The sequence below is a fragment of the Pseudocitrobacter vendiensis genome (assembly GCF_943590815.1).
GTDB lineage: Bacteria > Pseudomonadota > Gammaproteobacteria > Enterobacterales > Enterobacteriaceae > Pseudocitrobacter > Pseudocitrobacter vendiensis.
Genome location: NZ_CALSBS010000001.1, coordinates 229479 through 285697 on the forward strand (window position 1 = coordinate 229479; position 56219 = coordinate 285697).

General features: G+C 54.3%; 56 protein-coding genes and 1 riboswitch (2 of these 57 cut by a window edge). Of the genes, 23 read left to right on the forward strand and 33 right to left on the reverse strand.

Annotated elements, in window-relative coordinates; genetic code table 11:
• Both modF and modE read right to left on the reverse strand, forming a co-directional pair.
• Positions 1 to 437 carry the beginning of a molybdate ABC transporter ATP-binding protein ModF gene (gene modF, locus NMC31_RS01100; RefSeq protein WP_253896666.1) on the reverse strand. The gene continues 1033 nt to the left of window position 1, outside the view, so only the first 437 of its 1470 coding nucleotides appear in the window; it begins with the start codon at positions 435 to 437; its stop codon lies beyond the left edge, outside the window.
• Positions 438 to 504: 67 nt separating this feature from the next.
• The gene (gene modE / locus NMC31_RS01105) at positions 505 to 1293 is read right to left on the reverse strand and encodes a molybdenum-dependent transcriptional regulator (protein ID WP_253896667.1); all 789 of its coding nucleotides are present in this window, start codon (positions 1291 to 1293) and stop codon (positions 505 to 507) included.
• Between the two features lie 128 nt (positions 1294 to 1421).
• Here modE and NMC31_RS01110 point away from each other — a divergent pair, with 128 nt between their 5' ends.
• The 4 genes from NMC31_RS01110 (at position 1422) to modC (ending at position 4249) form a co-directional block, all read left to right on the forward strand.
• On the forward strand, positions 1422 to 1571 hold the full coding sequence (locus NMC31_RS01110) for an AcrZ family multidrug efflux pump-associated protein (protein ID WP_149464456.1): 150 nt from the start codon (positions 1422 to 1424) through the stop codon (positions 1569 to 1571).
• A gap of 153 nt (positions 1572 to 1724) precedes the next feature.
• On the forward strand, positions 1725 to 2501 hold the full coding sequence (modA, locus tag NMC31_RS01115; RefSeq protein WP_253896668.1) for a molybdate ABC transporter substrate-binding protein: 777 nt from the start codon (positions 1725 to 1727) through the stop codon (positions 2499 to 2501).
• On the forward strand, positions 2498 to 3187 hold the full coding sequence (gene modB, locus NMC31_RS01120) for a molybdate ABC transporter permease subunit (protein WP_149464458.1): 690 nt from the start codon (positions 2498 to 2500) through the stop codon (positions 3185 to 3187). The genes modA and modB overlap by 4 nt, the downstream gene beginning before the upstream one ends.
• Before the next feature lie 3 nt (positions 3188 to 3190).
• Entirely contained in the window at positions 3191 to 4249 is a 1059-nt protein-coding gene (gene modC, locus NMC31_RS01125) for a molybdenum ABC transporter ATP-binding protein ModC (RefSeq protein WP_253896669.1), read from the forward strand.
• On the opposite strand, the gene NMC31_RS01130 is transcribed toward modC, so the two are convergent.
• Together NMC31_RS01130 and NMC31_RS01135 are read right to left on the reverse strand one after the other, a co-directional pair.
• Entirely contained in the window at positions 4250 to 5068 is an 819-nt protein-coding gene (locus NMC31_RS01130) for a pyridoxal phosphatase (protein ID WP_253896670.1), read from the reverse strand.
• Between the two features lie 118 nt (positions 5069 to 5186).
• A complete protein-coding gene (locus NMC31_RS01135) occupies positions 5187 to 6665 on the reverse strand; it encodes a UbiD family decarboxylase (protein ID WP_253896671.1) in 1479 nt (492 codons plus the stop codon).
• Between the two features lie 114 nt (positions 6666 to 6779).
• On the opposite strand from NMC31_RS01135, the gene NMC31_RS01140 reads away from it, so the two are divergent.
• Both NMC31_RS01140 and pgl read left to right on the forward strand, forming a co-directional pair.
• Entirely contained in the window at positions 6780 to 7664 is an 885-nt protein-coding gene (locus NMC31_RS01140) for a LysR substrate-binding domain-containing protein (protein ID WP_253896672.1), read from the forward strand.
• Positions 7665 to 7861: 197 nt separating this feature from the next.
• The gene (gene pgl / locus NMC31_RS01145; protein WP_253896673.1) at positions 7862 to 8857 is read left to right on the forward strand and encodes a 6-phosphogluconolactonase; all 996 of its coding nucleotides are present in this window, start codon (positions 7862 to 7864) and stop codon (positions 8855 to 8857) included.
• A gap of 92 nt (positions 8858 to 8949) precedes the next feature.
• Here the strand turns inward: pgl and NMC31_RS01150 are convergent, their stop codons facing one another.
• From NMC31_RS01150 to bioA, 3 genes are all read right to left on the reverse strand, one after another.
• Positions 8950 to 10233: a putative acyl-CoA thioester hydrolase gene (locus tag NMC31_RS01150; protein ID WP_253896674.1), complete on the reverse strand. Its 1284-nt coding sequence runs from the start codon at positions 10231 to 10233 to the stop codon at positions 8950 to 8952.
• A gap of 166 nt (positions 10234 to 10399) precedes the next feature.
• The gene (locus NMC31_RS01155; RefSeq protein WP_149464465.1) at positions 10400 to 10876 is read right to left on the reverse strand and encodes a kinase inhibitor; all 477 of its coding nucleotides are present in this window, start codon (positions 10874 to 10876) and stop codon (positions 10400 to 10402) included.
• Between the two features lie 69 nt (positions 10877 to 10945).
• Positions 10946 to 12235 carry an adenosylmethionine--8-amino-7-oxononanoate transaminase gene (gene bioA / locus NMC31_RS01160; RefSeq protein ID WP_253896675.1) on the reverse strand — a complete coding sequence of 430 codons (1290 nt, stop codon included), beginning with the start codon at positions 12233 to 12235 and terminating at the stop codon, positions 10946 to 10948.
• Positions 12236 to 12319: 84 nt separating this feature from the next.
• Between bioA and bioB the strand changes: the two genes are divergently transcribed.
• Genes bioB through bioD form a run of 4 tightly spaced genes read left to right on the forward strand, consistent with a single transcriptional unit; the run spans position 12320 to position 15944 of the window.
• Entirely contained in the window at positions 12320 to 13360 is a 1041-nt protein-coding gene (gene bioB / locus NMC31_RS01165; RefSeq protein WP_015965267.1) for a biotin synthase BioB, read from the forward strand.
• Complete coding sequence (gene bioF / locus NMC31_RS01170) at positions 13357 to 14514, forward strand: 8-amino-7-oxononanoate synthase (RefSeq protein ID WP_253896676.1); 1158 nt, start codon at positions 13357 to 13359, stop codon at positions 14512 to 14514. The genes bioB and bioF overlap by 4 nt, the downstream gene beginning before the upstream one ends.
• Positions 14498 to 15253, forward strand: coding sequence for a malonyl-ACP O-methyltransferase BioC (gene bioC / locus NMC31_RS01175; RefSeq protein ID WP_253896677.1), 756 nt, complete (start codon positions 14498 to 14500; stop codon positions 15251 to 15253). The genes bioF and bioC overlap by 17 nt, the downstream gene beginning before the upstream one ends.
• A complete protein-coding gene (gene bioD, locus NMC31_RS01180) occupies positions 15246 to 15944 on the forward strand; it encodes a dethiobiotin synthase (RefSeq protein WP_253896678.1) in 699 nt (232 codons plus the stop codon). Before bioC ends, bioD begins: the two co-directional genes overlap by 8 nt.
• Here the strand turns inward: bioD and NMC31_RS01185 are convergent.
• Positions 15910 to 16632, reverse strand: coding sequence for an ABC transporter ATP-binding protein (locus tag NMC31_RS01185; protein ID WP_253896679.1), 723 nt, complete (start codon positions 16630 to 16632; stop codon positions 15910 to 15912). The genes bioD and NMC31_RS01185 overlap by 35 nt on opposite strands.
• 748 nt (positions 16633 to 17380) lie before the next feature.
• Here NMC31_RS01185 and uvrB point away from each other — a divergent pair.
• Positions 17381 to 19402: an excinuclease ABC subunit UvrB gene (uvrB, locus tag NMC31_RS01190; RefSeq protein WP_149464471.1), complete on the forward strand. Its 2022-nt coding sequence runs from the start codon at positions 17381 to 17383 to the stop codon at positions 19400 to 19402.
• A gap of 137 nt (positions 19403 to 19539) precedes the next feature.
• Here the strand turns inward: uvrB and pmrB are convergent, their stop codons facing one another.
• From pmrB to yvcK, 4 genes are all read right to left on the reverse strand, one after another.
• Positions 19540 to 20682 carry a two-component system sensor histidine kinase PmrB gene (pmrB, locus tag NMC31_RS01195; RefSeq protein ID WP_149464472.1) on the reverse strand — a complete coding sequence of 381 codons (1143 nt, stop codon included), beginning with the start codon at positions 20680 to 20682 and terminating at the stop codon, positions 19540 to 19542.
• Between the two features lie 3 nt (positions 20683 to 20685).
• Entirely contained in the window at positions 20686 to 21357 is a 672-nt protein-coding gene (pmrA, locus tag NMC31_RS01200) for a two-component system response regulator PmrA (protein ID WP_253896680.1), read from the reverse strand.
• Positions 21358 to 21361: 4 nt separating this feature from the next.
• On the reverse strand, positions 21362 to 22996 hold the full coding sequence (gene eptA, locus NMC31_RS01205) for a phosphoethanolamine transferase EptA (RefSeq protein WP_253896681.1): 1635 nt from the start codon (positions 22994 to 22996) through the stop codon (positions 21362 to 21364).
• Positions 22997 to 23072: 76 nt separating this feature from the next.
• Positions 23073 to 23981, reverse strand: coding sequence for a uridine diphosphate-N-acetylglucosamine-binding protein YvcK (gene yvcK, locus NMC31_RS01210; RefSeq protein ID WP_253896682.1), 909 nt, complete (start codon positions 23979 to 23981; stop codon positions 23073 to 23075).
• A gap of 225 nt (positions 23982 to 24206) precedes the next feature.
• Positions 24207 to 24354: riboswitch (molybdenum cofactor riboswitch) on the forward strand.
• On the opposite strand from yvcK, the gene moaA reads away from it, so the two are divergent.
• The 6 genes from moaA to NMC31_RS01240 all read left to right on the forward strand — a co-directional run bounded on the left by moaA (position 24342) and on the right by NMC31_RS01240 (position 27943).
• On the forward strand, positions 24342 to 25331 hold the full coding sequence (gene moaA / locus NMC31_RS01215; RefSeq protein ID WP_149464476.1) for a GTP 3',8-cyclase MoaA: 990 nt from the start codon (positions 24342 to 24344) through the stop codon (positions 25329 to 25331). Its footprint overlaps the riboswitch before it by 13 nt.
• A 21-nt stretch (positions 25332 to 25352) precedes the next feature.
• Positions 25353 to 25865: a molybdenum cofactor biosynthesis protein B gene (gene moaB / locus NMC31_RS01220; RefSeq protein WP_015965256.1), complete on the forward strand. Its 513-nt coding sequence runs from the start codon at positions 25353 to 25355 to the stop codon at positions 25863 to 25865.
• A 3-nt stretch (positions 25866 to 25868) separates the two neighbouring features.
• Entirely contained in the window at positions 25869 to 26354 is a 486-nt protein-coding gene (gene moaC / locus NMC31_RS01225; RefSeq protein WP_015965255.1) for a cyclic pyranopterin monophosphate synthase MoaC, read from the forward strand.
• Entirely contained in the window at positions 26347 to 26592 is a 246-nt protein-coding gene (gene moaD, locus NMC31_RS01230) for a molybdopterin synthase sulfur carrier subunit (protein ID WP_149464478.1), read from the forward strand. The genes moaC and moaD overlap by 8 nt, the downstream gene beginning before the upstream one ends.
• A gap of 2 nt (positions 26593 to 26594) precedes the next feature.
• On the forward strand, positions 26595 to 27056 hold the full coding sequence (gene moaE / locus NMC31_RS01235) for a molybdopterin synthase catalytic subunit MoaE (RefSeq protein ID WP_253896813.1): 462 nt from the start codon (positions 26595 to 26597) through the stop codon (positions 27054 to 27056).
• 182 nt (positions 27057 to 27238) lie between these two features.
• Entirely contained in the window at positions 27239 to 27943 is a 705-nt protein-coding gene (locus NMC31_RS01240) for a Bax inhibitor-1/YccA family protein (protein WP_108473825.1), read from the forward strand.
• Between the two features lie 45 nt (positions 27944 to 27988).
• Here NMC31_RS01240 and NMC31_RS01245 read toward each other — a convergent pair whose 3' ends face one another.
• From NMC31_RS01245 to NMC31_RS01255, 3 genes are read right to left on the reverse strand one after another with little or no spacing between them, the layout of a single operon-like run.
• The gene (locus NMC31_RS01245; protein ID WP_253896814.1) at positions 27989 to 28948 is read right to left on the reverse strand and encodes a lysylphosphatidylglycerol synthase transmembrane domain-containing protein; all 960 of its coding nucleotides are present in this window, start codon (positions 28946 to 28948) and stop codon (positions 27989 to 27991) included.
• Positions 28949 to 28953: 5 nt separating this feature from the next.
• Positions 28954 to 30195, reverse strand: coding sequence for a cardiolipin synthase ClsB (gene clsB / locus NMC31_RS01250; protein WP_253896683.1), 1242 nt, complete (start codon positions 30193 to 30195; stop codon positions 28954 to 28956).
• On the reverse strand, positions 30192 to 30953 hold the full coding sequence (locus tag NMC31_RS01255; protein WP_253896684.1) for an endonuclease/exonuclease/phosphatase family protein: 762 nt from the start codon (positions 30951 to 30953) through the stop codon (positions 30192 to 30194). The genes clsB and NMC31_RS01255 overlap by 4 nt, the downstream gene beginning before the upstream one ends.
• Before the next feature lie 131 nt (positions 30954 to 31084).
• Between NMC31_RS01255 and NMC31_RS01260 the strand changes: the two genes are divergently transcribed.
• The gene (locus NMC31_RS01260) at positions 31085 to 31501 is read left to right on the forward strand and encodes a YbhQ family protein (RefSeq protein ID WP_015965245.1); all 417 of its coding nucleotides are present in this window, start codon (positions 31085 to 31087) and stop codon (positions 31499 to 31501) included.
• Here the strand turns inward: NMC31_RS01260 and NMC31_RS01265 are convergent.
• The 5 genes from NMC31_RS01265 to cecR all read right to left on the reverse strand — a co-directional run bounded on the left by NMC31_RS01265 (position 31463) and on the right by cecR (position 37186).
• Positions 31463 to 32569: an ABC transporter permease gene (locus NMC31_RS01265; RefSeq protein ID WP_149464490.1), complete on the reverse strand. Its 1107-nt coding sequence runs from the start codon at positions 32567 to 32569 to the stop codon at positions 31463 to 31465. The two genes, NMC31_RS01260 and NMC31_RS01265, sit on opposite strands and share 39 nt — an antisense overlap.
• A gap of 95 nt (positions 32570 to 32664) precedes the next feature.
• Positions 32665 to 33798 carry an ABC transporter permease gene (locus NMC31_RS01270; protein WP_149464491.1) on the reverse strand — a complete coding sequence of 378 codons (1134 nt, stop codon included), beginning with the start codon at positions 33796 to 33798 and terminating at the stop codon, positions 32665 to 32667.
• Positions 33788 to 35527: an ATP-binding cassette domain-containing protein gene (locus tag NMC31_RS01275; protein ID WP_253896685.1), complete on the reverse strand. Its 1740-nt coding sequence runs from the start codon at positions 35525 to 35527 to the stop codon at positions 33788 to 33790. Before NMC31_RS01275 ends, NMC31_RS01270 begins: the two co-directional genes overlap by 11 nt.
• Entirely contained in the window at positions 35520 to 36512 is a 993-nt protein-coding gene (gene hlyD, locus NMC31_RS01280; protein WP_253896686.1) for a secretion protein HlyD, read from the reverse strand. The genes NMC31_RS01275 and hlyD overlap by 8 nt, the downstream gene beginning before the upstream one ends.
• On the reverse strand, positions 36509 to 37186 hold the full coding sequence (gene cecR / locus NMC31_RS01285; RefSeq protein ID WP_253896687.1) for a transcriptional regulator CecR: 678 nt from the start codon (positions 37184 to 37186) through the stop codon (positions 36509 to 36511). Before cecR ends, hlyD begins: the two co-directional genes overlap by 4 nt.
• Before the next feature lie 260 nt (positions 37187 to 37446).
• On the opposite strand from cecR, the gene rhlE reads away from it, so the two are divergent.
• From rhlE to ybiB, 3 genes are all read left to right on the forward strand, one after another.
• Positions 37447 to 38838, forward strand: a complete 1392-nt coding sequence (gene rhlE, locus NMC31_RS01290; RefSeq protein ID WP_253896688.1) for an ATP-dependent RNA helicase RhlE — start codon at positions 37447 to 37449, stop codon at positions 38836 to 38838.
• A gap of 149 nt (positions 38839 to 38987) precedes the next feature.
• Complete coding sequence (gene dinG / locus NMC31_RS01295; protein ID WP_253896689.1) at positions 38988 to 41132, forward strand: ATP-dependent DNA helicase DinG; 2145 nt, start codon at positions 38988 to 38990, stop codon at positions 41130 to 41132.
• A 31-nt stretch (positions 41133 to 41163) separates the two neighbouring features.
• Positions 41164 to 42126 (forward strand): DNA-binding protein YbiB, encoded by a 963-nt coding sequence (ybiB, locus tag NMC31_RS01300; RefSeq protein ID WP_253896690.1) that lies wholly within the window; start codon positions 41164 to 41166, stop codon positions 42124 to 42126.
• 139 nt (positions 42127 to 42265) lie between these two features.
• On the opposite strand, the gene ybiJ is transcribed toward ybiB, so the two are convergent.
• The 6 genes from ybiJ to NMC31_RS01330 form a co-directional block, all read right to left on the reverse strand.
• Positions 42266 to 42526 carry a DUF1471 family protein YbiJ gene (gene ybiJ, locus NMC31_RS01305; protein WP_253896691.1) on the reverse strand — a complete coding sequence of 87 codons (261 nt, stop codon included), beginning with the start codon at positions 42524 to 42526 and terminating at the stop codon, positions 42266 to 42268.
• 283 nt (positions 42527 to 42809) lie between these two features.
• Entirely contained in the window at positions 42810 to 43076 is a 267-nt protein-coding gene (locus tag NMC31_RS01310; protein ID WP_015965229.1) for a DksA/TraR family C4-type zinc finger protein, read from the reverse strand.
• Positions 43077 to 43145: 69 nt separating this feature from the next.
• The gene (gene ybiX / locus NMC31_RS01315; RefSeq protein WP_253896692.1) at positions 43146 to 43823 is read right to left on the reverse strand and encodes a PKHD-type hydroxylase YbiX; all 678 of its coding nucleotides are present in this window, start codon (positions 43821 to 43823) and stop codon (positions 43146 to 43148) included.
• A 64-nt stretch (positions 43824 to 43887) separates the two neighbouring features.
• Entirely contained in the window at positions 43888 to 46176 is a 2289-nt protein-coding gene (locus NMC31_RS01320; RefSeq protein WP_253896693.1) for a catecholate siderophore receptor Fiu, read from the reverse strand.
• A 313-nt stretch (positions 46177 to 46489) separates the two neighbouring features.
• Positions 46490 to 46753, reverse strand: coding sequence for a DUF1471 family periplasmic protein McbA (gene mcbA, locus NMC31_RS01325; RefSeq protein WP_253896694.1), 264 nt, complete (start codon positions 46751 to 46753; stop codon positions 46490 to 46492).
• A 159-nt stretch (positions 46754 to 46912) separates the two neighbouring features.
• The gene (locus NMC31_RS01330; RefSeq protein ID WP_149464502.1) at positions 46913 to 47530 is read right to left on the reverse strand and encodes a flavin reductase family protein; all 618 of its coding nucleotides are present in this window, start codon (positions 47528 to 47530) and stop codon (positions 46913 to 46915) included.
• Between the two features lie 94 nt (positions 47531 to 47624).
• On the opposite strand from NMC31_RS01330, the gene rlmF reads away from it, so the two are divergent.
• Positions 47625 to 48551, forward strand: a complete 927-nt coding sequence (gene rlmF, locus NMC31_RS01335; protein ID WP_253896695.1) for a 23S rRNA (adenine(1618)-N(6))-methyltransferase RlmF — start codon at positions 47625 to 47627, stop codon at positions 48549 to 48551.
• Here the strand turns inward: rlmF and ybiO are convergent.
• From ybiO to rhtA, 6 genes are all read right to left on the reverse strand, one after another.
• On the reverse strand, positions 48548 to 50767 hold the full coding sequence (ybiO, locus tag NMC31_RS01340; protein WP_253896696.1) for a mechanosensitive channel protein: 2220 nt from the start codon (positions 50765 to 50767) through the stop codon (positions 48548 to 48550). The two genes, rlmF and ybiO, sit on opposite strands and share 4 nt — an antisense overlap.
• A 213-nt stretch (positions 50768 to 50980) precedes the next feature.
• Entirely contained in the window at positions 50981 to 51703 is a 723-nt protein-coding gene (gene glnQ / locus NMC31_RS01345; RefSeq protein ID WP_149464505.1) for a glutamine ABC transporter ATP-binding protein GlnQ, read from the reverse strand.
• Positions 51700 to 52359, reverse strand: a complete 660-nt coding sequence (glnP, locus tag NMC31_RS01350; protein ID WP_149464506.1) for a glutamine ABC transporter permease GlnP — start codon at positions 52357 to 52359, stop codon at positions 51700 to 51702. The genes glnQ and glnP overlap by 4 nt, the downstream gene beginning before the upstream one ends.
• A gap of 108 nt (positions 52360 to 52467) precedes the next feature.
• Entirely contained in the window at positions 52468 to 53214 is a 747-nt protein-coding gene (glnH, locus tag NMC31_RS01355; RefSeq protein ID WP_015965205.1) for a glutamine ABC transporter substrate-binding protein GlnH, read from the reverse strand.
• 362 nt (positions 53215 to 53576) lie between these two features.
• Positions 53577 to 54080 (reverse strand): DNA starvation/stationary phase protection protein Dps, encoded by a 504-nt coding sequence (gene dps, locus NMC31_RS01360; protein WP_149464507.1) that lies wholly within the window; start codon positions 54078 to 54080, stop codon positions 53577 to 53579.
• 115 nt (positions 54081 to 54195) lie between these two features.
• Complete coding sequence (rhtA, locus tag NMC31_RS01365; protein ID WP_253896697.1) at positions 54196 to 55083, reverse strand: threonine/homoserine exporter RhtA; 888 nt, start codon at positions 55081 to 55083, stop codon at positions 54196 to 54198.
• Positions 55084 to 55437: 354 nt separating this feature from the next.
• On the opposite strand from rhtA, the gene ompX reads away from it, so the two are divergent.
• Positions 55438 to 55950, forward strand: a complete 513-nt coding sequence (gene ompX / locus NMC31_RS01370; RefSeq protein ID WP_015965202.1) for an outer membrane protein OmpX — start codon at positions 55438 to 55440, stop codon at positions 55948 to 55950.
• Positions 55951 to 56085: 135 nt separating this feature from the next.
• On the opposite strand, the gene NMC31_RS01375 is transcribed toward ompX, so the two are convergent.
• A protein-coding gene (locus tag NMC31_RS01375) for a phosphoethanolamine transferase (protein ID WP_253896815.1) crosses the window boundary here: on the reverse strand, positions 56086 to 56219 show its end. It continues 1450 nt past the right edge of the window; the window shows 134 of its 1584 coding nt (coding positions 1451-1584); its start codon lies off the right edge, out of view; its stop codon occupies positions 56086 to 56088.

The following is a 56219-nucleotide window of genomic DNA, read 5'->3' on the forward strand; positions in this document are numbered from 1 at the left end:
AGCAGAGTCTTACGCGTTTCACCGGTGGACAGATATTTAAAGCGCCTTTCCAGTAAATGACTGATGCCAAAACGTGCGGCAAGCGTTGCGCAGTGCGTGGCATTTTTGACCTCATCCTGAATAATTTCTGCGGTGGTGCGGCCCGTGTCTTCCTCGCCGGGGCTGAGCAAATCCGTATTGTTGCGCTGCCATTCATCGCTCACCAGTTTCTGCAATTGTTCGAAGGAGAGGCGGGTGATACGGGTGAACTGACATTCACGCGAGCCGGAAAGCAGCGGAAGTTCTCCCGCCAGTGCACGAGCGAGCGCCGATTTGCCGCTGCCGTTGCTGCCGACAAACGCCCAGCTTTCACCGGCGCGCAGGGTCAGTTGCTCAATTTTCAGCGTTTTTGTATCGCTAAGACGAAACGTGCCTTGCGAAATTTGCAATGATGACATTGTGTATCCCATTTTTTGCAGCGATTTTTATCAGGGATACGTCTTTCACATCATGATGTCAATGGCATCAGCACAACGTGGCGAGAATGATGCGGTCAGCATTAAAATATGCTGTTACCTCGGCGCCTTCCTCCAGTTCTGTGGCTTTCTCCAGCGGCAAGGTAGCGCACAGGGTTTGCCCATCCGGTAGTGCCATAAGGACTTCGCACTGTTCGGTGCCGCGCTGGATGTGGCTGATACGGCAGGCAAGCTGATTGTCCGCATCGCGGGCCTGCGACGGGTCGCGCGTGACGCTGACCCAGGGGGCTTTCAGCAGGACCAGCACTTCTTTGCCTTCATCCAACCCAAGGCGTTCACCGCTTTGCGCGGTGATGGCCACTTTCAGACGAGTTTCGCCGTCTGCCAATAAAATATCCACATGCTGCTGCACCTGCTGGTGGTCGCGACGGGTGACCGTACCAAACCACTGGTTACGGGCGCTGGTTTGCAGCGAAAAACGGGAAATAGCGGCCAGCAAGCTATCGAGGGGCAGGGCGTCATCATCACTCAGCACATCGAACGCTTTTTGCTGAATTTGCGCCAGCAGATCGTAGAGCTGAATGAGCCGCTGACCATAACGTGTCAGCACCGCACCGCCGCCGCCTTTCCCGCCGGTAGCGCGATCGACCAAAGAATGCTCGCTCAGAGTATTCATCTCATTGATGGCATCCCAGGCGCTTTTATAGCTGATACCGGCGTTTTTCGCGCCCTGGCTGATCGAGCCGGTTTGTGCGATTTGTTTCAATAGCGAGATGCGACGCGGGTCGGCAAACAGACGTTGCTGAAGCTTAAGAGTGAGGAGAATTTCTGCCTGCATAAAGGACGTCCTGATAAAAGGGGTATTGTGACTGAAATGATGGCATGGGCAAAGCGCATCGCACAAAAGGGAGTGTTTTTCTCCGGAAGATGGTTACAATAAGGTAAACATAATGTCTGGAGTAAACCATGTTAGAACTGCTGAAAAGTCTGGTTTTTGCCGTAATCATGGTGCCTATCGTAATGGCTATCATTATGGGGGCGATTTACGGACTCGGTGAAGTGTTTAATATCTTTTCTGGCGTCGGCCACAAAGATAAGCGCCCGCAGAACCATTAATTTCCCCCAACGCCCGGTCTTAACCGGGCGTTTTGCTTCAAGCTTCCCGCCTTTTTGCCGATATACCTCTTAAAAGTCATGAATTAACGCTGGGAAACAATCTGGCTTATCGCTATATTTGTCACTATACAACGATATTCACAGGAGTTTCAGATGACAGGTTCATGGGTACGTTTGGTTGCAGGGACGACGCTTGCGCTCTCGGTGGCAGGGCATGCGCTGGCAGATGACGGGAAAATCACCGTTTTCGCCGCGGCATCGCTGACGAACGCAATGCAGGATATTGCGAAAGAGTATAAAAAAGAGAAGAACGTGGATGTCGCCTCTTCTTTTGCCTCGTCCTCTACGCTCGCGCGTCAGATTGAAGCGGGTGCACCAGCAGATCTCTTTATCTCCGCCGACCAGAAATGGATGGATTACGCGGTAGATAAAAAGTCTATCGACACGGTGACCCGTAAAACGCTGCTTGGCAATAGCCTGGTGGTGGTGGCGCCTAAAGCCAGCGAGCAGGGCGATGTTACCATTAATGCCAAAACCGACTGGACCCGTCTGCTGAACGGTGGACGTCTGGCGGTAGGCGATCCGGATCACGTTCCGGCGGGCATTTATGCGAAAGAAGCGCTGCAAAAACTGGGTGCCTGGGATACCCTGTCACCGAAACTGGCCCCGGCTGAAGATGTGCGTGGCGCACTGGCGCTGGTAGAACGCAGCGAAGCGCCGCTGGGTATTGTTTACGGTTCAGACGCTGTTGCCAGTAAAGGCGTGAAAGTGATCGGTACGTTCCCGGAAGATTCTCACCAGAAAGTGGAATACCCGCTGGCGATTACCGATGGTCACAAAAATGCTACCGTGACCGCGTTCTACGACTATCTGCAAGGGCCGCAGGCTTCAGCCATCTTTAAACGTTACGGATTTACCACACAACAATGATATTGACGGATCCCGAATGGCAGGCGGTGTTGCTGAGCCTGAAAGTGTCATCTCTGGCGGTGTTATTCAGCTTACCCTTTGGGATTTTCTTTGCCTGGCTGCTGGTGAGGCGTAACTTTCCCGGCAAAGCATTACTCGATGGATTACTTCATTTGCCGCTGGTGCTGCCGCCGGTCGTGGTCGGCTATTTATTACTTGTGGCGATGGGACGGCGCGGTTTTATTGGCGCCTGGCTTTATGACTGGTTTGGCCTGACGTTTGCCTTTAGCTGGCGTGGTGCGGTATTGGCCGCGGCAGTAATGTCCTTCCCGCTGATGGTGCGCGCTATTCGCCTGGCGCTGGAAGGCGTAGACATCAAACTTGAACAGGCAGCAAGAACGCTGGGCGCGGGGCGCTGGCGCGTGTTCTGCACCATTACGCTGCCGCTGATGCTACCCGGTATTATTGTCGGCACCGTGCTGGCGTTTGCCCGCTCGCTGGGCGAGTTCGGGGCAACCATTACCTTCGTCTCCAATATTCCCGGCGAAACCCGCACCATACCTTCCGCGATGTATACCCTGATTCAAACGCCCGGCGGTGAGAGCGCGGCGGCAAGGCTGTGTCTTATCTCGATTGTGCTGGCGCTGATTTCCCTGATGATTTCAGAATGGCTGGCACGCGTAAGCCGTCAACGGATTGGGGCGTAAAGCATGCTCGAACTGAACTTTAGCCAAACGCTGGGCACGCACTGCCTGAGTATTCATGAATCGCTGCCCGCTAGCGGGATCACCGCCATATTTGGCGTATCCGGCGCGGGGAAAACCTCGCTGATTAATGCCATCAGCGGTCTGACTCGCCCCGAGAAAGGCCGCATTGTGCTTAATGGTCGCGTGCTGAATGATGTCGAAAAAGGCATCTGCCTGGCCCCGGAAAAGCGGCGGGTGGGGTATGTCTTCCAGGATGCGCGTCTTTTCCCACACTATAAAGTGCGCGGCAATTTGCGTTACGGCATGGCTAAAAGCATGGAGAGCCAGTTTGATAAGCTGGTCGCGCTGCTGGGGATTGAAGCACTGCTCGATCGTCTGCCGGGAAGCCTGTCGGGTGGCGAGAAGCAGCGTGTGGCGATTGGTCGGGCGCTACTCACTGCGCCAGAGCTTTTGCTGCTGGATGAACCACTGGCCTCACTGGATATTCCGCGCAAACGCGAGCTACTGCCGTATCTGCAACGCCTGGCGCGCGAGATTAATATTCCGATGCTTTATGTTAGTCATTCGCTGGATGAAATTCTTCATCTGGCGGATAAAGTGCTGGTGCTGGAAGCGGGTCAGGTCAAAGCCTTCGGCAACCTGGAGGAGGTCTGGGGCAGCAGCGTGATGCATCCCTGGCTGCCGCAGGATCAACAAAGTTCGATTCTACGCGTCACGGTGCTGGAGCATCATCCGCATTACGCGATGACCGCACTGGCGCTCGGCGATCAACATTTGTGGGTCAATAAACTCGAGCGCCCCCTTCAGGCCGCTGTGCGCGTACGCATTCAGGCGACGGATGTTTCGCTGGTACTGCAACCCTCCGCGCACACCAGTATCCGCAACGTGCTGCACGCGAAAGTGGTGCAATGCTACGACAGTAACGGGCAAGTGGAAGTGCAGTTAGACGTCAGCGGTAGAACGTTATGGGCGCGGATCAGCCCGTGGGCGAGGGATGACCTGGCGGTGAAGCCAGGCCAATGGCTCTATGCGCAAATTAAGAGCGTGTCGATTACAGCCTGATCACAGCAGGCGAGTATAGATAAACTCGGCGATGGTGTCGGTGGTGTTATCACCAATCACCACGTTGGCGCGCGCTTTCACTGCGTCGTCGGCATTTCCCATCGCCACACCCATTCCGGCAGCTTCCAGCATGCTGATATCGTTAAAGTTATCGCCAAACGCGATAACGTCTTTCATCGATAATCCCTGCGATTCAACCCACTGGGTCAAACGCTTGCCTTTGCTGTTGCCCTGGCGCGCGATGTCCACCTGATCGTGCCACGACCATTCACACTCAAGCTGTAAGGTCTCTTCAACCTGCTCACCAAATTTCCGCAGTTTAGGCAGGTCTTCATCGGTCAGGGCAAATTTCCAGACATTTTTCACTTCATGAGTCGCCTGCGCCAGCGAATCCACCTGGGTGAATGACGGGCGTTGCGCTTCCGGTAAAGACTGTGCCCAGTTACGGGTGCGGACAACGTGCCCGGTAGGGTACTGGTACATCATGGTGTCATCCACATACATCAGGCCGTGAATGTGATATTCATCCAGCATAGCGATAAGTTGCTGCGCTTTATCAACCGGCATAGGATCGGCTTCTAACACCTTTTTTGCATGATAATCATACAAGTAAGTGCCATTGCAGCAAATTGCAGGTGTTTCTAACGCCAGTGCCTGATAAAAAGGATGAATAGCAACGTGATGGCGACCGGTGACGATAAGCAATTGGTATCCCGCCTCTTTCGCGCGCTTCAGCGCTTCCAGCGAGGAAGGCAGCAGCGTTTTTTTGGGAGTGAGTAGGGTACCGTCCAGATCCAGGGCAATCACACGTGCAGTCATAGTTGTGTCTCAAGTCAGTTTAAAATTCATTGTGCAGGATGGTACACCGACTCGCCTGTGCAGCAAAATTACGCGGGCAAATACCGCATTGCCCGCTAACGTGACGGCACGCCAATTATTATTTAAATAAGTCCGGCGCCCACGGGGTAGGATCCAGGTCCATAAAGGGGGCTCGCTCAAATTTCGATTTCAGCGCCCATGGTACGGTGCAATCGAAGACGGTTTTGCAGGTAATGCCGTTACCACGAATAGAGTGACTGTATTCAGGAGACTGGGAGGGGTCCAGCTGATGTCCTCTTAGTCCCGGCAAATTGGTAATGCTGACATCGCCCTGCATACGCGTGGTCATCGCCCAGAGGATATCGTCGCTATCAAAAATATCGACATCTTCGTCAACAAGAATAATATTTTTGAGCTCAGAATAGGTGGCCAGTGCAATGAGTGCAGCTTGCCCCTGACGTCCTTCATCAGTGGCCTGGCGTTTTTTGACTTGCAAAATCCCAAGGAATTTACCGCCTCCAGCCGTATGGGCGTAGACATTCTGCAGGAAGCCTGGAATAGCCTCTTCGATGGCATTTCGAATGCTCGCTTCCGTAGGTAAACCGGCAAGCGTCGTATGTTCTTCACCCGGCCCAACCAGTGTTTGCAGTATTGCCTCGCGACGCATGGTAATTGCTTTCACTTTGATAACGGGAAGGGACGGATTCGCTTCGCCGCAATAGCCCGGAAATTCAGGCATAGCATGCCCGGAATCCGTATGTTGATCCTCGCGAACGCGCACGCCCGGCAGCAATTCCCCTTCAATAATAATTTCCGCACGGGCGATAGCTTTTTCATTTACCGCCACGCCCTGCACTAACTCGACCGGTGTCTGACGAAGTGACCCTGCCACACCCAGTTCGTTATAGCCAAACGGCGTGGTGGGTGCTTCAAAACAGGCACCGATATAAATCGCCGGATCAAGCCCCATATTAATCGTCACCGGTAAAGGCTTACCGGCCTTTTCTGCTTTTTTTCTGAAGACTTCAATATGCCGCCCAGCGGCAAGGAACATGGAAAGCTCATCGCGCTCCTGGACGCAAAGACGATGGATGGTGACGTCCGTTACGGAAGCATCTTCCGGATCGCTGGCTAAAACCAGACCCATACAGAAAAAGGGACCCGCATCAATTGGCGTATTGGTGGGAGCGGGAAGGAGTTTGCGCAGATCAAAATCCGGATCATCAGCGTACCAGATCTGTTCCTGGCACGGCGCCTTATCCGCCGGAACGACCACTGGCGCGATGGGCGTTTTAACCGCCTGACCCACATGCTGCGCCAGTTCAGAAGGCTTAGCGCCAAGCAGCAGCGCAGCGCGTTCACGGCTAGCGTGCATACCGACCAGAATACGTGAATCAGGATATCCTTTAATGTTATTAAACATCATTGCCGGGCCAGTTCGGGTAGGGCGTTTTACCGTACCGCCTGCGCCAATATAGCGATAAACGCCGGCCAGTTCCGCCTTAGGATCCACGGGATGGTCTGTTTCCCTGTACTGTCCTTCATGCTGTTGTAAGAGAGCAATGGCACTTCTCAAGTCGTTAATCTGCGGTTTCATACATCCTCCTTCAAATGAATAACGCCATTGTTATGCCAAAGAGAGATATCATCAATTGCATCGTTGATGCTAAATTGATAATAAATTTCATATCAATTTATCAGGTACCCACTGATGCAGTTTCGACTCATGCGCCACTTTATAACCGTTGCGGAAGAGCTACACATGCACCGCGCCGCCGAACGTTTAAACATGGCGCAGCCTGCCCTGAGTCAGCAAATCAAAACGCTGGAAGAACGTCTGGGCGTCACGCTTTTTCATCGTGCAAATCGACGCTTAACGCTTACGCCAGCAGGGGCGGCATTCCTGGAGAAATCAAAAATTGCCTTACAGATGGTGGATCAGGCCATTCTCGATGCCCGTCAAACGGCCCGCGGGGAGCAAGGTATTCTAAATCTTGGCTGCGTATCTAGCGCGATTCTTGACGGAAAGCTGCCCGCGGTTTTACGCGAAATACACACGCAATGGCCGAATATCTCCCTTTCGCTGACCACGGGAAATGTACAAACGCTTTACACCGCACTGCAAAGTAATCAGCTTGATGTAGCCATCATTCGCGCACCGATACCTCTGCTGCCCGAGACGCTGCAATGTAAGCCCTTTACGTCAGAGAAAACGGTGCTTGCGCTACCTCGCCAACATCCGCTCTCCGGTTCAGCAGCGCTTACGCTCGCCTCTCTTGTCGAGGATAAGTGGATAACGTTGCGCGATCCTGAAGGGATTGGTCTGGAGCAATATTTTTATGATGCCTGTCGTCATGCAGGGTTTCTGCCGAAAGTAGTGCAATACGCAACTGAAGTTTCCACGGTCATCAGTTTAGTCTCTGCCGGATTTGGTATTGCTCTCTTACCCGCTTCAGCCACCGCAGTGCATCTTGATAACGTGGTTTACATTGACATTATTGATAGGCTGGCAGAGACCGAGCTGTGCCTGGTCTGCCACCGGGTCGTTCGCTCAGCGGTGTTAAAAAAGTTCCTTGCAACACTTCAACACCCGTAAGAGAGTGGAGCTCGCTTTAGTAAGAACGAAGGGCCTATACTTTTAAACTTGCTCAAAGCTGAAGAAATGATGTGCTAAATTATTGATTTGCTTGTAGCGTTATGTTGAGTTGTATGCTCATTGTCGCGTGAAATTTGTGCTTCGATATTTGTTAACCTATTGAGGTAGAGTGGATTTCCATTTTCTGAGGTGTAGTCATGAAACAAACCGTTTATACCGCCAGCCCCGAAAGCCAGCAGATCCACGTCTGGTCGCTGGGCCATGATGGCAACCTGACGCTGGTTCAGGTGGTGGATGTACCGGGTCAGGTACAGCCGATGGTGGTAAGTCCTGATAAACGTTATCTCTATGTGGGCGTACGCCCGGAATTTCGTGTACTGGCCTATCGCATTGCGCCGGACGATGGTGCATTGACCTATACCGCTGAAGCGCCTCTGCCGGGCAGCCCGACGCATATTTCCACCGATCGTCAGGGGCAGTTTGTCTTCAGTGGCTCCTATAACGCAGGTTGTGTCAGCGTGACGCTTCTGGAAGACGGTATTCCGCGTGAAACGGTAGACGTTATTGAAGGGCTGGAAGGCTGCCACTCGGCGAATATCTCCCCGGATAATCGTACGCTGTGGGTTCCGGCGCTGAAGCAGGACCGCATCTGCCTGTTTACGCTGAGTGATGACGGACATCTGGTTGCGCAGGATCCTGCGGAAGTGACCACGGTGGAAGGAGCGGGCCCGCGCCATCTGGTGTTCCATCCGAATCAACAGTACGCCTACTGCGTGAACGAACTTAACAGCTCGGTTGATGTGTGGGAGCTGAAAGATCCGTATGGCAAAATTGAGTGCGTGCAGACGCTGGATATGATGCCGCCTGATTTCTCCGATACCCGCTGGGCGGCAGATATCCACATTACGCCGGACGGTCGTCATCTCTACGCCTGCGACCGCACGTCCAGTCTGATTACTGTTTTCAGCGTCTCTGAAGATGGCAGCGTGCTGGCAGTAGAAGGTTTCCAGCCGACGGAAACCCAGCCGCGCGGTTTTAATATTGACCATAGTGGTAAATATGTCATTGCCGCCGGACAGAAATCGCACCATATCGCGGTGTATGAAATTAAAGGCGAGCAGGGGCTGCTGGAAGAGAAGGGCCGTTATGCGGTCGGGCAGGGGCCAATGTGGGTGGTGGTTAATGCCTACTAAGCATTGAGTTGATGCTGAAAACAAAAAACCTCGCCGCGGCGAGGTTTTTTCGTTGTAGGCCTGATAAGCGTAGCGCATCAGGCAATTTACACTTACTGCTTCGGCTCTGCCAGAACCGTACTTCCCACGCCGCGGTTGTTGTATTCCCACATGCGGTTGAAGCTACGGTCGTTCAGGTCACGCTGTACATTCCCTTTATCGTCTTTCGCGCCGGTATTACCTGCGAACGGACGTTTAGAGATTGCCGCGTCGGCCCACGGTTTCGCCATGTTGAAGCCTTCGTTAATGACGCTGTCGCGAATAACGACCTGGCCGTTGGTGTTACCATCGACATCCAGAGAACGGCCCAGTTGTGCAACGTTATCGCCGGACGCAGTAAAGCGACTGTTGATAGCCAGGAAACCGTAGTAGATGTTTGCCTGGGTTGCCGGCGCGAAGACGTAGCCTTCCTGCTGAGTACGAGAGTTCACCACGCGGAAGTCGGTGTTATCGAACACCACGGCGCCACGGCCAGAAACGATGTCCACATCCCCTTCGAGGTAGCTGTTGCTCACCAGCGTGCGGGTCTGACGATCGTTTTGCAGGCGGTTGTTGACGCTGCTGTTGGTCACAAAGAAGGTGTTCTGGCGACCCAGAATGTTCACCTTGTTAATTTGTACCTGATCGCCATCGGTGCGCAGAGCGACTGCCTGATGCGTACCGGCATCAACGCTGTCGCCAAGGTTATTTTCAATGGTCAGGTTCTGCAGTTGCAGACCGTTGTTCTGCGACCAGAATACCGCTGAACACATCACGCCAATGGTTGCGCTACGTTTGCTCTGGCAGTTGTCATACATATACCAGGACGGTTTGCCCGGCATATATTTTCCGGCCGGATTGACCAGATGACGCCAGGCGGCAGGGGCCATTTCGGAGTCGATCGCCAGGCCAATTTTCACGTCGAGCGGTTTTTCACCCGTACCGTACAGCGTCACGCTGCCCGGAGCGGCAGGAATATAAACGGTGCCCTGATACTCGCCCGGCAGAATCGCGATGTACTGACGCTTGCTGCTGTGACGCGCAATGGCGGCATCGACGGCAGCCTGGATGGAGGTGTGCGTTACGCCCTGCTGGCCTGCAGCGCCAACCACGAAGTCAGGTTGTGCCGGGGTGCTAATCGAAGACGGCGACCAGGTCGCGCCATTAGGATCCAGGGCAGTGAAGTAACGCGCGGCAACGAAGTTTTGCGCTTCATCTGCGGATAAAACCGGACGGGATGACGTCCCCGGTGCGGCCTGTTCAGACGGGCGTTGATCCGCAGGGGTTGAGCTGCAAGCAGTCAGTGTCACGCCGAAAGCCAATGCCAGCGCCAGACGGGAAACCGATAAAGTGTTCATGTTGCTCCAGGCTAGTTAAGTAAAAGGGTTCCATTTAAACCAGCCTTTTTATACTAAGTTGAGCGAAACGGGAAGATGCGCTGCATAAAAAAGCGCAGTGACTGATGTAAAAGGTTTTTTAGACAGGATTAGGGCCGGAATGCAGCGATACATTCCGGCAAGCCCACTAGCTGAACAGGGCCGTTATTGAGGCGCTGCCGAGCGTATGAAAATGGACATTAAAGCCAACCATCGCGCCGCTGGCGTCTTCATCGACGTCGATACGTTCCACATCCAGCGCATGGACGGTAAAGATATAGCGGTGAGTTTCCCCTTTCGGCGGCGCGGCACCGCCGTAGCCCGCTTTGCCGAAATCGGTGCGGGTCTGGACTGCGCCCTCCGGCAGAGCGGCAATACCTGAGCCTGCGCCCTGCGGCAGTACCCGCGTATCGGCAGGCAAATTCGCTACCACCCAGTGCCACCAGCCGGAACCGGTCGGCGCATCGGGGTCAAAACAGGTCACAACAAAGCTTTTAGTACCCGCCGGAACCTCATCCCAGGCCAGATGCGGAGAGAGATTGTCACCTTCATAGCCCATGCCATTAAACACCTGACGCTGCGGCAGTTTTTCGCCATCATGCAGATCATGACTGACTAAAATCATCGTTGCCTCCTTCCTTTAATTTACTGATTAATAAGCAGTATAGCGGGCAAGAGGCAAGCTTACCGTGTCTTAATCGATAAAAAATGTGTCCGTTTCAAGCGCTTCACAGACTGCGCGCGTCAGGCGGCTGAGTTGTTCTGCGGAAATGATATACGGCGGCATCAGGTAGATGAGCTTGCCAAAGGGGCGAATCCACACGCCTTGTTCGACAAAGAAACGTTGCAGCGCGGCCATATTCACCGGCTTGCGAGTTTCCACGACGCCAATCGCCCCCAATACGCGAACATCCGCCACTTGCGCCATGCTTTTCGCTGGAGCAAGTTCACGACATAGCTGTTGTTCGATAGCCGCAACCTGCTGCTGCCATTCCCCGCTCTCCAGAATCGCCAGGCTCTCTGTCGCCACCGCGCAGGCCAGCGGATTACCCATAAAGGTTGGGCCATGCATAAAGCAGCCTGCTTCGCCGTTGCTGATGGTTTCAGCCACCAGCCGGGTGGTGAGCGCGGCGGAAAGGGTCATAGTACCGCCAGTGATCGCTTTCCCAAGGCAGAGAATATCAGGCGTAATACCCGCATGTTCGCAAGCAAAGAGTTTGCCAGTGCGGCCAAACCCGGTCGCGATTTCATCGGCAATCAACAGAATGCCTTCCCGGTCACACATCTTACGAATGCGTTTCAGCCACTCAGGATGATACATGCGCATCCCGCCTGCGCCCTGAACAATCGGTTCAAGGATCACCGCCGCAATTTCATGACGATGCGCGGCCATCAGGCGGGCAAATGCCACTATGTCACGCTCATCCCATTCCCCGTCAAAGCGGCTGTTTGGTGCTGGCGCGAACAGGTTTTCCGGCAGGTAGCCTTTCCACAGGCTGTGCATGGAGTTGTCCGGGTCGCAGACCGACATCGCGCCGAAGGTATCGCCGTGATAACCGTTGCGGAAAGTCAGGAAACGCTGGCGCGGCTCGCCTTTGGCCTGCCAGTACTGCAATGCCATTTTCATGGCGACTTCCACCGCGACGGAGCCGGAGTCGGCGAGGAAAACGCATTCCAGTGATGCTGGGGTCATCGCCACCAGCCTGCGGCATAGCGCCACTGCGCTGGGATGGGTAATGCCGCCGAACATCACGTGCGATATCTGGTCAATCTGCGCTTTCATCGCCGCATTCAGACGCGGGTGATTGTAGCCGTGGATGGCGGCCCACCACGACGACATGCCGTCCACCAGTTGTTCGCCGCTCGCCAGCTGTAGCTCGCAGCCGTGCGCGGAAACCACCGGATAGACAGGAAGCGGGGCGCTCATGGAAGTGTAGGGGTGCCAGATATGCTGTTGATCGAAGGCGAGATCGTCCGTTGTCATAATCGACTTGTAAACCATTTTGAAAAGTTTTAGGTTTACGAGTATAAACCGATCCGAAAATTAACAAAACCCCTGGAGAAGCCAATGGCTAACCCTTTACGCTGGACAATGTCGCAGGTCACCGAACTTTTTGAGAAACCATTGCTTGATTTGCTGTTTGAAGCGCAGCAGATCCATCGCCAGCATTTCGACCCACGCCAGGTGCAGGTCAGCACCCTGTTGTCGATTAAAACCGGCGCATGCCCGGAAGATTGCAAATACTGCCCGCAAAGCTCGCGCTATAAAACCGGGCTGGAGAGCGAGCGTCTGATGGAAGTGGAGCAGGTGCTGGATTCGGCCCGCAAGGCGAAGCTGGCCGGTTCTACCCGTTTCTGCATGGGCGCGGCATGGAAAAACCCGCACGAGCGCGATATGCCGTACCTTGAACAAATGGTGCAGGGCGTGAAGGAGATGGGCCTGGAAGCCTGTATGACGCTCGGTACCTTGTCCGACACGCAGGCGCAACGCCTGGCCTCGGCGGGGCTCGACTACTACAACCACAACCTGGACACCTCGCCGGAATTCTACGGCAATATCATCACTACCCGCAGCTATCAGGAACGCCTTGATACGCTGGATAAAGTACGTGATGCGGGTATCAAGGTTTGTTCCGGCGGGATTGTGGGTCTTGGCGAAACGGTCACCGATCGCGCGGGCCTGCTGCTGCAACTGGCAAACCTGCCGACGCCGCCGGAAAGCGTGCCCATCAACATGCTGGTGAAGGTGAAGGGCACGCCGCTTGCGGATAACGAGGACGTTGATGCCTTTGATTTTATTCGCACTATCGCCGTGGCGCGCATCATGATGCCAACCTCGCACGTGCGTCTCTCTGCCGGTCGCGAACAGATGAACGAGCAAACGCAGGCGATGTGCTTTATGGCCGGGGCCAACTCGATTTTCTACGGCTGCAAACTGCTGACGACGCCGAACCCGGAAGAAGATAAAGACCTGCAGTTGTTCCGCAAGCTGGGCCTCAACCCGGAACAAACCACCGTTACCGCGGGCGATAACGAACAGCAGCAGCGTCTGGAGCAGGCGCTGATGACCCCGGATACCGAAACGTATTACAACGCGGCGGCGGTATGAGCTGGCAGCAACGCATCGATAGCGCGTTAGCACAACGGCGTGAGGCAGATGCCTTGCGTCATCGTGTGCCGCTGGCGCAGGGCGCCGGACGCTGGCTGGAGTACGAAGGTCAGCGCTATCGCAATTTCTCGAGTAACGACTATCTGGGGATGAGCCAGCATCCGCAAGTGATCCACGCCTGGCAACAGGGCGCGGAACAGTACGGTACCGGCAGCGGCGGCTCGGGCCACGTCACCGGATTCAGTCACGCCCATCGCGACCTGGAAACCGAACTCGCCCAGTGGTTGGGCTACCCGCGTGCGCTGCTGTTTATCTCCGGATTTGCCGCCAATCAGGCGGTGATCGACGCGATGATGAGTGATAAAGACAGGATCGTTGCCGATCGTTTAAGCCATGCCTCGCTACTGGAAGCCGCCGCGTTAAGCCCGGCGGCGTTGCGCCGTTTTCAGCACAACGACAGCCAGCATCTGACGCGGTTGTTGAGCAGCTCCGTTGAGGGGCAACAACTGGTCGTCACCGAAGGTGTCTTCAGCATGGACGGCGATAGTGCGCCGTTGGCAAACGTCGCAGAGGCGACAACGCAGGCAGACGCGTGGTTGATGGTGGATGACGCGCATGGTATCGGTGTGAAGGGCGCGCAGGGGCGGGGAAGTTGTTGGCAACAGGGCGTGCGTCCTGAATTGCTGGTAGTGACCTTTGGTAAAGCCTTTGGCCTGAGCGGGGCGGCAGTGCTGTGTAGCGAATCGCTGGCCGATTATCTGCTGCAGTTTGCCCGTCATCTGATTTACAGCACCTCGATGCCTCCGGCGCAGGCCGTGGCGCTGCGGGCATCTCTTGACGTGATTCGCAGCGATGAAGGCGATAAGCGGCGGGAAGTCCTGGCGCAGCATATCGCGCATTTTCGCACGGGGGCGCAAGGGCTGGACTATCAACTCACGCCATCTGACAGCGCTATTCAGCCGCTGATTGTCGGCGAGAACGCGCGTACGCTCTCCCTGGCGACAACGCTGCGTGAAAAAGGCTGTTGGGTGACGGCAATCCGCCCACCTACCGTACCCGCCGGAACCGCGCGTTTACGCTTAACGCTGACGGCGGCGCACAGGCGAGAAGATATTGACACACTGCTGGAGGTGCTACATGGCGTCCGTGAATAAACAGGCTGTGGCGGCGGCTTTCGGCCGGGCGGCGGCGCAGTATCACCAGTTTAACGAACTTCAGCGCCAGAGCGCGGCGCATCTGCTCGAACAACTCCCGACGCGAGCATTTACCCGTGTGCTGGACGCAGGCTGCGGCCCCGGTAGCTACAGCCGCTACTGGCGCGAACAGGGCAGTGAGGTCACCGCGCTGGATCTCTCCGCTGATATGCTTGCACAGGCGCGCCAGCAGCGAGCGGCACAGCACTATTTGCTGGCGGATATCGAAGCCATTCCCTTGCCTGACGCCGGGTTTGACCTGGTGTGGAGCAATCTTGCTGTGCAGTGGTGCAGCGATATCCAGGTTGCGCTGGCCGAGCTTTATCGCCAGCTACGCCCCGGTGGCGTACTGGCGTTCACTACGCTTTGCGCCGGGTCGTTGCCAGAGCTGAATCAGGCCTGGCAGGCCGTGGATACGCATCCTCATGCGAACCGTTTTTTACCGGAAGAGACGCTACGACAGGCACTGGCGGGCTGGCAGCAGCGCAGTCGCGCACGCTCGATGACTTTGCTGTTTCCCGATGCCCTGAGCGCAATGCGTTCTCTGAAGGGGATTGGCGCAACGCATCTGCATGAAGGGCGGGCGCGCGAGCCGTTAACCCGCAGCAAACTTCAGCAGTTGCAGCTGGCATGGCCAAAAGTTGAGGGCCAATGCCCGCTGACCTACCATCTTTTTTCTGGAGTGATTACTCGTGATTGAACGTTATTTTGTTACCGGCACCGATACGGAAGTGGGGAAAACGGTGGCCAGCACGGCGCTGCTACAGGCCGCGCGGGCGCGAGGATATCGGACCGCAGGCTACAAGCCCGTCGCCTCTGGCAGTGAAGAAACGCCTGACGGGCTGCGTAACAGTGATGCGCTGGCATTGCAGCGCAATAGCGTGCTGCCGCTGGCCTATGACGTGGTGAATCCCTACACCTTCGCTGAGCCTACCTCGCCACACATTATCAGCGAGGTGGAACAGCGCCCGATTGAGGCTGACGTGATGTCGGCGGGTCTTCGCACGCTGGAAGCGCAGGCGGATTGGGTGTTAGTGGAAGGCGCGGGTGGCTGGTATACGCCGCTTTCGCCCCATCTGACGTTTGCGGATTGGGTGCAACACGAGCAGTTGCCGGTGATTCTGGTGGTCGGCATGAAACTGGGCTGCATCAACCATGCGCTCCTAACCGCGCAGGCTGTTAAGCAGGCTGGTCTGCGACTGGCGGGATGGATAGCCAACGATATCGAGCAGCCTGGAAAGCGTCACCAGCCTTATCTGGCGACGCTGCAACGGATGATTGACGCGCCGATGCTGGGCGAAATCCCCTGGCTGGGGGCGACGCCGGCAGAGCACGACTCTGGACAGTATCTTGACCTCACAGCCCTGTCTCAGGCGTCATCCACGCTTTAATCATCTGTTCATCCAGTTGCGCCACATCGCCCTGGGCCACGTTTCTGCCGCGATGCAGCAGGCAGAAACGGTCCGCCACCCGCTGAATAAACGGTAGCTGTTGTTCCGCCAGCAATATCGTCAACCCAATCTCCCGATTCAGGCGCAGAAGCATATCCCCCAGCCGGTGGATAAACGCGTGGCCCACGCCGCGCGTGGGCTCATCCAGAATCAGCAACTGTGGCTGCGTGACCATTGCACAGGCGACCGCCAGTTGATAACGGTCGTCCTCCGTGAGTGCGGAGCCCTTAAGTTGCCTGAGCGCATATAGAGAGGGGAAGAGCGCGTAAATTTCCGGGCCCACCGTGCCGCTGCTTTCACCTGCCGCCTTGAGAGCAATCAGCAAATTCTCTTCCACGCTAAGCTGCGAAAAAATGCGTTTATCCTGAGGGACATAACCGATCCCAAGTGTTGTGCGTCGTACGGGCGAGAGGGGCATTAAATCGCAGGGCGGCGAGCCGGTTTGTTGCCAAATCATGCTCCCGCTTTCAATGGGTTGATGGCCGGTAATACAGTTCACCAGCGTGGTCTTCCCCGTTCCGGGAAGACCGATTAAACAGGTGCACTCGCCGGAAGCCAGTTCGAGGTCGATGTTCCAGAGCGTGTGCTGGTTTCCGTAGAAATGATTGACTGCATGCAAACTTAACATCGTGTTCTCCTCAAGCCCAGGGAAAGGGTCACGAAAAAGGTTGCAATTACCTTGCCAGAACGTATTTCCCTCAGCATAACGACTGATTTTTAAGAATTAACCTAAGGAATAGGGATGGGTCGGAGAGCGTGGGATGCACGGCACTGGCGCAATAATCAGCGACGATTGGGCGAAATTCATACGAAACTGTGAGGGCTGTCACGCAGAATCCTCATGATGATTTTCGCTGATAAAAATCAAAAATTAACGATAAAAAAATTTTACCCGTCGCTTTTAAGTCGATCGACGTAAGCGCCCGAGTGACAGGGGATAGGGGCTCCAGACACTTATCCACTATTCCTGTGGATAACCTTGTGCATTAGAGTTAGAAAACCTGCGGAAGGCGAGAGAATACGCGGCTTGCCAGTAAATTGATGCGAAACGCGGCTTTTCAATCTTTTCTTTTATTATCAGTAAGATGAATAAAAGCAATGGCTGGGGTTGGCGTGCGACTCACTGACATAAAAGTTTAATGACACATATTGACAAATGTTAAAACAGAAAAAGTTCTGGGGATAACCTCTTCCGGGAGTTTTTTTATCCTGCCAGAGCGCAAATTTCAGCCACTACGCATCGATTCAGAACGACGTAACAGCAATACCATAATGTGCCACTGTTTTTATATCCAGTGTTTTTTGTTGGCAAATTTAGCGCTGGGGAGTAGAATTAATCACCTGCCCGATCAACCCGCCACCAGGTAGCTTTGTTCATGAGTAAACCGTTCAAATTACATTCGGCTTTCCAACCCTCTGGCGACCAGCCTGACGCTATCGCGCGCCTGAAAGAAGGGCTGGAAGATGGTCTCGCGCATCAAACGCTGTTGGGGGTAACCGGTTCGGGGAAAACCTTCACTGTGGCCAACGTCATTGCCGATCTCCAGCGCCCGACAATGGTACTCGCGCCAAACAAAACGCTGGCGGCGCAGCTTTATGGCGAGATGAAAGAGTTTTTCCCCGAAAACGCCGTTGAATTTTTCGTCTCCTACTACGATTACTATCAGCCGGAAGCCTACGTCCCAAGCTCAGATACCTTCATCGAGAAAGATGCCTCGGTGAACGAACACATTGAGCAGATGCGTCTGTCGGCGACCAAAGCCTTGCTTGAGCGTCGTGATGTCATCGTGGTGGCTTCCGTGTCGGCAATTTACGGGTTGGGCGACCCGGATCTCTACCTGAAAATGATGCTGCATCTGACGGTCGGGATGATTATCGACCAGCGCGCCATCCTGCGTCGTCTGGCTGAGCTGCAATACGCGCGCAACGATCAGGCATTTCAGCGTGGTACTTTCCGCGTGCGCGGCGAAGTCATCGACATCTTCCCGGCGGAATCAGAAGACCTGGCACTGCGCGTTGAACTGTTTGATGAAGAAGTCGAGCGCCTGTCGCTGTTTGACCCCTTGACGGGCCACGTTGAGGGAACCATTCAGCGTTTTACGGTGTACCCGAAAACGCACTACGTCACCCCACGCGAGCGCATCGTGCAGGCGATGGAAGAGATCAAAGACGAGCTGGTTGACCGTCGTAAAGTGCTGCTGGAAAACAACAAACTGCTTGAAGAGCAGCGGTTGAGTCAACGCACGCAGTTTGACCTCGAAATGATGAATGAACTGGGCTACTGCTCGGGCATTGAAAACTATTCACGCTATCTTTCTGGTCGCGGGCCGGGCGAGCCGCCGCCGACGCTGTTTGACTACCTTCCGGCGGACGGCCTGCTGGTCATTGATGAATCCCACGTGACCATCCCGCAAATTGGCGGCATGTATCGCGGCGACCGGGCACGTAAAGAGACGCTGGTGGAGTACGGTTTCCGTCTGCCGTCGGCCCTTGATAACCGTCCGCTGAAGTTTGAAGAATTTGAGGCGCTCGCGCCGCAAACGATTTACGTGTCTGCGACGCCGGGGAATTACGAGCTTGAGAAATCCGGCGATGAAGTTATCGATCAGGTAGTGCGTCCGACTGGTCTGCTTGATCCGATTATTGAAGTGCGCCCGGTGGCAACGCAGGTGGATGATCTGCTATCAGAAATACGCGTGCGCACCGCCATTAACGAGCGCGTGCTGGTCACCACGCTGACCAAGCGGATGGCGGAAGATCTCACCGAGTATCTTGAAGAGCACGGTGAGCGCGTTCGCTATCTGCACTCGGATATCGACACCGTTGAACGTATGGAAATCATTCGCGATCTGCGCCTTGGCGAGTTCGATGTGCTGGTGGGCATTAACCTGTTGCGAGAAGGTCTCGATATGCCTGAAGTGTCGCTGGTCGCGATTCTGGATGCCGATAAAGAGGGCTTTCTGCGTTCCGAGCGTTCGCTTATTCAGACCATCGGTCGCGCCGCGCGTAACATCAACGGTAAGGCGATTCTGTACGGCGATAAAATTACGCCATCAATGGCGAAGGCTATTGGTGAAACTGAACGTCGTCGCGAGAAACAGCAGCGCTATAACGAAGAGCACGGCATTGTTCCGCAGGGCCTGAACAAGAAAGTGGTCGATATTCTGGCGCTGGGTGAGGGGCTTGCGAAAACCAAAGGTAAAGGTCGCGGTAAGTCTCGCGGTGCTGCGCAAATTGTTGAAGCGGATCAGGTGCTGACGCCAAAAGCATTGCAGCAGCAAATTCAATCGCTGGAGGCGCAAATGTTGCAGCATGCGCAGAATCTGGAGTTTGAAGAAGCCGCTGAGATCCGCGATAAACTTCATCAGCTACGTGAATTGTTTATCGCGGCGTCATAATCTCTAAAAATTGAGGCTGGCATCACACATGACAATGCCAGCCTTAATGTTCGCTTAATATCCAACATGGATAATTTCCTCATCAACAAGAGGATAGCGCCATGTCTAATCTAAACGTTCAGCAATCTCTAACTCTGTTATTTTCCGGCCTGATTGTCGTCGGTTTTCTCAGCCACTGGGTTCTGACTTTTTAACGTCGATTTCAGGTTCGCGGGTGTGAATGCAATCCATGCCCGCGTGCCGCTTCTCTCTTCACGATTTTGCAAATAAAACGCCGCTTCGTGCAGCTGCGCAATTCGCGTGACAATACTTAACCCCAATCCAATTCCGCCATAGCGGCTGTCCATTCGTACAAACGCCTGGCTCAGTTCGCCCACTTTTGATTCATCAATGCCTGGACCTTCATCCTCGACTATCAACATCGGCGTGGGGGATGCGGCAGCGGAGAGTGTAATGGTTGAATGAGTTGGGCTGTAACGGTACGCGTTTTCGACCAGGTTACGCACCATCACCTTTATCAACGTGGCATCGCCGGCTACTGCGATGTCCTGGACGTTTTCCCTTATCACCAGCGTCTGTTCGCGTCCTTTTAGCATGGATTCCAGCTCATCCCTCAGCGGCAAAATCACATCCGCCATTAACTCAACGCGCTGGTAGCTGCCGGCGGAAAATGACTGGCCCACACGCGCGAGTTGCAGTAGCTGGGCTACGCTGTTAGTCATTTGATCCAGACGCTGAATCAGCGGCCCAACGTTAATAGCCTGTGTTTTTTCAATGAGTTCCAGATGCAAACGTAAACCCGCCAGCGGAGTGCGGAGTTCATGAGCCACATCGGCGGTGAATAAACGTTCGCGATCGAGTGTTTGCGTCAAACGCGCCACCAGTTGGTTGATGGCCGACGTTACAGCATCCACTTCCAGAACGGTTTTTTCCAGATGAATCGGTTGCAGGTTATCGGGAGTACGTGCATCGAGTTCTTTTTGCAGGTCAGACAGCGGGCGGGTGATGCGTTTCACCGCTTTCATACAGACAAACAGCGCCAGGCCAATAATCACCAGGCTGGGAACCAGCAAGCTGGCTACCGCTTCGCGAACCTCGTGTTGAATGTGTTTGGCGTTGTTGTGGCCCTTCAGGATGCTGGCGACCTCCAGGTCAATTTGCTCCTTGCTTTCATGCCAGAGCCAGAAAACGCTGATAACCTGAAACACCACCAAAATGAGGCCGACAGTTAATAACAGCTGATGGCGCATCGGCCATTTTCGGATTGCGGAAAGAGGCATAAGTTAATTTGTTACCTCGCCGTTTTCCAGTTGATAACCAAAGCCTCTGACGGTGCGAATCCGTGCTTTGCCCACTTTATCGCGCAGGTTGTGAATATGCACTTCCAGCGTATTGGTCGACGGCTCGTTATCCCAGTTGTAAATATCGTTGTAGAGAATTTCGCGATGTACCGGGCTACCGGCTTTTTGCATCAGGCGCGAGAGCAGGGCAAACTCTTTCGGTGTCAGTTCCAGCGGTTGTTCGTCCAGCCAGACCTGACGACGCGTTGTGTTAAGTCGTAAGTTCGCCACCGTGATTTCGTTTTCGCCCTGATTATAATGACGACGCAATAGCGCACGGATACGGGCGCTGAGCTCTTCCAGGGCAAACGGTTTAACCAGGTAATCGTCTGCACCTGTGTCCAGGCCGCTGACACGATCGTCCAGGGTGTCTCGGGCGGTCAAAATCAGTACTGGCAGACTGCATTTTTCCTGGCGAATACGTGAGAGGAAATGCAGCCCGTCTTCGTCTGGCAGGCCTAAATCCAGCACCATCAGACTATAGAGCCCGGATTGCAGGCTCAGCTCAGCCTGATGCGCGGTAGTCACGCCATCACAGGCATAACCTTCACTTTGCATCGCCAGAATTAAGCCCTGTAATAACAATGCGTCATCTTCCACGACTAAAATTTTCATCAGCTTATCCTCTGCACGTCTTCAGTATGTCATCAGCCGCACGATATTCAGTGGTCTCTACGCCCAGTATACCTAACATCGTTGAGAAGAGATTATCCTGAGAATATTCATTTTGTGCCGATGCTTTTTTCAGACAGTCATAATTCACGCCATAACGTTTCTGATAATCGTCTGATAGCCACAGCAGCATCGGAACATGTTTTTGGGTATCGGGCGCGATGGAATAGGGCAGACCGTGCAGGTAAATGCCATTTTCACCCAATGATTCACCGTGGTCTGAGAGATAAACCAGACTGGTGGTAAATTTATCCTGTTTTGACTCCAGTAATTTAATGGCCTTATCGACAATATAATCAACGTACAGCACGGTGTTATCGTACGTGTTTACCAGTTGTTCCTGAGTGCAGGACTGAATTTCATTGGTGTCGCAGGTCGGCGTGAATTTACGAAATGCCTTTGGATAACGGTTGTAATAGGTTGGACCATGGCTACCAATAGTGTGCAACACAATCAGCCCATCGCCGTTTAATTGATCAATATAGTTATCCAGGTCGTGAAATAGCACTTCATCATAACATTCCCCGTCAATGCACTGACCTGGCAGGTTGAGCGCGTTCATATTCTGATGCGGCACGCGGTCACATGCGCCTTTGCATCCGCCGTCATTTTCATTCCACTGTACCTGAATGCCTGCGCGCTGCACGATATCCAGCAGGCCTTCCTGATGATGCGCAAGTTGTTCGTTATAATGGGCACGCGGCATATTTGAAAACATGCAGGGAACAGAAACGGCAGTGGCGGTACCACAGGAAGTGGTTTTCGGGAAATAAATCACATTGTCCTGCGCCAGACGTGGATTGGTTTCACGCGAATAACCACCGAGCGAGAAATCGTCTGCGCGCGAGGTTTCACCCACAATAAGAATGGTCAGGTTTTTACGCGGCCCGTTTTTCATCGCGTCTTTCTGCTTTGCATCTTCGCCAATGTGCACCAGCGGTAAGTTGTCCATTTTATTATGGACGTACCAGGAGTTGATGGCGGTAATGCTATTGGACGGATTTAACGACTTCACCAGCTCTTTATTGTTGCGAAACAGGGAGGCGTAGTCTTTATAAAAGAAGACTGCAACAACCACAATAAGTAAAACAGAAGCCAGCACTGAAGCGGCTCGCAGGCCGGCCTCGCGCCATTTCCGTGTTGACGGTTTTATTTTTATCCACCACGCCAGCGCGACGAACAGCACTGCGGTTAACAGCAGTGTGAGGATCATCTTGCCCGACATCAGGGCATAACTTTCCGCCGGCGTGGTATCGAGAATATTGGTAATCATCGACCGGTCGATAATCACGCCGAACGTCAATATGAAATATTGCGCCGATGCGCTGAGTAAAATAAACAGCGTTGTCAGCACTTTTTCCAGACGCAGGAAGGAGGCCAGCGCCAGGCAAATCACCATTACCGAAAAGGCGACCAGCGGCATGGTGAAGAAAACCAGCGCGTTATGGGCGGTATTTACAGGTAAAAGGGTCCAGGCCTGGCGATAAAAGGCAATATTTAGCGCCAGCGCAATATAGAACGCGAAAAGCAGAATATAAGTTAAACGGCTAACGGTGGGGCGATAGCGTAAATAGCGCAACATAGCGATCTTCCTGGATAAATGATGCTCGCTATGTTGCCGCGGGTTTTTTAAGACAACCTTAAGATTTTAAGGAAAGCTAACCTAATGCCTGAATGGCTTTTTCCAGTGCGTCGCGCAATAGTTGACGATCGTGACGATAGCGAATATCGCTGGCTTCCAGGGGTTCCTGAATGACGACACGATCGCCAATATTCGTGGTATCGACTTTCGGCCCAACGACCACTGCATCTATCACCGGTTTCCCGACGTAATGTTCCAGAATATCAAGTTTTTTCGCCAGCGTCAGGCTGGCCGCCGCCGGGCTGAGTTCACGGCCTAAGTTGCCGATATAGACCATAGGCGCAGGCGTACGACGCAGCGCCTGAGCCACATCGCTCAACAATAATGCGGGTAGCAGGCTGGTATAAAAACTGCCGGGACCAATTAAAATGAGATCCGCCTCGCCAATCGCCTGCACCGCTTCACGCGTCGCGCTAACCGAAGGCGAAAGCATCAGCTCCTGGGGCGGTAAGGGCAATTGATCGATATTCACTTCCCCGTAGACTTCATGGCCTTCCTGGTCGATAGCCATTAAATCGACCGGTTGTTCCGACATAGGGATAAGTGATGCCTCTACTTTCAGTAGATTTCTTATTAAATTGATTGCCTCTAAAGGCCGCACACTGAGGTGGTCCAGCGCCTTTAACATCAGATTTCCGAGGTTATGACCGGAAAGTTCGCCATTACCGCCAAAACGGTACTCAAACATGGCCGATGCTACGCTGGGTTCAGTGATCAACTGATTAATGCAGTTTCGCATGTCGCCCCATGCGATGCCGCCTTCAGAGCGGCGGATACGACCGGTCGAGCCACCGTTATCCGTGGTGGTAACAATGCCGGTTAAACGAGAGCCGAGGGAGGAGAGTGAGGACATCACTCGCCCCAATCCATGTCCCCCTCCAAGGGCGACGACGCGATCGAGATCGGCCAGAGTGCGATTGCGCATACAACTTCCTTATGTTGGTACATCTGCTTACATTAGCGTAACTACTCCCAAAAGACGATGCCGCATCCCGGGCAAAATGACGTATATCAATGCAAAAGCGTGATTTATGCGTATTCTGTCAGGAAAGTGCACGATCATCTCGCTATGTATAATTTTATATAGCGATAGCGAACATGGCGAATTCTGTCTTCTCGCGCTATTATCGGCATAACCACTTTCAGCAACATTGCTGAAAAACACTCTAGCCTCTGTGCCTAAGTTGAAAGATAAGGTGCTTTGGCCGTGATGCTTAAGGTTTTACCTGGCATCACCAGGGCGAAGGAAGAAATGACCTCGTCTCCCGTATTTGGAAAGGTGTCTATGGCTTCACAACTTACTGATGCGTTCGCGCGCAGATTCTATTATCTGCGTCTGTCGATAACCGACGTGTGCAACTTCCGTTGTACTTACTGTCTGCCCAATGGTTACAAGCCGGGCGAAGTCACCAACAATGGCTTTTTGTCGCTGGATGAAGTGCGACGGGTTACCCGTGCTTTTTCTGCGCTGGGTACGGAAAAAGTGCGTCTCACTGGCGGCGAGCCGAGCCTGCGTCGCGACTTTGTTGACATCATTGCAGCAGTAAGAGAAAACGCGGCCATCAAACAGATTGCCGTGACCACCAACGGTTACCGCATGGCGCGTGATGTTGCCGCCTGGCGTGAAGCGGGCCTTACGGCGTTGAACGTTAGCGTCGACAGCCTTGATGCGCGCCAGTTTCATGCGATTACCGGTCAGGACAAATTCCGCCAGGTGATGGACGGCATCGACGCCGCCTTCAGCGCGGGCTTTGAAAAGGTGAAGGTCAACACCGTGCTGATGCGCGATGTAAATCATCACCAACTCGACACCTTTCTGGCGTGGATCAAACCGCGCCGCATTCAACTCCGATTTATCGAACTGATGGAAACCGGCGACGGCAGCGATTTGTTCCGCAAACACCATATCTCCGGGATGGTGCTGCGCGACCAACTGCTCAAACGCGGCTGGATACATCAGATCCGACAGCGCAGCGATGGCCCGGCGCAGGTCTTTTGTCACCCTGATTACGAAGGGGAAATCGGCTTAATCATGCCGTATGAAAAAGATTTTTGCGCCACCTGTAACCGTCTGCGCGTCTCTTCCGTGGGAAAACTGCATTTGTGCCTTTTCGGTGACGGTGGTGTAGACCTTCGCGATCTGTTAGCGGCAGATGCCCAGCAGCAGGAACTCGAAGCACGCATCGCAGAAGCGTTAACCCATAAGAAGCAGACCCACTTCCTGCACCAGGGCAACACCGGGATCACCCAGAACCTGTCCTGGATTGGTGGATAATTCGTTTTCAAGGAGTGTTAAATGAGTCAGGCGAGCACTGAATTTTTCCCGACCCGTATTGCTATTCTTACCATTTCCAGCCGTCGCGGCGAAGAGGATGACACCTCTGGTCATTATCTGCGTGATTCCGCGCAAGAGGCGGGCCACACGGTTGTCGATAAAGCGATTGTGAAAGAGAATCGCTACGCCATTCGCGCAAAGGTATCCGAGTGGATCGCGCGCGATGACGTGCAGGTGGTATTAATCACCGGCGGCACTGGCCTGACCGATGGCGACCAGGCGCCGGAAGCGCTGCTCCCGCTTTTCGACCGTGAAATTGAAGGCTTCGGCGAAGTGTTCCGCATGCTCTCTTTTGAAGAGATTGGCACCGCCACGCTGCAATCCCGCGCCATTGCCGGGATGGCTAACCGGACGCTGATTTTCGCTATGCCGGGCTCGACCAAAGCGTGTCGTACCGCGTGGGAAAATATTATTGCGGCGCAGCTCGATTCCCGCACCCGTCCTTGTAACTTCTACCCTCATCTGAAGAAATAAACGATGTCGCAACTGACCCATATCAACGCGGCGGGCGAAGCCCATATGGTGGATGTCTCCGCCAAGGCTGAAACCGTGCGCGAAGCCCGCGCGGAAGCGTTCGTCACCATGCTGCCGGAAACCTTATCGATGATTATCGACGGTAGCCATCATAAAGGCGACGTGTTCGCCACCGCCCGTATTGCAGGCATTCAGGCCGCCAAACGCACCTGGGACCTGATCCCGCTATGTCATCCTCTTATGCTCAGCAAAGTGGAAGTGAATCTTCAGGCCGAGCCTGAGCATAACCGCGTGCGTATCGAAACGCTGTGTCGTCTGACCGGAAAAACCGGCGTAGAGATGGAAGCGTTAACGGCGGCCTCGGTGGCGGCGCTGACGATTTACGATATGTGCAAAGCGGTGCAAAAAGATATGGTCATTGGCCCGGTGCGCCTGCTGGCGAAGAGCGGTGGCAAATCGGGCGATTTCAGGGTGGATAGCGATGATTAAGGTTCTGTTTTTTGCGCAGGTTCGCGAACTGGTGGGCACGGACGCGTTACAACTTCCGGCAGAATTCGCCACGGTAGACGCCATTCGTCAGCATCTGGCTTCACAGGAAGGGCGCTGGGCGCTGGCGCTGGAAGAGGGCAAACTGCTGGCGGCGGTCAACCAGACGCTGGTCAGTTTCGATACGCCTGTTACCGATGGCGATGAGGTGGCGTTTTTCCCACCAGTGACAGGAGGTTGATGATGAGCGAAACGCGCATTCGCGTCGGCCACGAGGTGTTTAACGTGGGCGACGAATATGTCTGGCTTGCCGAGCGCGATGAAGATGGCGCGGTGGTGACGTTTACCGGCAAGGTGCGTAACCACAACCTTGGCGATAGCGTAAAAGCGCTGACGCTGGAACATTACCCGGGCATGACCGAAAAAGCATTGGCGGAGATCGTCGAAGAAGCGCGAGGCCGCTGGCCGCTGGGCCGCGTGACGGTTATTCACCGCATCGGTGAACTGTGGCCGGGCGACGAAATAGTCTTCGTGGGCGTATCCAGCGCGCACCGAAGCAGCGGTTTTGAAGCCACCGAATTCATCATGGACTACCTGAAAACCCGCGCACCGTTCTGGAAGCGCGAAGCGACGCCGGAAGGCGACCGTTGGGTGGAAGCCCGCGACAGCGATAAGCAGGCGGCAGGGCGCTGGCATAGCGCCTGATGACGCTTCGCTTATCAGGCCTACAACTCCAGGCTTGTAGGCCGGGTAAGGCGCAGCCGCCACCCGGCGGTTTCACCCGCACACTGCCGGATGACACAACACATACGTTTACTCTCCGTCGATGCACACCCACAATATTTGCGATATCCTTGAGGTATTCCTTATATCATCAGGAGATTCTCATGGATCGATTCCCTCGTTCTGATTCAATCGTACAGTCCCGTTCCGGGCTGCAAACGTATATGGCGCAAGTGTATGGCTGGATGACCTGCGGATTGCTGCTGACGGCGTTTATCGCATGGTATGCGGCGAATACCCCTGCGGTGATGATGTTTGTCTTCTCCAGCAAAATCACTTTCTTCGGCCTGATTATTGCGCAACTGGCGCTGGTGTTTGTACTTTCAGGTATGGTGCAACGCCTGAGCGCAGGTGTCGCCACCACGCTGTTTATGCTCTATTCGGCGCTTACCGGGTTGACGCTTTCCAGTATTTTCATCGTCTACACCTACTCCTCCATCGCCAGTACCTTTGTGGTGAGCGGCGGGATGTTCGGCATCATGAGCCTGTACGGCTACACGACTAAACGCGACCTCAGCGGCCTGGGAAATATGCTGTTTATGGCGCTGATTGGTATCATTCTGGCGTCGCTGGTTAACTTCTGGCTGAAAAGCACCGCGCTGATGTGGGCAGTGACCTATATCGGCGTCGTGGTATTCGTTGGCCTGACCGCCTACGACACGCAGAAATTAAAAAATATCGGCGAACAAATCGACGTGCGTGATACATCCAGCCTGCGCAAAACCGCCATCCTCGGCGCGCTAACGCTGTATCTCGATTTCATCAACCTGTTCCTGATGCTGCTGCGGATATTTGGCAATCGCCGTTAACGGCTAATCATTCAAAAATCCCGGACTGGTTCCGGGATTTTTTTGCTAATAACTTTTGCCTGCGGTTTCATTCCTCTCCCGAATCCTTTTCGCCTGGCTCTCCAGCCCCAGATAACACACCAGCGCCAGTAGCAGTGGAATAAAGTAATACAGCACACGCCACACCAGCAGCGCCGCAATTATCGTTCCTGATGAGACTTCTTCGCTGGCCAGCAGTGCGACAAACACCGCTTCCAGCACGCCGATACCTGCCGGAATATGCACAATCACTGCGACTATGCTGCTGACCAGCAGAACGCCAAGGACGAAGAAATAATCAACGCTCTGGCCCATCAGCAGCCAGATGGTTGCGCCCATCGCCATCCAGTTAAGGCTGGAAATCGCCATCTGGGCGAGGGCGAACTTCCAGGTGGGGAGAACCAGTTTTTGTCCTTTGACAGAATACTGGCGCTTTTTGGCAAAAGCGCAAAATCCCAGATACACCAGCACCATCGCCAACAGCGCCGCGCCGAGCAGTTGCAGAGTCGTGTCGTTGATATACCAGTGCGGCGGCAAGTCAATGGCGCCAATGGTAAACATCACGCCAGCCAATAATAAATAACCCAGCCAGTTGGTCGAAATGCTCAGGGAAAAGATGCGAGTGATGGTGCCGGGCTTCAGCCCAAGCCGCGAATACAGGCGATAGCGCATACCTATGCCGCCAACCCAGGTGCTGAGCGTCAGGTTAAAGGCATAGCAGATAAACGACACCAGCATAACCTGGCGCTTGGCCAGCTTATGCCCGCACCAGACGCGGGCCAGCAGGTCATAGCAGCCGTACAGCAAATAGTTGAAAATCACCAACCCTACTGCGCCCAACAGCGCCAGACGGTTGTAGTCGCGGATGACGTTCCACACCTCATGCCAGTCAATTTTGCGCGCATAGAGCACCAGCAGTACCGCGACGGCAACCAGAAACAGCCAGGTCAGGGCGCGTTTGGTCCACTTCCACTGTGTCTTGCTCATCCATTTCATTGTCGGGCTCCTGAATTCTCCGGTTCAACGCGATCCTGGGTTTCCATCGTCGGCTGTGCGGGGGGAGGGACTTCCGCCAGTTTTGGCGTGTGCGCCGGTAGCCAACCCGCCATCGCCGGGAAATGGCGCAGGAAGTGGAAGACCACTACGCCAATGCCGAGGTTTAACCAGCTGCGCTTAGGCACCATAGTTTCGTCCACGCGCTGTGAATCACGGGTAATCAAGGTATTGAGATTGTCACGCAGCGTTTGGTTAAACTGGCGGTCGTGAATCATGAGATTGGCTTCAAGATTCAGCGACAAGCTCAACGGGTCGAGGTTGCTGGAGCCGACCGTCGCCCAGTGGTCATCCATCAGCGCGACCTTGCCGTGTAGCGGGCGGCGCTGGTATTCATAAATATGCACACCGCTGTTTACCAGATAACGATAAAGCAGCACCGCGCCCACTTTAACAATGGCCATATCCGGGTTGCCCTGAACCACCAGTTTCACTCGCACGCCGCGTCGTGCAGCCCGACGCATGGCATGCAGCAGGCGATAGCCGGGAAAAAAGTAGGCGTTAGCAATGATCACTTCACGTTTGGCAGTTGCCAGCATTCGCAAATAGTGGCGTTCGATATCAGTGCGGTGCTCGCCATTGTCACGCCATACCAGCAGCGCCTGCGCCTCGCCAGGCATCCGGTTTTCTTCCGCACGATGGTGCCTGCGCCACCAGCGGCGTACCGGGGCATTTTCCGGCAGATTTTCCAGCTCAAACTGCACAATGTCCTGTACGACCGGACCTTCAACCTGCACTGCGTAATCCTGTTTGGCTTCTGGGCCATAGTCGGACATATGTTCAGCGGAATAGTTGATGCCGCCAATAAAAGCGATCTGGGCATCCACGACCACAATTTTGCGGTGCATACGGCGAAAGAGGTTGGTTCGCATGCCAAAAACGCGCGGGCCGGGATCGTAATAGCGAAAAATAACCCCCGCTTCGGTCAGTTCATTGACAAATTCATCGCTTAAATCGGGTGAGCCGTAGCCATCGAGCAGGGCTTCTATCTGCACGCCTCGTTTTGCGGCACGCAGTAGTACCGCATGTAACTGCTTACCGACGTCGTCTTCAAACCAGATAAAGGTTTCAAGGATCACTTTACTTTTCGCATGATCGATGGCTTTAAAGACCGCAGGGTAGTACTGATCGCCATTCTCCAGCAGCGTAATCTGGTTGCCTTCTCGCCAGGCGCATTTCATAGGTGGATCTCCGCGCTAAGGGGCGCATGGTCAGAAAGGTGACGCCAGCCGCGCAGGGCCAGTTTAGTGGGCTGACTGGCATTGGCATTTTTTACGTAAATTCGGTCAAGGCGCAGCAGTGGCAGGTTAGCCGGAAAGGTGCGTGCGGGCCGCCCCCGCGCGCGGGTAAAAATCTCTTCCAGCCCGGCCTTTGCTTTTAATGGATGATTTGCTTTCTGCCGCCAGTCGTTGAAATCACCGGCCACCAGTACAGGATCGCCCTGTGGCAGCGTATTGACGAAATCGGCGAGCATATTTAGCTGCGCCTGACGTTGTTTTTCCCCAAGGCCAAGGTGTACGCAAATGACATGAATCGGCGTGCGAAGCTGCGGGGGCGTGATGCGGCAATAGAGTAGCCCGCGTTTCTCGCTGTTGCCGACGGAAACATCGTGATTTTCAAAATGTTCGATAGGGTAACGTGAGAGCACCGCGTTGCCGTGATGCCCATCGGGATAGACAGCATTGCGACCATAAGCGTAATCGCTCCACATGGTGTCGGCGAGAAATTCATAGTGCGTGGTTTCAGGCCAGTTTTCGACCCGCATTGAGTGCGCCTCGTGTGCGCCCAGCACTTCCTGCAGGCAAACAATGTCCGCGCCGACAGTGCGAACGGCGTCACGAAGCTCCGGCAAAATAAAACGTCGATTAAATGCCGTAAAGCCCTTATGGGTGTTAATTGTCAGTATTTTTACCGAAAAAGGCGTGCTGTTCGCGGACATTTGGCTCCCGTTATTTATATTCTCCTGACTAAATAGTGTAGTCGGCGTCACAAAAAGATGCGGTGATACGGAATTTTCCGTAAAGTGGCGTACTCTGAATAGGCAAATAAAATCCTTCAGGAGAAGAAGCCATGAAGTGGCAACAACGCGTTCGTGTCGCAACAGGGTTAAGTTGCTGGCAGATTATGTTGCATTTGCTGGTTGTGGCGGTGCTGGTTATGGGCTGGATGGGCGGTGCATTAGTCCGCGTCGGTCTGGGCCTGTGTGTGCTCTACAGCGTAACGGTGATTCTGATGCTGGCATTACAGCGCCACCGTGAACAGCGCTGGCGTGATGTGGGCGACGTACTCGAAGAACTCACCACCACCTGGTATTTTGGCGCGGCAATTATCGCCTTATGGCTGCTGTCGCGAGTGTTACACAATAACTTTCTGCTGGCCCTTGCGGGGCTGGCTATCCTCGCCGGGCCAGCGTTGGTCTCTTTGTTAGTCAAAGAGAAAAAACGCAACTCAGGCGATCTTCCGGCGAAACATCGCGTACGCCACTGAGCCTGTCGTGGCCGCTATCACCAGTAGCGGCCACAAACTTCCCCACACAATCGTTAAGCTCGCATCCTTCAGATAAATTTGCTTGGTGATATCCGTAAAGTGACGAATGGGGTTTATCCACGTCAGATTCTGTAACCACACCGGCATGTTTTCGACGGGGGAGACGTAACCCGACAGCAGAATCGCCGGCATCATAAAGACGAACACGCCGATAAACGCCTGTTGTTGGGTTTCGCACAGGGAAGAGATCAGCAGCCCAAAGCCCACCAGCGATAACCCGTAAATAATCATGGTGAAGTAGAACAGCGCCAGCGAACCGGCGAAGGGAATCTGATACGCCCAAATGCCGATACCCAGCACGATAGTGGCCTGGAAGGTCGCCACAATCAGCGCCGGAACCGCTTTGCCGATAAAGATCTGCCAGGTCGCCAGCGGTGAGACCAGTAGCTGATCCAGTGTGCCTTGTTCACGTTCACGCGCTACCGAAAGCGACGTTACGATCATCACGCCGATGGTGGTGATCATGGCGATCAGCGACGGCACCACAAACCATTTATAGTCCAGATTCGGGTTATACCAGTTGCGCACCACCAGTTCGCTGTTATTGGGTTTTGCCTGGCCGTCCGTTAACTCCTGCTGGTAATCTTTGACGATTTGTTGCAGATAATTGGCCGCGATTTGCGCGCTGTTAGAGTTTCGCCCGTCAAGAATCAACTGCATTGGCGCCTGCTGGAAGGTGTCGAGATTACGCGAGAAATCCGCCGGGAAGCGCACCAGCAGTAGCGCTTTCTGGGTGTCGATGGTCGGTTGGATCTCCTGCGGGCTTTTCAGCAGCAGAATATGGGTGAACGCTTTCGCTCGGGCGAAGCGTTGCGTCAGTTCCACTGCGTGTTTGCCGTTATCCTCGTTGTAGATGGCGATGGTGGCGTTGGTCACTTCCAGCGTCGCGGCAAAGGGGAAAAGAATCACCTGAATCAGCACCGGCAGAATCAAAATGGCACGGGTCTGCGGCTCGCGCAGCAGCGATTGCAGCTCTTTGCGGATTAATGTCCATAAGCGATAAAACATAGTTTATTCCTCAATGCCGGATGGCGGCTTCGCCTTATCCGGCCTACAAAAAGCGCCGTATGTAGGCCGGATAAGCGTCAGCGCATCCGGCAAAATCAATCCAGTCGACGTTTCGTTTTCAGCCATGTCAGGCCAATAAACATCACCGCCGAGGCAATCAGAAACAGGGTGTTAATCACCAGCACCACAGGGATATTGCCCGCCAGGAACAGGCTTTGCAGCGTGCTCACGAAGTAGCGGGCCGGGATGATATAGGTCACGATGCGAATCGCCGCAGGCATGCTGTCAATCTGGAAAATAAACCCGGACAACATAATTGATGGCAGAAACGCGGCGTTCAGCGCCACCTGCGCGGCGTTAAACTGGTTACGGGTGATGGTCGAAATTAACAAGCCCATCCCCAACGTGCTGAGTAAAAACAGACTGGTAATGAAAAACAGCACCAATAGCGAGCCGCGATAGGGCACGCCGAGAATAAACACCGACACCAGCATACAAAGCAGCATCGCCAGCATGCCGAGGAAGTAGTAGGGGATCAGCTTACACAGCAGCAGCTCAACGCGGGTTACTTCGGTTGAAAGCAGGGCTTCCATCGTGCCGCGCTCCCATTCGCGCGCCACCACCAGCGAGGTTAGGATTGCACCAATCACCGTCATGATGATGGTCACTGCGCCGGGAATGATAAAGTGCTGGCTGATGGCGGCCGGGTTAAACCAGTAACGGGTCTGGACATCAATGAGTGGTGTAAATGATTGCCCTTTGTCTTCCGCACGCTGAGCCTGCCAAAGCTGCCAAATCCCTTGCGTATAGCCCTGTACAAAGTTAGCGGTGTTCGGCTCGCTACCATCGGTAATAACCTGAATTGGCGCGGTTTCATTGTCGCGCGCCATCTGGCTATCGAAATTCACCGGGATCACCACCAGCCCGCGAATACGCCCGGCCTGCATCATCTCAACCAATTGCTGGCGGTTATCGCTGATGGTGGCGTCAATATAGGGCGAGCCGGTCATGGCGTGGGTAAAATCGAGCGCTTCTTCGCTCTGCTGCTCCAGCAAAATCCCCACCCGCAGCTTGCTGGAGTCGAGGTTGATGCCGTAGCCAAAGATAAACAGCAGCAGCAATGGAATGACGACGGCAATCAGCCAGCTACTGGGGTCGCGGATAATCTGCCGCGTCTCTTTAACGCACAGCGCGCGTACGCGTCGCCAGGAAAGGGGGCTATTGCGCATCGGCGTGCTCCTTATCCCAGTTGTGGATTAAGGTGATGAAAGCCTGCTCCATGGTTGGGTCGATCTGTTCATCGTCGGCGGCCTGCGCTTTCAGGTCATCCGGTGTGCCGCTGGCAATCAGTTTGCCGCGATACACCAGACCAATGCGATCGCAATACTCGGCTTCATCCATAAAGTGCGTCGTCACCATCACGGTCACACCTTTCTCCACCATACTGTTGATGTGCAACCAGAATTCACGGCGGGTAATGGGGTCAACGCCGGAGGTGGGCTCATCGAGGAACAGAATATCCGGCTCGTGCATGAGCGAGCAGGCGAGCGCCAGACGCTGCTTAAAACCAAGGGGCAGAGAGTCGGTCGCGTGGCTGGCGATGCTTTTCAGGCCGAAGGCCTCGCTCATGCGGGCAATTTTGTCATTCTGCGCTCGCCCTCGCAGGCCATAGACGCCGGAGAAAAAGCGCAGGTTCTGCTCCACGGTCAGGTTGCCGTAGAGCGAGAATTTTTGCGCCATATAACCTAAATGCTGACGCGCTTTGCCAGAGCTGACTTTCAGGTCCATATCCAGCACTAATGCTTTTCCGGATGTCGGTACCAGCAGGCCGCACATCATTTTAAAGGTGGTCGATTTTCCCGCGCCGTTAGGGCCGAGCAGGCCAAAAATTTCCCCGCGTTTAACGGCGAAATCCACGTGGTCGGTGGCGGCAAAGTCGCCAAATTTTTTGGTAAGCTGTTTGGCCTCAATCACCGTCTCTTCCGGCGAACCCTCAACGGTATGCAGTATGGCGCCCAATGGTGATTCGGACGTTCCCGCGCCGCCCAGCAGATCGATGAACGCATCCTCAAAACGCGGCGTGGTTTCGTTAATCTCAATTTCCGGCATTTCAGGCGCGTGGCGAATATCGTCGGCGGTGGCCTCTTTTTTGACGATCACCCGCACCGAGCGCCCCTGGATCATGCCATCGCTCACCTGGGGTAATTTTAGTGCACGCTGTAACAGACGGCGGTTGTTTTCCGCCGGGCTGCTCATCAGGAAACTGCGCCCGGCCATGGTTTTCGTCAGCGCCGTCGGCTCGCCCTGATAAAGCAATTCACCTTCGTTCATCAGCAGCACGTCGCGGCACTGCTCGGCTTCGTCGAGGTAAGAGGTGCTCCACAAAATCAGCATCCCGTCGCCCGCCAGTTCGTGCACCATTTGCCACAGTTCGCGGCGCGAGATGGGGTCAACGCCCACGCCCGGTTCATCGAGCAACAACACTTTCGGTTCGCCCACCAGCGTACAGGCGAGCCCCAGTTTTTGTTTCATGCCGCCGGAGAGTTTCCCCGCCAGCCGTCCGGTAAACGGCCCCAGCGCGGTAAACTCCAGCAGACGCGCGAAGGTTTTCTTTCGCGCGTCGCCGGTAACGCTGCGCAGGTCGGCATAAAGATTGAGGTTCTCCATTACCGTTAAATCTTCATACAGGCCAAATTTTTGCGGCATGTAACCCAGCATGCTGTGCAGCTCGCTGTCGTTTTCGATAGGGTCGAGCCCCAGAACAGAAGCCGTTCCTTCGTCGGGTTTCAGCAGGCCGGCCAGCATACGCATCAGGGTGGTTTTCCCCGCGCCGTCCGGCCCCACCAGCCCGGTCACATAACCAGAGTGAATGGTACAGTTCAGCGGCGCGACGGCGGGTTTATCCATACCGGCGAAGCGTTTCACCAGCCCATCGAGCTGGATGATGTCCTCACTCATGGCGCGACTCATCGTTGAACTTCAGCGTCACCGGCATCCCCTGACGCAGGGTATCGTCGGCATCGGTCACGATAATACGCAGGCGATACACCAGGTCGGTACGCAGATCCGGCGTCTCAACGGTTTTCGGCGTAAATTCTGCGGTGGGTGATACGAAGCCGATTTTGCCGTGATACGGCTTGTCCGGGCGACCGTCGGTATAGAGCAAAATTTCCCGGCCTGGCTGCGCCTGATTTAGGTTTTTCTCATCCACATAGGCGCGGACCCATACCGGACGCGTCAGCGAAAGGGTGAGGGCGGTGCTGCCTGCATTAAGCATGCTGCCGGGTTCTACCGCGCGGGTAAGCAACGTGCCGTCCGACGGTGCCACCAGGGTGGTGTCGTGCAAGTCGAGCGTTGATTGCGCCAGCTGCGCCTGCGCCTGTTCAAGATTGGCTTTCGCCTGGGCAATTTCCTGCGGCCGATTCCCGGCGCGGTATTGGCTCAGTTTATCCTGCGCCGATTTCAGCGTTGCCAGCGCCTGGTCACGCGAGGAACGCGCATTTTCCAGATCGTTGGCGGAAATCGTGCGGCTTTTCCACAATCCTTGCTGACGCGCGTAAAAGTTCTGCGCGTAGTCATAGGCGGCCTGCGCCTGTTTAACCGCGGCGGCGGCCTGGGCAATCTCTTCAGCCCGATAACCCGCCATCATCAGGTCATATTGTGCCTGGGCGGTTGAGACATTCGCTTTCGCCTGCATTAGCGCATTTTCATAGGGCGCTTTATCGAGCTGGCCCAGCGTTTGCCCGGCTTTAATGGCATCGCCTTCGTCCACGGTTAATGACTGTAATCGTCCCCCGACGCGGAAACTCATATTGACGGTGCGGATGTCCACGTTGCCGTAGAGCGTCAGTCCGTTGTCCTGGCGGCTCTGATACCACCAGGTTCCGCCAATGGCGGCAACAATCAGCACCAGCACCAGTGCAATAATGACCGGTTTCTTCATTGTTTCAGGCTCCTTTGCGTTAGTCCCTGCAAAATGAAATCGATGTGGCAGCTCACCACCTGGAAAATCTGTTCCGCTTTCTCGTCGTCAAAACGGGCCCATCCGGCACGCAGTAAAATGGTCTCGCGCCCCAGGCGGAACGCGAGGATTTCACCGAGCAGGGCGTGCGTGTGCAGGATGGTTTGCGTGTCGTGCGGATCGCGCCCGGTATAGGCGGCAATCAGATGCGTAAGATGCGTATGCATCGGCGCAATCACCCGATCGTGGATATGTTGATAGGCGGCGGTGGGCGAGAACTGTTCACGTGAAATAAACTTACTGAGGTTGACCGTATCGTCCTGAGTCAGCAGCAGAATCATGTTCTTGCAGGCACGCAAAATCAGTTCATGAATGGCGGCTTTATCGGGCTCCGGCTGGGCGAAAAGCGCTTCGGCGGCCTCTACGTGCGGGCGGAAGTTTTCACCGATAAAATCAGCAATCCACTGGGCGCAGGCGAGGTATAAGTCGTCCTTTGAGCCGAAGTAGTAGGTTATCGCCGCAATGTTCTGCCCGGCCTGCGCCGCGATATCACGGGTGGTGGCATGCAGCCCATACTCGCCAAACTGCGCGAGCGCGGCAGCGATGAGCTGGCTTTTGGCCTGTTCGCCTTTGGTAGTGATGGGAGTCGTATTCATCGCGTCACAGAAAATTAATCAATCGATTGATTAACATTATGTCCAAATTTTGAGCTTGTCCAGTTGCATACGCAAAAAACGGCGAAAACACAGAATATTCACCGCCCCGCAGGCCGCCTGGCTGGAGAGATATTTTATGCGCCAGGTCACAAAAGCTGCTACACTCCGGCCCTTCATGACATTGTGGTTTTTGTCATTATCTGGTTTGTAATCCCCTCGAAAACTACACCGCTTGCGGTCGGGGTGGGTGTGGAGTAATTATGTCTTTTGATTCACTGGGGCTTAGCCCTGAAATTTTGCGTGCCATTGTTGAGCTTGGCTATCGCGAACCCACCCCCATTCAGCAGCAAGCAATTCCTGCGGTATTACAGGGCCGTGACCTGATGGCCAGCGCCCAAACCGGCACCGGTAAAACGGCAGGCTTTACGCTGCCGCTGTTGCAGCATCTGATTACCACTCAACCGCATGCTAAGGGCCGTCGCCCGGTACGCGCGCTGATCCTCACGCCAACCCGTGAACTCGCCGCGCAAATTGGCGAAAACGTGCGTGAATACAGCCAGTATCTGAACATTCGTTCGTTGGTTGTGTTCGGCGGTGTGAGCATTAACCCGCAGATGATGAAACTGCGCGGTGGCGTTGATGTGCTGGTGGCGACGCCGGGCCGTCTGTTAGACCTGGAACATCAAAATGCGGTAAAACTCGACAGTATTGAAATTCTGGTGCTGGACGAAGCGGATCGTATGCTTGATATGGGCTTTATCCACGATATTCGCCGCGTACTGGCAAAACTGCCGGCCAAGCGTCAAAACCTGCTGTTCTCCGCCACATTCTCTGATGACATTAAAGCGCTGGCGGAAAAACTGCTGCATAACCCGTTGGAAATTGAAGTCGCGCGCCGCAACACCGCCTCTGAGCAGGTAACGCAGCATGTGCATTTCGTTGATAAGAAACGTAAACGGGAATTGCTGTCACAGATGATTGGCCAGGGCGACTGGCGTCAGGTGCTGGTCTTTACCCGTACCAAACACGGCGCAAACCACCTGGCAGAACAACTGAACAAAGACGGTATCCGCAGTGCGGCTATTCACGGTAACAAATCTCAGGGTGCACGTACGCGTGCGCTGGCTGATTTTAAATCCGGCGATATCCGCGTGCTGGTGGCAACCGACATCGCCGCGCGTGGTCTAGATATCGAAGAACTGCCGCACGTGGTGAACTACGAGCTGCCAAACGTACCGGAAGATTACGTGCACCGTATTGGCCGTACTGGCCGTGCGGCGGCAACCGGTGAAGCGCTGTCGCTGGTTTGTGTTGATGAACACAAACTGCTGCGTGATATCGAAAAACTGCTGAAAAAAGAGATCCCGCGTATTGCACTGCCGGGCTATGAGCCCGATCCGTCTATCAAAGCGGAGCCAATCCAGAACGGTCGCCAGCAGCGCGGGGGTAACGGCGGTGGTCGTGGGCAAGGTGGTCGTCCGCAAGGGCAGGGCCAAAGCCAGGGCCGTGGGCAGCAACAGCCACGCCGCAGCGAAGGTGGCGCGCCGAAATCTGACGCTAAACCGAAACAGTCTCGCCGCATTGGCGATGCCAAACCGGCAGGTGAACAACAGCGTCGCCCCCGCCCGCGTAAACCGTCTGCTGCGCAATAGCGATTCACGCCTTGCAGGGTGGATGAGCGTAGCGCCTCTGCCTTGACGCCAATTTCTGAAGCCTGGCCGCAAGCCAGGCTTTATTTTTTGCTGCCCGCGTAAGAAAGTGCCACAATAGTGGCTGTTTATACAGTATTTCAGGTTTTCTCATGGCATTGACCGCTGCGCTGAAAGCGCAAATCGCCGCCTGGTATAAGGCGCTTCAGGAACAGATCCCGGACTTTATTCCCCGCGCGCCGCAGCGGCAGATGATTGCTGACGTGGCAAAAACGCTCGCCGGGGAAGAGGGGCGGCATCTGGCTATCGAAGCGCCGACCGGCGTCGGGAAAACCCTTTCTTATCTCATTCCCGGCATAGCGATTGCCCGGGAAGAGCAAAAAACGCTGGTGGTCAGTACCGCCAACGTCGCGTTGCAGGATCAGATCTACAGTAAAGATCTCCCGCTGCTGCGCAAAATAATCCCCGATCTTAAGTTTACCGCCGCCTTTGGGCGTGGGCGTTATGTTTGCCCGCGTAATCTCAACGGGCTGGCGAGCACCGAGCCAAACCAACAGGATTTACTCGCATTTCTTGATGACGACCTCACGCCGAACAATCAGGAAGAGCAGAAACGTTGCGCGAAACTAAAGGCCGACCTCGACAGCTATAAATGGGATGGCCTGCGCGATCACACGGATATCGCGATTAATGATGATTTGTGGCGACGTCTGAGCACCGATAAAGCAAGCTGCCTGAACCGCAACTGCCTCTACTATCGCGAGTGCCCGTTTTTCGTCGCGCGGCGCGAGATCCAGGAAGCGGAAGTGGTGGTGGCAAACCATGCGCTGGTCATGGCCGCGATGGAAAGCGAAGCGGTGCTGCCGGAGCCAAAAAACCTGCTGCTGGTGCTGGATGAAGGCCATCATCTGCCGGATGTCGCACGCGATGCGCTGGAGATGAGCGCTGAAATCACCGCGCCCTGGTATCGTCTGCAGCTCGATCTCTTCGTTAAGCTGGTGGCGACCTGCATGGAGCAGTTTCGCCCGAAAACCACGCCGCCGCTGGCTATCCCGGAGCGTTTGACCGCTCACTGTGAAGAACTTTACGAGTTTATTGCCTCACTCAATAACATTCTGAATTTATATCTTCCGGCGACTCAGGAAGCGGAACACCGCTTTGCAATGGGTGAGCTTCCGGAAGAGGTCATGGAAATCGTCCAGCGGCTGGCAAAACTTACCGAGATGCTGCGCGGGCTGGCGGAACTGTTTTTAAACGACCTCAGCGAGAAAACCGGTTCGCACGATATCGTGCGTCTGCATCGCGTTATCCTGCAAATGAACCGCGCACTGGGCATGTTTGAGGCGCAAAGCAAGCTCTGGCGTCTGGCGTCGCTGGCGCAGGCATCCGGCGCGCCGGTCTCTAAATGGGCGACACGCGACACGCGTGATGGTCAGATGCATCTGTGGTTTAACTGCGTGGGTATTCGCGTCAGCGATCAACTGGAACGCCTGCTGTGGCGCAGCGTGCCGCACATTGTGGTGACATCCGCGACGCTGCGGTCGCTCAATAGCTTCTCGCGTTTGCAGGAGATGAGCGGGCTGAAAGAGAAAGCGGGCGACCGCTTTGTGGCGCTCGATTCGCCGTTTAATCACGTTGAGCAGGGCAAAATCGTGATTCCGCAAATGCGCTACGAGCCGTTGATGGAAAACGAAGAGCTGCACATTGCGGAAATGGCGGCCTATTTCCGTGAGGCGCTGGAAAGTAAAAAACATAAAGGCATGCTGGTGCTGTTCGCCAGCAACCGCGCGATGCAACGTTTTCTGGAGCACGTGACCGATTTGCGCCTTTTGCTGTTGGTGCAGGGCGACCAACCCCGTTATCGATTGGTGGAGCTTCACCGTAAACGGGTCGAAAATGGCGAGCGCAGCGTGCTGGTCGGGCTACAATCATTTGCAGAAGGGCTCGATTTAAAAGGTGAGCTGCTCAGCCAGGTGCATATTCATAAAATCGCCTTCCCGCCCATCGATAGCCCGGTGGTGATTACCGAAGGCGAATGGCTGAAAAGCCTGAACCGTTATCCGTTTGAAGTGCAAAGCCTGCCCAGCGCGTCGTTTAACCTGATTCAACAGGTAGGGCGTCTCATACGTAGCCACGGTTGTTGGGGCGAAGTGGTGATTTACGACAAGCGCCTGTTGACCAAAAACTACGGCCAGCGTCTGTTAAATGCGCTACCGGTATTTCCTATTGAGCAACCTCCGGTGCCCGATGTTAAAGTAAAAAGCAAAGCTAAAACGACTCGTCGCAAAAAACGCTAATCGGCACGCGACACCGGACAAGGAGCATCTGATGGATTTACGCAATGTGATTAAAGAGATTGGCCGGGGTAAAAACCATGCCCGTGACCTCGATCAGGACACCGCCCGCAGTCTCTATACCCATATGCTCAATGGTGATGTGCCCGATCTCGAAATGGGCGGCATCCTGATTGCGCTGCGCATTAAAGGGGAAGGTGAGGCAGAGATGCTGGGCTTCTATGAGGCGATGCAGCAGCACACCCTGCGCCTTAAGCCGCCGGTGGGTAAACCAATGCCGATTGTTATTCCGAGTTATAACGGCGCGCGGAAACAAGCCAACCTGACGCCGCTGTTGGCGATACTGCTGCACAAAATTGGCTTTCCGGTAGTGGTACACGGGGTGAGCGAAGACCCGACCCGGGTTATCAGTGAAACCATTTTTGAACTGCTGGGCATTGAACCTACGCGCCATGCCGGGCAGGCGCAGGCTAAACTTGATGGCCATCAGCCGGTTTATATTCCGGTCGGCGCACTGTGTCCCTCGCTGGAAAAACAACTCGCCATGCGCTGGCGGATGGGCGTGCGTAACAGTTCGCATACACTGGCGAAGCTGGCCACGCCGTTTGCGGAAGATGCCGCGCTGCGCCTGTCGAGCGTTTCACATCCGGAATATGTTGGGAAGGTTGCGAAGTTCTTCTCGGATATCGGGGGGCGTGGGCTGCTGATGCACGGTACAGAAGGTGAAGTGTATGCTAACCCGCAGCGTTGCCCGCAAATTACGCTGATCGATGCGCAAGGCACGCGGGTTGTGAGCGAACGGCAGACGGAAACAGCAAATGAAGCCTTGCCTGAAGGAAAAGATCCGGAAGTGACCGCTCGCTGGATTGAGCGCTGCGTGGCAGGAAGCGAGCCGGTGCCGCAATCGCTGAAAATCCAGATGGCATGCTGCCTGCTGGCGGCAGGGGAAGTGGCATCGCTGGACGCGGGGCTGGCGAAGGTGGCGGAGTCCTACTAATCGCCGGAAAAAAGGCAAAAAAAAACCCGGCGTGGCATGCCGGGCGTCAAAAAGGGTATCAACAAGTTCAATGAGGGTTACAGCAGCCGCCAGTGGGTTAAGCTGGCGGGGTACAACTTTAGGCAGTTAATTCTTTCGGTTATTTGTAGATAACCGCAGTACCGCTAACTTTGTTGTTGGTGTTAGCAGAGGTGATGCTGTAAGCAGATGCGCCAGCCGCTTCTGCTTTCGCAGCCAGTTTTGCTTCCAGACCATCCAGAGTTGATGCGCCTTCCGCAGAAACAACACCAATTTTATTCAAGTTCTGAGCCTGAGTGGCGCTTACCGCTTCAGCAGCGAATGCACCAAAGGACAGGGTAGACAGGGCAATAGCAGCAACAGCATATTTGATAGTTTTCATTTTCAATCTCTCGCAGGTTATTTGTTAGGGGACGATGTTCTGTCGATGTGATGAGTATCACGTTTTATTGCGAAAGAATAAATCGAAGAGAATTGACAACCTTCATCAATAATTTTGAACAAGTATTAATTTACTGATTATTAATAAATTATTTTCGCAATGAATGGTTTCGGAGGGGGATAATAACCTGCTCGATGATTTAAGGCACTTTTTGCTACTTATTTAGCCGAAAAAGGTGGTCGTAAAGATAACCGTTTGCGCTGTCTATTCAGGTAGGGAACTGTCAACGAAGCTGGCTATCTTTCGATCCTCTGCGATTATATCCTGCAAATGTAGAGTTGTGTAAATCTTTCTCCTGTTGGCAGTTCACGCACAACTGCACACCCGGTATAGCCTGCCGACGCGCCTCTGGAATCGGTTCCCCACATTCTTCACAAAATTTGGCGCTTTCGCCCTTCGGCAGACCACTTCTTGCCCGCGCCACCGCATCTTCAATGGTGCTGTCGATTTGATCCTGCACGGCACCGTCGTTTGCCCAACCTGAAGCCATTGCCCACCTCCTGATTATTTATTGAGCTAATTATACTCAATATGAGGGCGTCTCGCGTACAGACAAGGCCTAAATCTCAGACCACTCGCGCAGCAGGTTGTGATAAAGATTGAGCAACGACAGCACTTCTTCTGATTCACCGTGGCGGGCTTTCAGCGTCTGAATGTTGCGGTCGAGGTCGAACAGCATCGCCCTGCGCTTATCGTCGCGGATCATTGACTGGATCCACATAAACGAGGCAATACGCACGCCGCGTGTCACCGGCGTGACACAGTGAAGGCTGCTGGAAGGGTAGAGTACCAGGTCGCCTGCCGGGAGCTTCAAGCTGTGCTGTCCATAGGTATCGTTCACCACCAGTTCACCGCCGTCGTAGCTTTCCGGGGCGCTCAAAAAGAGCGTGGCGGAAAGATCGGTACGCATCCAGCCGCTTTGCGGATGACTGCGCACTGCACCATCCACGTGAAAGCCATAGGTTTCTTGCTGCTGGTAGCGGTTAAACAGCGGGGTGGAGAGAGTTTTGGGGAGCGCGGCGGCGAAGAAGAGTGAGTGCTGATTCAGTGCGGCCAGAACTCGCGCCTGAAGCGTGGCGTAGAGCGGGCTCTGGGTGTCTATTTGCTGGTTGTTTTTCACCTGCGCACCCTGTGCGCCAACCGTTGCACGACCGTCAATCCAGGTCGCGCTGTTGAGGTCCTCTGCCATCTGGTGAAGTTCATCGGCGGTCAGTACGCCGGGAATGTGGTACATCATGATGAGGGGCTCCTTGCCTGGAGCGCTGCGCTTATCAGAGAAGCGCAGCGCTCCCGCAATGTAATTAGAAATGCACGTTTGCCGTTAACAGGAACGTTCTCGGCTCGCCTGGATGGTAACGGTAGCCGCTCTTGTTAATCGAGGCGACATAATCCGTATCAAACAGGTTGTAGACGTTCAGCTGCAAATCGAGATTGCTGTTGATGCGATAGCCCAGCTTGGCATCTGCGACCCAGTAGCCTTCGGTGTAGGACGGCGTACCGACGGCACCATCGCTGCCACGGTGCATGCTGCCCACGTAGCGCGCGCCTGCGCCTACGGAGATATCACTTGTTGCCTGATACTGCGTCCACAGGGTAAACGCGTGTTCTGGCGTGTAAGGCAGGGCCGAACTTCCGTCCTGCGCTACGTTTGCGCCTTCCTGAATCGAGGCTTTTTGCTGGGTGTAACCGCCAATGACCTGCCACTCCGGGGTGATGTTACCCGCTACAGACAACTCATAGCCTTCAACGCGTTTTTTTCCATACTGCGAATAGGTACCGTCGTCATTCGCAGCGACTTCATTTTCGATATCGGTGCGGAACAGCGCGGCGGTCAGCAGCAGGCGCTTATCAAACAGCTCCCACTTGGTACCCACCTCACTTGTTTTCGCTTTTTGCGGTTTAAAGTCGGTGCGGTTGGCGCTGTTGCCCGTGCCGCCCTGTGCCAGTGCGAAATTACTGCCGCCCGGAGGCTGCTGGGAAATCGCGTAGTTGACATAGATATTGCCCTGTTCGGTCAGGTGATAGAGCGCACCGGCTTTCCAGTTCACCAGATTGCCAGATTTCGCCGTATCAACGGTTTTGATCGGTGAACCTTTCGGGGTTCCGGTCGGACAGGTTAAGGCACCGCGGCCAGAGCCGCCACAAGCAGTTGAACTGTCGTACTCGGTGCGGTAATTATCCAGACGGATGCCGCCATTCAGCTCGAAATCATGGGTGATTTGCAGTGTATCAAAGGCATAGATGCCGAAAGTATCGGTCTGGCCGTTGGCGTTCGCGCCGTTACGGTGCAGGCTGCCGACGTTGATATTGCTGTTCGGGCTGTAGATATTCACCGGCGGCGCGGTAATGGCATTCACGCCGTAGTTGGTTTGCGTCTCGCGGGTGAATTCTACGCCAGTGCTGATATCGTGACCGACCGCACCGGTATAAAACTTCGAGGTCAGGTTGGTCTGGTTGGTGAGGATCTTGTTGCTCACGTCTTTGGTGTTCGGCGTACGGGTCCAGGTCCAGCTTCCCACGTTGTTCGGGTCCGGCATGGCGATATTTTTGGCACCGCCCATTACCGCCGTCATCAGGTAATCCTGCTTCACGCGTGACCAGCGGGTGGTATTGCGAATTGTCGTGGTGTCACTGAAATCATGCTCGAAGCGCATGGTGGCGGTGTCGGTAGTGGAATCGTCGTAATCGGAATCCGTCCCGTAGAAGTTGCTGGTGTTCACCTTACCGGAACCGTTGAGGGCGGAGGTGGCCGCATTGGGCGCAGAGTAGCCCGGTAGACCGATAGTCGGGATGCCGCCATCCGGGGTGTTGTGCTGGGTAACGTGCAGGTAGTTGAGGTAGAGGCGATTCTCTGTTCCCAAACCGAAAGCGACGGAAGGTGCAACGCCATAGCGTTCGTTCTGCACTTTGTCGCGGCCTGCGTCGTGAGTTTTCTCGCCCATCACGTTCAGACGCACGGCGGAGGTTTCACCGATTGCTTCGTTAATATCAAGTGTGCCGCGACGGAACCACGCACTGCCGATGCTGGCAGAGGCGTCGATCCCGGAGTCCAGGCGCGGCTGCTTGCTGATCATATTGATTGAACCGGTTGGCGCGCTGCGACCATAGTCGCTGCCCGAAGGCCCTTTGATCACTTCAACCTGCTCAGTGTTGAACGTATCGCGCGAGACGCTGCCGATATCACGCACCCCATCAACGTAAATACTGTTTGAAGTATCCGCACCGCGCATATAAATGGCGTCACCCGTCGATGAACTTCCGTTTTCCCCGGCGAAGAACGCGCCTACCCCCGGCACGTTTTTCAGCGCATCGGTCAGGTTATTGACGCCCTGATCTTTTAACACCTGGTCGGAAATCACGGTAACGGTACGTGTCGTATCCGCAATCGGGCGGCTGAATTTCGGGTCGGCGGATTTTTGTGGCGCGTAGAGGGAAGGGGCCTGCGCCTCCACCACCAACGTATCGCCGGGTTTTTGATCTTTACTGTCTGCGGCAGCTGCCTGACCAACCGGGGTTAAGCCGATACACAGGCCTGTAAAGAAGGTGAGCGAACTAAAGCTGTTGAACGGTAAATTGCGATTATTATCCATATTAATGAGCGTCTTATAATTTTTAACGAGCTGTTTTTACGATGACAACAGGGCACTTCTTAGCCCTGGTCATGGCAGGTTTTACAAATACGTTTGATAATGATTGTGAGAAGCATTATCAAACGCGTAACTTTCTAACACTCATTTATGGAAAAATAAATACAATAATTTACATTTGCTCCTTTTTTTATACATAAGGCGCAGAGTACGAGGGGACTTTCTCCTGCCAGCAGAAAAAAACAGCGTAAAGCGGGGAAAAATAGAACTGCCCGATGCGGGCGCTATCGGGCAGGGGAGTGGGTGTGTGAAGCCATTATTTATAAATGGTCGCTGTGCCAAACATCTTGTTATTGCCGCTCGCGGATTCCACGACAAAACCTTTTGCCCCCTCTCTCTGCGCTTTTTCCGCGAGTTTTGCTTCCAGATCGTCAAGCGAGCTGGCACCTGAGGCTGAAACCGTACCGGCCGGGCGGAGTTGCCCGGTGTTATCACCATCAAGGGGTTGCGGAGCGGCGACGGTAGAGAAGGTAACGACGGCAAACGCGCCTGCGACAAGCAGGGCGAGACTCTTCTTCATAAAAACATCCTCCAGTTACGACGGGGTAACCCAGTAAGTGTAGGCGGTGATGAAGAGGCTTTATCCGCAAAAAATCGTGCAAGATATAGGGCTTTTTTGAATGAAATAAGTTGACAAAATACTGACAAATCAGCCACATACAAGTGGCTGATTTTAAAGCTATCGGCGTGCGTCCGGGCGGATGAGATCGAAGCGGTGCGCTTCATCAATGGTGTAGTAGGCGGAGGGCCCACCGGCTCGCAGCACCGGTTTTGCGCGAGCGGTTTGATAGATGCCTTCTTCAAGCAGGGATTCATCAATATGAATACCGACGACTTCACCCAGCACCAGCCAGGTGTCAATGGCTGCACCATCCGCAGCCGTGAGCTGGATACATTGTGATAATCGACACTCGAAATTCACCGGGCTTTCTGCGACTCGCGGAGCACTCACGAGACGACTCGGCGCGGCGGTTAAGCCCGCGCGAATAAATTCATCTTCCCCGTGCGGTAACGTGGCAGAGGTCTCGTTCATAGCGACGGCAAGATCCTGCGTGGTCAGGTTCCAGACGAACTGTTTAGTTTCCATGATATTCTGCACGCTATCTTTCCAGCCGCTGCTGGCGAAGCCGATAATCGGCGGACGATAATTAAAGCAGTTGAAGAAGCTGTAGGGCGCGAGATTACGTTTTCCCTGCGCATCCTGCGAGGATATCCAGCCGATTGGGCGCGGCCCGACGATGGCGTTGAGCGGGTCATGCGGCAGCCCGTGCCCCTGTGAGGGTTCATAGAAATACATAGCGTACCTGTTATTTGCAAAGGTATTCCAGACTCCCTTATTTACCACGCCGCCGTCAACGGGTATCTTACGCGGCTTAAGACAGGAGAAAGTCATGAATGCCCAAAAACCGGGTCTACACCCGCGTAACCGTCACCATAATCGCTACGACCTTACCGCACTGTGCCAATCGTGCCCGGAACTGCGTGAATTTATCACCCTGAATCCGGTCGGCGAGCAGACCATTAACTTTGCCGATCCGCAGGCGGTAAAGATCCTGAATAAAGCGCTGCTGGCGCATTTTTATGGCGTCAGTTCGTGGGATATTCCTGACGGTTTCCTGTGCCCGCCGGTTCCGGGGCGAGCGGATTACATCCATCATCTGGCCGATCTGCTGACCGATGAGAGCGGTAACGTGGTGCAGGGCGCGAATGTGCTGGATATCGGTGTGGGCGCAAACTGTATTTATCCGCTGATTGGCGCACATGAGTACCGCTGGCGCTTTACCGGCAGTGAAACGCATCCCCAGGCATTTGCCAGTGCGCAGGCGATTGTCAGCGCCAACCCGTCGCTGACCCGCATGATCCGCCTGCGTCGTCAGAAAGATAATGAATCCATGTTCAACGGCATTATCCATAAGAATGAGCAGTACGATGCTACGCTGTGCAACCCGCCATTCCATGACTCCGCAGCAGCAGCGCGCGCCGGTGGTGAGCGTAAGCGCCGTAATCTCGGCCAGGATCGTAACGATGCGCTGAACTTTGGCGGTCAGCAGCAAGAGCTTTGGTGTGAAGGCGGCGAAGTGGCGTTTATCAAGAAGATGATTGCTGAAAGCCGCGACTATGCCCGTCAGGTGATGTGGTTTACCTCGCTGGTGTCGAAAGGCGAAAACCTGCCCCCGCTGTACCGCGCATTGACGGATGTCGGCGCGGTGAAGGTGGTGAAAAAAGAGATGGCCCAGGGGCAGAAGCAGAGCCGCTTCATTGCCTGGACCTTTATGAACGACGAACAGCGCCGTCGCTTCCTGACGCGTAAACGCTAGAGCGTCGGTTCCGCTGGCGGCAGCCCCGTGTCCGGCGGGGTAATGTTCCCGGGCGCGGGCAGCACCTGATAGGTCTGTACCGGCGGGCGCACGCCCGCGAGATCAAAGTGTTTTTTCACCATGCTGTCCAGCGCGAAGCGCACCGACCACTGTTTTAACGGCAGCGTGGTAAAGGTGACGCGCAGCGTAAAGGCAGTATTGGTGAGCCCGACAATGCCGGCAAACGACGGTTCGCCAATAATCAGGCCGCGAATATCCTCCATCTGCATTAATTCATCCACCGCATCCTTCAGGGCCTGATTGGCTTTTTCAGTTTCTTCATGACGGTCAACATCGTAGTTCGCCACCACGGAGCCAATGCCGCGTACAAAGTTGGCGAAAGTGGTTATCGATGACCACGGAATGATGTGATACGCCCCGGTATCCTGACGCACGCCCACCGAACGAATCGACATGCGTTCCACCGTGCCCGTCAGCGGCCCGATGGTGACCAGATCACCGGTATTCATGCCATTCTCAAACTGAATAAACACCCCGGTAATAATATCCTTTACCAGGGTTTGCGCACCGAACGAAATAGCCAGGCCCAGCGCCCCGGCACCGGCCAATAGCGGTGCGATGTTAACGCCTATCTCAGAGAGCAGGATCATCACCGTGATGGTGCTAATGACCACCGCCAGCGCGTTACGGAACAGCGTCAGAAGCGTACGTGTGCGTGCGCTGGGCAGCGGTCGGCCATGAATATCCGAGGCCAGTCGGTTCTCAATCAGGCTGGCAAGCACCGTCCAGCCGACAGCGGAGAAGAAGAGAATTAGGGCGATGCGGATCAGTACATCCACCGTTTTCTCACCTGCTCCCTGATGCAGCCAGCTCCAGAAATCGAACAGTCCCCAGGCGCTGAGAAGCAGCATAATCGCCACACAGACAACCAGCGTGCGCGCGGTTTTCAGTGCGCCGGATAACCAGCCGTTAAGCCGCTTTTGCAGTTCCGGATAATTACGCTGTGTCTCCGGTGAAAGAGTGATGGTTTTAGCTATCCAGCGTGACAGGATACCGGAAATAAACGCGGCGATACCCATAATCGCCAGGCTTTTCACTGACGCGCCCATCATAAATTTCAGGCTGTTGCCCGGATCGAACAGGGAAAAGAAGAACAGCACAATGAAGTAAGCGCTCGCCAGCCAGTGCCACACCAGCGCAAATGCGCGGATGAACAGGCTGAAAAATGCCAGTGAGCGGTCGGCAACCTGTAATAAGCCGTCGGTAATCGCTTTTTTGTTATGAAAAATCAGATACAACGCCCACAGCGTAATGGACAGCATAATCACCACGTTCGCCATCGCGCCCGCCTGTACGTTGACCTGATTAGAGATAATCGGTACGGCGACCACCAGGCCGTAACCAATTAAACTGCTCAGCGCGCTAAGGCGTAAGTTCCAGTAATGCGCGGTTTGGTCACTGATGGCAAAGGGGCGAAGATCCGGTACCCGCGGGCAGAAAATCAGGCGCAGCAAGGCTTTGAAAAACTCAATCAGTGCAAAAGCATTGAGGAACAGACTTTGCTGGAAGGCGATGGTGCTGTTTCCGCCATTTAAATGGTCGCTCAGTAGCTGGCCGATAAACAGCGTCAGCGCCAGTAGCAGTAAATCGATAATCAACGCGCCAGTGATCATCGCTGGAAGCTGCAACCAGTTGCTGCGGTCACGGTTTTTGTGCCGTCCCCAGCGTCCCATTTTTCGATACAACGGCAGGGCGCAAAGGCGCACCAGGCCATAAAAGGCAAAGACCAGCGCCGCCAGCATCAGAAAATGGGTCACGGCATTGAAGAAGGTCGCCGTGTGAAACGGTTTATGCGGTGCGGTAGAGATGTTGCGCCACAACTGGGCGAAACGGGTAGAGAATTCGCCGCCGTAGTGACGCGTCACATCCGTCACGTTCTCCAGAACCGTTTTTTCGTCTTTCACATCCGGTGGCGTCAGGGTCGGCGCGGCTTCCGGAGGGGGCGTGGCGGCAGCGTGGCGTAGCTGTTCAATCAGCTCTTTGCGCGACGCGTCGTTTTCCAGCACATCGGCAAGCGCCGAATAGGCCGCTTTTTTCTGCGCGGCATCGGGCTCGCTGGCGGCGGTTTCGCTGGTGGTTGACGTAACGCCGGGGATAGTCACCGCATGCAGAGGCGAACTGAAAAGGGCGAGCAAAAACAGCAGGATGTATGGCACGAGTCCCTCCGAAAGCAACACTCACAAAGGGATAAGTATAGTTTGCGAGGGGAAGGGGGAGGGATTTTGGGAGAATACTGGTGTGGAATGTAAGACGGTGCGCGTTGTTGCCCTCACCCCGACCCTCTCCCACGGGGAGAGGGAGAAAGATCGCACCGGCCTCACCGCTTGCACGGTCAGTCCCCTCTCCCTTGAGGGAGAGGGCCGGGAAAATTACGATACGTGCTGCAAAAACTCCTGCAAGCGCTGGCTCGGCGGGTTTTTTACCAGCACCTGCGGGTCGCCATCTTCGGCAATACGGCCTTTATCGATAAAGATCAATCGCGATGCCACTTTCTCGGCAAAGCCGATTTCGTGGGTTACGATAACCATCGTCATGCCTTCTTCCGCCAGATCCTGCATCACTTTTAGCACTTCATGGCGCAGTTCCGGATCGAGGGCAGAAGTGGGCTCATCAAACAGCATCATCTTCGGTTTCACCGCCAGCGCACGGGCAATCGCCACGCGCTGCTGCTGGCCGCCGGAGAGTTCAGACGGATAATGATGCGCGCGTTCCGCCAGGCCCACTTTCGCCAGCAGCTCTTTCGCCAGTTTTTCCGCATCAGCTTTTTGCGCGCCACGCACGCGCAGCGGACCGAACATCACATTTTCCAGCGCCGTCAGGTGCGGGAAGAGATAGAACTGCTGGAACACCATCCCGGCTTCCTGACGAATCAGGCGCTCATCCACTTTCGGATCGTTAACCTTCAGTCCATCGACAATCAGATCGCCGCTGGTGATCTCTTCGAGCTTATTAATGCAGCGCAGCAGCGTGGATTTACCGGAACCGGAAGGCCCGATAATCACCACCACTTCGCCCTGTTTCACGTTGAGGTCGATATTGTGCAGCACCTGGGTCTGTCCGAAGTGCTTGGAAACGTTTTTAAATTCAATCACAGGATTTTCATCCTTCTTTCAAGAATGCGAAGCACGATGTTCAGCACCTGAGTAATGATCAGGTAAATCACACCGACGGCGGTCCAGATTTCCAGCGCGCGGAAGTTACCGGCGATAATTTCCTGACCGCTGCGAGTCAATTCGGCGGCGCCGATCACAATGAACAACGAGGTGTCTTTGATGCTGATAATCAGCTGGTTACCCAGTGCAGGCAGCATACGACGAACCGCCAGCGGCATGATCACATGGCGAATGGTTTCGCGACGAGAGAGCCCAAGCGCAAGCCCGGCTTCGCTGAAGCCCTTGTGAATCGATAACACAGAACCACGGGTAATTTCCGCGATATAGGCGCCAGAGTTGATCATGATAGTGATCACGGCAGCGGAGAAGGTATCGATACGAATGTCCGGGAAGGCCATTGGCAGGGCGAAGTAGATATACATCACCTGAACGACAATTGGCGTGCCGCGAATCACTTCGATGAAAATCAGGGCAATGTGGTTCGAAATCCAGCCGCCATAGGTACGTGCTAAACCGGCCAACAGACCGATAACAATACCCCCGGCGAGGCCAAGGATCGAAATCCACAGAGTCATTTTGGCGCCATCCAGCAAAATTGGAATGGCCGGCCAGATGACGCTCCAGTCAAACTGCATAATGTGTTCCTGTTACCGTGGTGGAAGAACAATAGCCCACTAAAAGGGTGTGCTAAAAAACGTGCCCGGCGCGCAGTGCGCAACCGGGCACGGTAATCTCAGTCAATCTTATTTAGGCTCAGTACCGAACCATTTTTTGTAGATTTCGTTATAGGTGCCGTTTTCGCGCAGGGTTTTCAGCGCGCCGTTCACTTTTTCACGCAGCTCGTCGTTGCCTTTGGAGAACGCAATGCCGTAATCCTGTGCTTCCAGTGAATCGCCTACCGCTTTGAACTGGCCATTGCCTGCGGTTTTGATGAAATAGAGAATGTTAGGGGTATCGTGCAGTACGGCGTCAGCACGGTTAGTGCCGAGTTCCATGTATGCGTTATCAATGTTCGGGAACTGACGCAGATCTTTGGTTTTGATATTGGCTTTCGCATAATCCACGGAGCCCGTGCCGCTCTTCACAGCAACCACTTTGCCGTCCAGATCTTTCACGCTTTTCACGTCGTTGTTGTTGGCTTTTACCATCACCAGCAGGCCGCTTTTGTAGTAACCGTCAGAGAAATCGACCGCTTTTTTGCGCTCTTCCGTGATGGTGATACCGGCCAGCGCCAGGTCAACGTTTTTGGTTTGCAGTGCCGGGATGATGCCGCTGAAATCCATTGGTTTCAGGGTGTAGTCCAGTTTCAACTCTTTAGCGACAGCGGCCCACAGGTCAACGTCGAACCCCACGTATTTATCACCTTGCTTGAACTCAAACGGAACGAACGCCGTATCGGTTGCCACAACCAGTTTTTTCTCAGCAGCTTGAGAAGAAACGGCAAATGCCAGGGTAAGTGCAGCCAGGGAAACTTTAAACAGAGACTTCATAACATTTCCTTTTATATCCACGGGGCAATCCCCTGCGAGAACGTACGAGCTATGAAAAAATCATGCCAACTTTTTAACTTATTGTTTTGCAACAAAAGAGAAAACGCGTGAAGCACGATTTCGGCGATCGCCAGATGACAACGCACCATAATGGGGCCTTTCTATGGTGCAGCATGACGATTTTGCGATTCATGCTGTTTTTTAACGCAAGTGGTGGTGATAAAACAATCTTTTATTAACGATTGTGTGAGGTAATTATTACAAATGGTTTACTTGGGCGAGGGTTTTTAACAGAAGGGTGCACCTGGATGGTGCAAACCCTCTCATCGGGGTGATGAGAGGGTCATAAGGATAACCTATGGTTATTCGATGTTAGCTTCGATGAACCACAGGAATTTATCCAGGTCACGGGAAGCAGCGGTCAGGATATCCGCAGTATCTTCGTCTTTCGCTTCTTCAATCGCTTTACGCACGTCGTTAGCAACGATGGCATAACGGTCAGCCAGCTCTTTCAGATGGTCCTGAACGCTGTGGATGTCGAGCGGGTAGCTTTTCAGCGGAGTTTTGCTGTTGATGACCTGGGTGGTGCCCAGCGCCACGCCGCCCAGCTGTACTGCACGTTCAGCCATGGTATCCAGATGATCGGTAAGCGCAGTCCTGAAGCCATCCAACATTTCATGAACGGCAATAAAGTTAGCTCCGCGCATATTCCAGTGGGCCTGTTTAGTAATCAGAGACAGGTCAATGAACTGGATCACCTGGCGATTCAGCAACTCGACAGTGGCTTTTTTCTCGCTGTCAGCGACATCGTTGCGGGTATAAAGCAGATTAGATGCTTTTGATTTGACCAGTTTAGCGGTACTCATAATCTCATATCCTCTTGATGTTTTGTGTTCCAGTATTAACTGGCAATAAGTATAGCACCGAGTTTGGGATAGAAAATTCTGACTCTGCCTATCGGTCTAATAGCGACATTAAGCTTTAACTCACATCAACTTTCTGGATTTTTGTTTCGCGACGCATGGTGAGGGTTGACCCCATCGATGCGGCAATAATGGCAGCCAGCGCCAGAGTTTGCGTACCCGTCAACGTTTCCCCGAGGAAAATCATCCCTGAAATGGCGGCGAGACCCGGTTCGAGGCTCATCAGCGTACCAAAGGTGCGGGTGGGCAGGCGCGTCAGGGCGAGCATCTCCAGTGAATAGGGCAGGGCTGTGGAAAGTACCGCGATGGCCAGGCCGACCGGTAGAATTGACCAGTGCCAGGAGACATCGACAGATTGCAGCACGCCCAGCGGCACGAAGATCATGGCGGCGATTAAGGAGCCCATCGCGACAGTCGCCGGGCCATGTTCTGCGCCTGCGCGTTGACCGCTGAGAATATAGATAGCCCAGCCTGCACCAGCGCCAAGCGCCAGCAGTGCGCCAGTAAGATCAACGTGGGCGACATCCTGCCCCAGCGGCAGCAGGAACCAGAGCCCAAGCACCGCGAGGATAACCCAGATAAAATCGACCGGACGACGGGAGGCGAACAGCGCGACCGCAAGTGGGCCAGTAAATTCCAGTGCAACGGCGATCCCCAGCGGAATGCGCTGAATAGAGAGGTAGAACATATAGTTCATCGCGCCCAGCGACAGCCCGTAGAAAAGCAGGGGAAGACGCTGCTCTTTAGCAAAACGCAGTCTCCACGGCTTAAAGACGATAACCAGAATCAGCGTGCCAAGCGCCAGACGCAGGGCAGTGACACCCGGAGCGCCAATTAATGGAAACAGCGTCTTCGCGAGTGAGGCGCCGCTCTGGATAGAGAGCATCGACACGATGAGAACAAATACGGGCATCCATGCGGGAGATTTACGGAGCAAGCCAGACATCTTTTTCCTGTCAATTTGTGTCAAACGGAGTAAAAAAAGCAGTGTAAATGAAATACCAGGCTACGGTTGAGGAATTGTTGAAAAAAATCTGCCCACGACCCGTTAGAATGTCCTTAGTCGATGGATTATTAATCTGTCAAACTAGGAATTATCTGGAATAATGTGATGAAATCACTGTGTGATACTAGTCTGGTATTTCGGGAAAACCTGTGATGTTTGAATGAGATAACTCTGCCTGGAAATTTTTGGTTACATCAAAGACAGGGTTAGACATCACAAGTTCGAAAGAGTTTCCTAACAATTTTTGATATATTTAAAACTTACGGATTTACTTGAAGCACATTTGAGGTGGTTATGAAAAAAATTGCATGTCTTTCAGCACTGGCCGCTGTTCTGGCTGTATCCGCAGGTACCGCAGTAGCTGCAACTTCTACCGTTACTGGCGGTTACGCTCAGAGCGATATGCAGGGCGTTGCTAACAAAGCTAACGGTTTCAACCTGAAATACCGCTATGAAATGGACGACCAACCGCTGGGCGTTATCGGTTCCTTTACTTACACCGAAAAAGACCGTAGCTCCAGCGACAACAACTACCATAAATCACAGTACTACGGCATCACCGCAGGTCCTGCTTACCGTCTGAACGACTGGGCAAGCATCTACGGCGTAGTAGGTGTTGGTTACGGCAAATTCCAGACTGCTGATCTGCCGAACAAACACGACACCAGCGATTACGGCTTCTCTTACGGTGCGGGCCTGCAGTTCAACCCGATCGAAAACGTTGCTCTGGACTTCTCTTACGAGCAGTCTCGTATTCGTAGCGTTGACGTCGGCACCTGGATTGCCGGTGTTGGTTACCGCTTCTAATCACTTCGGTGATATGAAAAATCCGCCCTTGTGGCGGATTTTTTTTGCCTGCATTTTGCCGGGGGCGCTGCGCTTGCCCGGCCTACAACCGCATCGATTCGTAGGCCTGATAAGCGAAGCGCCATCCGGCATGTGTTAACGGCTCTTTGTGGTAAACAGGTCCGTACCCAAATGGTTGTAATCCACCTTCTGCAACTGGAAGTTGGTGATGTACACCGGCCCGGCTTTCTGTTCAGAGATAAAACGATAGCGCTGGCTAATTTCTTTCG

What these genes read in the sequence shown, in the direction of transcription:
- modE (WP_253896667.1), bottom strand. Translation starts at nt 1,293, where the DNA reads ATGCAGGCAGAAATTCTCCTCACTCTTAAGCTTCAGCAACGTCTGTTT.
- NMC31_RS01110 (WP_149464456.1), top strand. Translation starts at nt 1,422, where the DNA reads ATGTTAGAACTGCTGAAAAGTCTGGTTTTTGCCGTAATCATGGTGCCT.
- modA (WP_253896668.1), top strand. Translation starts at nt 1,725, where the DNA reads ATGACAGGTTCATGGGTACGTTTGGTTGCAGGGACGACGCTTGCGCTC.
- modB (WP_149464458.1), top strand. Translation starts at nt 2,498, where the DNA reads ATGATATTGACGGATCCCGAATGGCAGGCGGTGTTGCTGAGCCTGAAA.
- modC (WP_253896669.1), top strand. Translation starts at nt 3,191, where the DNA reads ATGCTCGAACTGAACTTTAGCCAAACGCTGGGCACGCACTGCCTGAGT.
- NMC31_RS01130 (WP_253896670.1), bottom strand. Translation starts at nt 5,068, where the DNA reads ATGACTGCACGTGTGATTGCCCTGGATCTGGACGGTACCCTACTCACT.
- NMC31_RS01135 (WP_253896671.1), bottom strand. Translation starts at nt 6,665, where the DNA reads ATGAAACCGCAGATTAACGACTTGAGAAGTGCCATTGCTCTCTTACAA.
- NMC31_RS01140 (WP_253896672.1), top strand. Translation starts at nt 6,780, where the DNA reads ATGCAGTTTCGACTCATGCGCCACTTTATAACCGTTGCGGAAGAGCTA.
- pgl (WP_253896673.1), top strand. Translation starts at nt 7,862, where the DNA reads ATGAAACAAACCGTTTATACCGCCAGCCCCGAAAGCCAGCAGATCCAC.
- NMC31_RS01150 (WP_253896674.1), bottom strand. Translation starts at nt 10,233, where the DNA reads ATGAACACTTTATCGGTTTCCCGTCTGGCGCTGGCATTGGCTTTCGGC.
- NMC31_RS01155 (WP_149464465.1), bottom strand. Translation starts at nt 10,876, where the DNA reads ATGATTTTAGTCAGTCATGATCTGCATGATGGCGAAAAACTGCCGCAG.
- bioA (WP_253896675.1), bottom strand. Translation starts at nt 12,235, where the DNA reads ATGACAACGGACGATCTCGCCTTCGATCAACAGCATATCTGGCACCCC.
- bioB (WP_015965267.1), top strand. Translation starts at nt 12,320, where the DNA reads ATGGCTAACCCTTTACGCTGGACAATGTCGCAGGTCACCGAACTTTTT.
- bioF (WP_253896676.1), top strand. Translation starts at nt 13,357, where the DNA reads ATGAGCTGGCAGCAACGCATCGATAGCGCGTTAGCACAACGGCGTGAG.
- bioC (WP_253896677.1), top strand. Translation starts at nt 14,498, where the DNA reads ATGGCGTCCGTGAATAAACAGGCTGTGGCGGCGGCTTTCGGCCGGGCG.
- NMC31_RS01185 (WP_253896679.1), bottom strand. Translation starts at nt 16,632, where the DNA reads ATGTTAAGTTTGCATGCAGTCAATCATTTCTACGGAAACCAGCACACG.
- uvrB (WP_149464471.1), top strand. Translation starts at nt 17,381, where the DNA reads ATGAGTAAACCGTTCAAATTACATTCGGCTTTCCAACCCTCTGGCGAC.
- pmrB (WP_149464472.1), bottom strand. Translation starts at nt 20,682, where the DNA reads ATGCCTCTTTCCGCAATCCGAAAATGGCCGATGCGCCATCAGCTGTTA.
- pmrA (WP_253896680.1), bottom strand. Translation starts at nt 21,357, where the DNA reads ATGAAAATTTTAGTCGTGGAAGATGACGCATTGTTATTACAGGGCTTA.
- eptA (WP_253896681.1), bottom strand. Translation starts at nt 22,996, where the DNA reads ATGTTGCGCTATTTACGCTATCGCCCCACCGTTAGCCGTTTAACTTAT.
- yvcK (WP_253896682.1), bottom strand. Translation starts at nt 23,981, where the DNA reads ATGCGCAATCGCACTCTGGCCGATCTCGATCGCGTCGTCGCCCTTGGA.
- moaA (WP_149464476.1), top strand. Translation starts at nt 24,342, where the DNA reads ATGGCTTCACAACTTACTGATGCGTTCGCGCGCAGATTCTATTATCTG.
- moaB (WP_015965256.1), top strand. Translation starts at nt 25,353, where the DNA reads ATGAGTCAGGCGAGCACTGAATTTTTCCCGACCCGTATTGCTATTCTT.
- moaC (WP_015965255.1), top strand. Translation starts at nt 25,869, where the DNA reads ATGTCGCAACTGACCCATATCAACGCGGCGGGCGAAGCCCATATGGTG.
- moaD (WP_149464478.1), top strand. Translation starts at nt 26,347, where the DNA reads ATGATTAAGGTTCTGTTTTTTGCGCAGGTTCGCGAACTGGTGGGCACG.
- moaE (WP_253896813.1), top strand. Translation starts at nt 26,595, where the DNA reads ATGAGCGAAACGCGCATTCGCGTCGGCCACGAGGTGTTTAACGTGGGC.
- NMC31_RS01240 (WP_108473825.1), top strand. Translation starts at nt 27,239, where the DNA reads ATGGATCGATTCCCTCGTTCTGATTCAATCGTACAGTCCCGTTCCGGG.
- NMC31_RS01245 (WP_253896814.1), bottom strand. Translation starts at nt 28,948, where the DNA reads ATGAGCAAGACACAGTGGAAGTGGACCAAACGCGCCCTGACCTGGCTG.
- clsB (WP_253896683.1), bottom strand. Translation starts at nt 30,195, where the DNA reads ATGAAATGCGCCTGGCGAGAAGGCAACCAGATTACGCTGCTGGAGAAT.
- NMC31_RS01255 (WP_253896684.1), bottom strand. Translation starts at nt 30,953, where the DNA reads ATGTCCGCGAACAGCACGCCTTTTTCGGTAAAAATACTGACAATTAAC.
- NMC31_RS01260 (WP_015965245.1), top strand. Translation starts at nt 31,085, where the DNA reads ATGAAGTGGCAACAACGCGTTCGTGTCGCAACAGGGTTAAGTTGCTGG.
- NMC31_RS01265 (WP_149464490.1), bottom strand. Translation starts at nt 32,569, where the DNA reads ATGTTTTATCGCTTATGGACATTAATCCGCAAAGAGCTGCAATCGCTG.
- NMC31_RS01270 (WP_149464491.1), bottom strand. Translation starts at nt 33,798, where the DNA reads ATGCGCAATAGCCCCCTTTCCTGGCGACGCGTACGCGCGCTGTGCGTT.
- NMC31_RS01275 (WP_253896685.1), bottom strand. Translation starts at nt 35,527, where the DNA reads ATGAGTGAGGACATCATCCAGCTCGATGGGCTGGTGAAACGCTTCGCC.
- hlyD (WP_253896686.1), bottom strand. Translation starts at nt 36,512, where the DNA reads ATGAAGAAACCGGTCATTATTGCACTGGTGCTGGTGCTGATTGTTGCC.
- cecR (WP_253896687.1), bottom strand. Translation starts at nt 37,186, where the DNA reads ATGAATACGACTCCCATCACTACCAAAGGCGAACAGGCCAAAAGCCAG.
- rhlE (WP_253896688.1), top strand. Translation starts at nt 37,447, where the DNA reads ATGTCTTTTGATTCACTGGGGCTTAGCCCTGAAATTTTGCGTGCCATT.
- dinG (WP_253896689.1), top strand. Translation starts at nt 38,988, where the DNA reads ATGGCATTGACCGCTGCGCTGAAAGCGCAAATCGCCGCCTGGTATAAG.
- ybiB (WP_253896690.1), top strand. Translation starts at nt 41,164, where the DNA reads ATGGATTTACGCAATGTGATTAAAGAGATTGGCCGGGGTAAAAACCAT.
- ybiJ (WP_253896691.1), bottom strand. Translation starts at nt 42,526, where the DNA reads ATGAAAACTATCAAATATGCTGTTGCTGCTATTGCCCTGTCTACCCTG.
- NMC31_RS01310 (WP_015965229.1), bottom strand. Translation starts at nt 43,076, where the DNA reads ATGGCTTCAGGTTGGGCAAACGACGGTGCCGTGCAGGATCAAATCGAC.
- ybiX (WP_253896692.1), bottom strand. Translation starts at nt 43,823, where the DNA reads ATGATGTACCACATTCCCGGCGTACTGACCGCCGATGAACTTCACCAG.
- NMC31_RS01320 (WP_253896693.1), bottom strand. Translation starts at nt 46,176, where the DNA reads ATGGATAATAATCGCAATTTACCGTTCAACAGCTTTAGTTCGCTCACC.
- mcbA (WP_253896694.1), bottom strand. Translation starts at nt 46,753, where the DNA reads ATGAAGAAGAGTCTCGCCCTGCTTGTCGCAGGCGCGTTTGCCGTCGTT.
- NMC31_RS01330 (WP_149464502.1), bottom strand. Translation starts at nt 47,530, where the DNA reads ATGTATTTCTATGAACCCTCACAGGGGCACGGGCTGCCGCATGACCCG.
- rlmF (WP_253896695.1), top strand. Translation starts at nt 47,625, where the DNA reads ATGAATGCCCAAAAACCGGGTCTACACCCGCGTAACCGTCACCATAAT.
- glnP (WP_149464506.1), bottom strand. Translation starts at nt 52,359, where the DNA reads ATGCAGTTTGACTGGAGCGTCATCTGGCCGGCCATTCCAATTTTGCTG.
- glnH (WP_015965205.1), bottom strand. Translation starts at nt 53,214, where the DNA reads ATGAAGTCTCTGTTTAAAGTTTCCCTGGCTGCACTTACCCTGGCATTT.
- dps (WP_149464507.1), bottom strand. Translation starts at nt 54,080, where the DNA reads ATGAGTACCGCTAAACTGGTCAAATCAAAAGCATCTAATCTGCTTTAT.
- rhtA (WP_253896697.1), bottom strand. Translation starts at nt 55,083, where the DNA reads ATGTCTGGCTTGCTCCGTAAATCTCCCGCATGGATGCCCGTATTTGTT.
- ompX (WP_015965202.1), top strand. Translation starts at nt 55,438, where the DNA reads ATGAAAAAAATTGCATGTCTTTCAGCACTGGCCGCTGTTCTGGCTGTA.